General features: G+C 69.5%; 52 protein-coding genes (2 of these 52 running past the window's edge). 36 read left to right on the plus strand and 16 right to left on the minus strand.

Going from position 1 to position 56,363, the window contains the following annotated elements; all coding sequences use genetic code 11:
- From smc to UYS_RS0200515, 4 genes are all read left to right on the plus strand, one after another.
- Positions 1–1,069: the 3' portion of a chromosome segregation protein SMC gene (gene smc / locus UYS_RS0200500; protein ID WP_016853528.1), read on the plus strand. Its footprint begins 2,426 nt before the window's first position; only the last 1,069 of its 3,495 coding nucleotides appear in the window; the start codon falls outside the window, past its left edge; it ends in the stop codon at positions 1,067–1,069.
- A gap of 226 nt (positions 1,070–1,295) precedes the next feature.
- Positions 1,296–2,705 (plus strand): cell division protein ZipA, encoded by a 1,410-nt coding sequence (zipA, locus tag UYS_RS0200505; protein WP_016853529.1) that lies wholly within the window; start codon positions 1,296–1,298, stop codon positions 2,703–2,705.
- 130 nt (positions 2,706–2,835) lie between these two features.
- A complete protein-coding gene (gene ligA / locus UYS_RS16655; RefSeq protein WP_016853530.1) occupies positions 2,836–4,902 on the plus strand; it encodes an NAD-dependent DNA ligase LigA in 2,067 nt (688 codons plus the stop codon).
- Complete coding sequence (locus tag UYS_RS0200515; RefSeq protein ID WP_016853531.1) at positions 4,899–5,171, plus strand: YheU family protein; 273 nt, start codon at positions 4,899–4,901, stop codon at positions 5,169–5,171. Before ligA ends, UYS_RS0200515 begins: the two co-directional genes overlap by 4 nt.
- 71 nt (positions 5,172–5,242) lie before the next feature.
- Here the strand turns inward: UYS_RS0200515 and UYS_RS0200520 are convergent, their stop codons facing one another.
- A complete protein-coding gene (locus tag UYS_RS0200520; RefSeq protein WP_016853532.1) occupies positions 5,243–6,556 on the minus strand; it encodes a 2-hydroxycarboxylate transporter family protein in 1,314 nt (437 codons plus the stop codon).
- 272 nt (positions 6,557–6,828) lie between these two features.
- On the opposite strand from UYS_RS0200520, the gene UYS_RS0200525 reads away from it, so the two are divergent.
- Positions 6,829–8,469 (plus strand): ATP-binding protein, encoded by a 1,641-nt coding sequence (locus UYS_RS0200525; RefSeq protein ID WP_016853533.1) that lies wholly within the window; start codon positions 6,829–6,831, stop codon positions 8,467–8,469.
- 25 nt (positions 8,470–8,494) lie between these two features.
- Positions 8,495–9,214, plus strand: coding sequence for a response regulator (locus tag UYS_RS0200530; protein ID WP_016853534.1), 720 nt, complete (start codon positions 8,495–8,497; stop codon positions 9,212–9,214).
- Between the two features lie 4 nt (positions 9,215–9,218).
- Here UYS_RS0200530 and UYS_RS0200535 read toward each other — a convergent pair whose 3' ends face one another.
- Entirely contained in the window at positions 9,219–9,857 is a 639-nt protein-coding gene (locus UYS_RS0200535) for a TetR/AcrR family transcriptional regulator (protein ID WP_016853535.1), read from the minus strand.
- A gap of 124 nt (positions 9,858–9,981) precedes the next feature.
- Here UYS_RS0200535 and UYS_RS0200540 point away from each other — a divergent pair, with 124 nt between their 5' ends.
- Together UYS_RS0200540 and UYS_RS0200545 are read left to right on the plus strand one after the other, a co-directional pair.
- The gene (locus UYS_RS0200540; protein ID WP_016853536.1) at positions 9,982–11,160 is read left to right on the plus strand and encodes an HlyD family secretion protein; all 1,179 of its coding nucleotides are present in this window, start codon (positions 9,982–9,984) and stop codon (positions 11,158–11,160) included.
- The gene (locus UYS_RS0200545) at positions 11,157–12,707 is read left to right on the plus strand and encodes a DHA2 family efflux MFS transporter permease subunit (RefSeq protein ID WP_016853537.1); all 1,551 of its coding nucleotides are present in this window, start codon (positions 11,157–11,159) and stop codon (positions 12,705–12,707) included. The genes UYS_RS0200540 and UYS_RS0200545 overlap by 4 nt, the downstream gene beginning before the upstream one ends.
- Before the next feature lie 30 nt (positions 12,708–12,737).
- Here the strand turns inward: UYS_RS0200545 and UYS_RS0200550 are convergent, their stop codons facing one another.
- The gene (locus tag UYS_RS0200550) at positions 12,738–13,328 is read right to left on the minus strand and encodes an HD domain-containing protein (RefSeq protein ID WP_016853538.1); all 591 of its coding nucleotides are present in this window, start codon (positions 13,326–13,328) and stop codon (positions 12,738–12,740) included.
- Entirely contained in the window at positions 13,325–14,467 is a 1,143-nt protein-coding gene (locus UYS_RS0200555) for a TauD/TfdA family dioxygenase (protein ID WP_016853539.1), read from the minus strand. The genes UYS_RS0200550 and UYS_RS0200555 overlap by 4 nt, the downstream gene beginning before the upstream one ends.
- Before the next feature lie 108 nt (positions 14,468–14,575).
- Between UYS_RS0200555 and UYS_RS0200560 the strand changes: the two genes are divergently transcribed.
- Positions 14,576–15,484, plus strand: coding sequence for a LysR substrate-binding domain-containing protein (locus UYS_RS0200560; RefSeq protein ID WP_016853540.1), 909 nt, complete (start codon positions 14,576–14,578; stop codon positions 15,482–15,484).
- A gap of 57 nt (positions 15,485–15,541) precedes the next feature.
- Here UYS_RS0200560 and mnmC read toward each other — a convergent pair whose 3' ends face one another.
- Positions 15,542–17,602, minus strand: a complete 2,061-nt coding sequence (mnmC, locus tag UYS_RS0200565; RefSeq protein ID WP_016853541.1) for a bifunctional tRNA (5-methylaminomethyl-2-thiouridine)(34)-methyltransferase MnmC2/FAD-dependent 5-carboxymethylaminomethyl-2-thiouridine(34) oxidoreductase MnmC1 — start codon at positions 17,600–17,602, stop codon at positions 15,542–15,544.
- A 226-nt stretch (positions 17,603–17,828) separates the two neighbouring features.
- Positions 17,829–18,128 (minus strand): YciI family protein, encoded by a 300-nt coding sequence (locus tag UYS_RS0200570; RefSeq protein ID WP_016853542.1) that lies wholly within the window; start codon positions 18,126–18,128, stop codon positions 17,829–17,831.
- Positions 18,129–18,243: 115 nt separating this feature from the next.
- On the opposite strand from UYS_RS0200570, the gene UYS_RS0200575 reads away from it, so the two are divergent.
- The 3 genes from UYS_RS0200575 to UYS_RS0200585 all read left to right on the plus strand — a co-directional run bounded on the left by UYS_RS0200575 (position 18,244) and on the right by UYS_RS0200585 (position 20,880).
- Complete coding sequence (locus UYS_RS0200575) at positions 18,244–19,155, plus strand: PHP domain-containing protein (protein ID WP_016853543.1); 912 nt, start codon at positions 18,244–18,246, stop codon at positions 19,153–19,155.
- A 44-nt stretch (positions 19,156–19,199) separates the two neighbouring features.
- Positions 19,200–19,823 carry an L-threonylcarbamoyladenylate synthase gene (locus UYS_RS0200580; RefSeq protein WP_016853544.1) on the plus strand — a complete coding sequence of 208 codons (624 nt, stop codon included), beginning with the start codon at positions 19,200–19,202 and terminating at the stop codon, positions 19,821–19,823.
- A gap of 280 nt (positions 19,824–20,103) precedes the next feature.
- On the plus strand, positions 20,104–20,880 hold the full coding sequence (locus UYS_RS0200585; RefSeq protein WP_016853545.1) for a 5'-nucleotidase, lipoprotein e(P4) family: 777 nt from the start codon (positions 20,104–20,106) through the stop codon (positions 20,878–20,880).
- A 40-nt stretch (positions 20,881–20,920) separates the two neighbouring features.
- Here UYS_RS0200585 and UYS_RS0200590 read toward each other — a convergent pair whose 3' ends face one another.
- Positions 20,921–21,820 (minus strand): ion transporter, encoded by a 900-nt coding sequence (locus UYS_RS0200590; RefSeq protein WP_016853546.1) that lies wholly within the window; start codon positions 21,818–21,820, stop codon positions 20,921–20,923.
- Positions 21,821–21,872: 52 nt separating this feature from the next.
- Positions 21,873–22,748 (minus strand): CYTH domain-containing protein, encoded by an 876-nt coding sequence (locus UYS_RS0200595; RefSeq protein ID WP_016853547.1) that lies wholly within the window; start codon positions 22,746–22,748, stop codon positions 21,873–21,875.
- A gap of 109 nt (positions 22,749–22,857) precedes the next feature.
- Here UYS_RS0200595 and UYS_RS0200600 point away from each other — a divergent pair, with 109 nt between their 5' ends.
- The 6 genes from UYS_RS0200600 to glrR all read left to right on the plus strand — a co-directional run bounded on the left by UYS_RS0200600 (position 22,858) and on the right by glrR (position 30,672).
- Complete coding sequence (locus UYS_RS0200600; protein ID WP_016853548.1) at positions 22,858–23,538, plus strand: TIGR00153 family protein; 681 nt, start codon at positions 22,858–22,860, stop codon at positions 23,536–23,538.
- A 59-nt stretch (positions 23,539–23,597) separates the two neighbouring features.
- Positions 23,598–24,863: an inorganic phosphate transporter gene (locus tag UYS_RS0200605; protein ID WP_016853549.1), complete on the plus strand. Its 1,266-nt coding sequence runs from the start codon at positions 23,598–23,600 to the stop codon at positions 24,861–24,863.
- 265 nt (positions 24,864–25,128) lie between these two features.
- Positions 25,129–26,442, plus strand: coding sequence for an amino-acid N-acetyltransferase (argA, locus tag UYS_RS0200610; protein WP_016853550.1), 1,314 nt, complete (start codon positions 25,129–25,131; stop codon positions 26,440–26,442).
- A 787-nt stretch (positions 26,443–27,229) separates the two neighbouring features.
- Positions 27,230–28,699: a sensor histidine kinase gene (locus UYS_RS0200615; protein WP_016853551.1), complete on the plus strand. Its 1,470-nt coding sequence runs from the start codon at positions 27,230–27,232 to the stop codon at positions 28,697–28,699.
- Positions 28,700–28,719: 20 nt separating this feature from the next.
- A complete protein-coding gene (locus UYS_RS0200620) occupies positions 28,720–29,262 on the plus strand; it encodes a hypothetical protein (protein ID WP_016853552.1) in 543 nt (180 codons plus the stop codon).
- Positions 29,263–29,277: 15 nt separating this feature from the next.
- Positions 29,278–30,672, plus strand: a complete 1,395-nt coding sequence (glrR, locus tag UYS_RS0200625) for a two-component system response regulator GlrR (RefSeq protein WP_026068254.1) — start codon at positions 29,278–29,280, stop codon at positions 30,670–30,672.
- 10 nt (positions 30,673–30,682) lie between these two features.
- On the opposite strand, the gene xseA is transcribed toward glrR, so the two are convergent.
- A complete protein-coding gene (xseA, locus tag UYS_RS0200630; RefSeq protein ID WP_016853554.1) occupies positions 30,683–32,029 on the minus strand; it encodes an exodeoxyribonuclease VII large subunit in 1,347 nt (448 codons plus the stop codon).
- Between the two features lie 75 nt (positions 32,030–32,104).
- Positions 32,105–33,160, minus strand: a complete 1,056-nt coding sequence (locus UYS_RS0200635; RefSeq protein ID WP_016853555.1) for an AbrB family transcriptional regulator — start codon at positions 33,158–33,160, stop codon at positions 32,105–32,107.
- Between the two features lie 270 nt (positions 33,161–33,430).
- On the opposite strand from UYS_RS0200635, the gene guaB reads away from it, so the two are divergent.
- The 11 genes from guaB to UYS_RS0200690 all read left to right on the plus strand — a co-directional run bounded on the left by guaB (position 33,431) and on the right by UYS_RS0200690 (position 44,922).
- Positions 33,431–34,900, plus strand: coding sequence for an IMP dehydrogenase (gene guaB, locus UYS_RS0200640; RefSeq protein WP_026068255.1), 1,470 nt, complete (start codon positions 33,431–33,433; stop codon positions 34,898–34,900).
- A 120-nt stretch (positions 34,901–35,020) separates the two neighbouring features.
- On the plus strand, positions 35,021–36,598 hold the full coding sequence (gene guaA, locus UYS_RS0200645; protein ID WP_016853557.1) for a glutamine-hydrolyzing GMP synthase: 1,578 nt from the start codon (positions 35,021–35,023) through the stop codon (positions 36,596–36,598).
- 104 nt (positions 36,599–36,702) lie between these two features.
- Entirely contained in the window at positions 36,703–37,440 is a 738-nt protein-coding gene (locus tag UYS_RS0200650; protein WP_016853558.1) for a zeta toxin family protein, read from the plus strand.
- 2 nt (positions 37,441–37,442) lie between these two features.
- A complete protein-coding gene (locus tag UYS_RS18620) occupies positions 37,443–37,592 on the plus strand; it encodes a hypothetical protein (RefSeq protein ID WP_016853559.1) in 150 nt (49 codons plus the stop codon).
- A 135-nt stretch (positions 37,593–37,727) separates the two neighbouring features.
- A complete protein-coding gene (gene bla, locus UYS_RS0200660) occupies positions 37,728–38,627 on the plus strand; it encodes a class A beta-lactamase (protein WP_026068256.1) in 900 nt (299 codons plus the stop codon).
- 520 nt (positions 38,628–39,147) lie between these two features.
- Entirely contained in the window at positions 39,148–40,038 is an 891-nt protein-coding gene (locus tag UYS_RS17790) for an HTH domain-containing protein (RefSeq protein ID WP_016853561.1), read from the plus strand.
- Between the two features lie 204 nt (positions 40,039–40,242).
- Positions 40,243–40,368 (plus strand): hypothetical protein, encoded by a 126-nt coding sequence (locus tag UYS_RS18950; protein WP_272943079.1) that lies wholly within the window; start codon positions 40,243–40,245, stop codon positions 40,366–40,368.
- Between the two features lie 115 nt (positions 40,369–40,483).
- A complete protein-coding gene (locus UYS_RS0200675; protein ID WP_016853563.1) occupies positions 40,484–41,356 on the plus strand; it encodes a putative RNA methyltransferase in 873 nt (290 codons plus the stop codon).
- Positions 41,357–41,522: 166 nt separating this feature from the next.
- Complete coding sequence (gene hemB / locus UYS_RS0200680) at positions 41,523–42,509, plus strand: porphobilinogen synthase (protein ID WP_016853564.1); 987 nt, start codon at positions 41,523–41,525, stop codon at positions 42,507–42,509.
- A gap of 187 nt (positions 42,510–42,696) precedes the next feature.
- Complete coding sequence (yghU, locus tag UYS_RS0200685; protein WP_016853565.1) at positions 42,697–43,566, plus strand: glutathione-dependent disulfide-bond oxidoreductase; 870 nt, start codon at positions 42,697–42,699, stop codon at positions 43,564–43,566.
- A 72-nt stretch (positions 43,567–43,638) separates the two neighbouring features.
- Positions 43,639–44,922 carry a dicarboxylate/amino acid:cation symporter gene (locus UYS_RS0200690; RefSeq protein ID WP_016853566.1) on the plus strand — a complete coding sequence of 428 codons (1,284 nt, stop codon included), beginning with the start codon at positions 43,639–43,641 and terminating at the stop codon, positions 44,920–44,922.
- 219 nt (positions 44,923–45,141) lie between these two features.
- Here the strand turns inward: UYS_RS0200690 and UYS_RS0200695 are convergent, their stop codons facing one another.
- The 5 genes from UYS_RS0200695 to UYS_RS0200715 form a co-directional block, all read right to left on the minus strand.
- Positions 45,142–45,348: a cold-shock protein gene (locus tag UYS_RS0200695; protein WP_016853567.1), complete on the minus strand. Its 207-nt coding sequence runs from the start codon at positions 45,346–45,348 to the stop codon at positions 45,142–45,144.
- 227 nt (positions 45,349–45,575) lie between these two features.
- Positions 45,576–46,475, minus strand: a complete 900-nt coding sequence (locus UYS_RS16660; protein ID WP_016853568.1) for a S66 peptidase family protein — start codon at positions 46,473–46,475, stop codon at positions 45,576–45,578.
- A gap of 118 nt (positions 46,476–46,593) precedes the next feature.
- Positions 46,594–46,821, minus strand: a complete 228-nt coding sequence (locus UYS_RS18305; protein ID WP_156821514.1) for a hypothetical protein — start codon at positions 46,819–46,821, stop codon at positions 46,594–46,596.
- Between the two features lie 52 nt (positions 46,822–46,873).
- Positions 46,874–47,194: a hypothetical protein gene (locus UYS_RS0200710; protein ID WP_016853570.1), complete on the minus strand. Its 321-nt coding sequence runs from the start codon at positions 47,192–47,194 to the stop codon at positions 46,874–46,876.
- Between the two features lie 104 nt (positions 47,195–47,298).
- Positions 47,299–48,168 (minus strand): LysR family transcriptional regulator ArgP, encoded by an 870-nt coding sequence (locus UYS_RS0200715; protein ID WP_016853571.1) that lies wholly within the window; start codon positions 48,166–48,168, stop codon positions 47,299–47,301.
- 126 nt (positions 48,169–48,294) lie between these two features.
- On the opposite strand from UYS_RS0200715, the gene UYS_RS0200720 reads away from it, so the two are divergent.
- The 5 genes from UYS_RS0200720 to UYS_RS0200740 all read left to right on the plus strand — a co-directional run bounded on the left by UYS_RS0200720 (position 48,295) and on the right by UYS_RS0200740 (position 53,226).
- Entirely contained in the window at positions 48,295–48,912 is a 618-nt protein-coding gene (locus UYS_RS0200720) for a LysE/ArgO family amino acid transporter (protein ID WP_016853572.1), read from the plus strand.
- 189 nt (positions 48,913–49,101) lie between these two features.
- Entirely contained in the window at positions 49,102–50,232 is a 1,131-nt protein-coding gene (locus UYS_RS0200725) for a substrate-binding domain-containing protein (protein ID WP_016853573.1), read from the plus strand.
- Positions 50,233–50,375: 143 nt separating this feature from the next.
- Positions 50,376–50,810, plus strand: coding sequence for a DUF4399 domain-containing protein (locus UYS_RS0200730; RefSeq protein ID WP_016853574.1), 435 nt, complete (start codon positions 50,376–50,378; stop codon positions 50,808–50,810).
- 157 nt (positions 50,811–50,967) lie between these two features.
- Positions 50,968–52,377, plus strand: coding sequence for an ATP-dependent RNA helicase DbpA (dbpA, locus tag UYS_RS0200735; protein WP_016853575.1), 1,410 nt, complete (start codon positions 50,968–50,970; stop codon positions 52,375–52,377).
- 75 nt (positions 52,378–52,452) lie between these two features.
- Positions 52,453–53,226, plus strand: coding sequence for an META domain-containing protein (locus UYS_RS0200740; RefSeq protein WP_016853576.1), 774 nt, complete (start codon positions 52,453–52,455; stop codon positions 53,224–53,226).
- A 92-nt stretch (positions 53,227–53,318) separates the two neighbouring features.
- Here the strand turns inward: UYS_RS0200740 and UYS_RS0200745 are convergent, their stop codons facing one another.
- A complete protein-coding gene (locus UYS_RS0200745; protein ID WP_016853577.1) occupies positions 53,319–54,038 on the minus strand; it encodes a YebC/PmpR family DNA-binding transcriptional regulator in 720 nt (239 codons plus the stop codon).
- 137 nt (positions 54,039–54,175) lie between these two features.
- Here UYS_RS0200745 and UYS_RS0200750 point away from each other — a divergent pair, with 137 nt between their 5' ends.
- Both UYS_RS0200750 and UYS_RS0200755 read left to right on the plus strand, forming a co-directional pair.
- On the plus strand, positions 54,176–55,375 hold the full coding sequence (locus UYS_RS0200750; RefSeq protein WP_016853578.1) for a M24 family metallopeptidase: 1,200 nt from the start codon (positions 54,176–54,178) through the stop codon (positions 55,373–55,375).
- A 64-nt stretch (positions 55,376–55,439) separates the two neighbouring features.
- Positions 55,440–56,363: the 5' portion of a zinc-dependent alcohol dehydrogenase family protein gene (locus tag UYS_RS0200755; protein WP_016853579.1), read on the plus strand. 84 nt of this gene lie beyond the right edge of the window; 924 of the gene's 1,008 nt are visible here — the first part of the coding sequence; its start codon is at positions 55,440–55,442; its stop codon lies off the right edge, out of view.

Below are 56,363 nucleotides of genomic sequence, written 5' to 3' on the forward strand. Positions count from 1 at the left end.
CACCGAGCGCGCCGGCCTGGCCGAGCAGCAGGGCCGCGCCGGCGAGGCCCGGGAGCGGCTCGAGCTGCGCTGCGCCGAGCTCGAGGAGGCCCGCGAGGGGCTGCACGAGCCCGACGAGGAGCGCCGCGAGCGCCTCGAGGAGCTGCTGCACCGCCGCGAGCGCGAGGAGCGCGAGCTCAACGCGGCGCGCTCACGGGCCGCCGAGCTGGTGGAGCGGCTGCGCGAGGACGAGCAGGCGCGCCAGGGCCACGAGCGCCAGCTCGAGGGCATCCGCGAGCGGCTGCAGGAGGCGCGGATGCAGGTCCAGGCGCTGGCGCTCAAGGCCGAGACCCAGGACGAGCAGCTCAAGGAACTGGGGCACGACGCCGAGGCGCTCACCGAGGGGCTCGATCCCAACGCCACCGAATCGGCCTGGCAGACCCGCCTCGAGGAGGTCGGCGAGCGTATCCGCCGGCTGGGCGCCATCAACCTGGCGGCCATCGAGGAGTACGACCAGCAGGCCGAGCGGCGCGACTATCTTGAGGCCCAGCACCGCGAGCTCAGCGAGGCGCTGGAGACCCTCGACCGGGCGATCCGGCGCATCGATCAGGAAACGCGGACCCGCTTCCGCGACACCTTCGAGCGGGTCAACACCGGTCTGCAGACGCTTTTCCCCAAGGTCTTCGGTGGCGGAACCGCATGGTTGACCCTGACCGGCGACGATTTGCTGGAGACCGGGGTGGCCATCATGGCGCGCCCCCCCGGCAAGAAGAACAGCACCATTCATCTGCTCTCCGGGGGAGAAAAGGCGCTGACCGCGTTGTCCATGGTATTCGCGATCTTCCAGCTCAATCCGGCCCCCTTTTGCATGCTCGACGAGGTCGATGCACCACTCGATGATGCGAATGTCGGGCGATATGCCAAGCTGGTGAAGGAGATGTCGGAGTCGGTGCAGTTCATCTACATCACCCACAACAAGATCGCCATGGAAGCCTCCGAACGTCTCATGGGGGTGACCATGCAGGAACCCGGAGTGTCACGCCTGGTGGCGGTCGGGGTCGATGAGGCAGCGGCCCTGGCCGAGGCATGACGGACTTGAACGCCATGGGCAAACGGGTTAACAAGGAACAAAAGCGAGATAGCACCGCATGGTGACGAAGGGATTCTTGAAGGGCGATTGCACAGGACCGATGCAAGTCCGGCCACAAAAAATCCGGCTTGACAATCAAAATTGTTGGTCCTTTTTTGGGCAATCGCGCTATGCTGTTCACGGAAACCATCAGGCATGGCGCCTTAGCAAAAAGGCATGACGACCCATGGAACTTAGAGAGTGGCTGATCATACTGGGACTGGCACTGGTGACGCTCATCGTCATCGACGGCGTACGTCGCCTGCAGCGCCAGCGCAGCGTGCCGCGCCTTGACCAGGCCGGACAGGATGCCCCGACGGCGGAGAACGTCGAAGACGATCCCGAGGCGGCGGCACGGGAGGCGGAACTCAACTGGGAACTGCCTAATGGAGGGGCGCGCGTCGTCAGGCCTGCCGAAGAGCAGGGCGTGAAGGCCAAGCCCAAGCTCGAACGCCAGGACCATCCCGGTCCGTCCCGCGTGCTGTCGGAATTCCGCCGCCAGCAGGGCGAGGCGTCGTCGCCCGAGCCGACGGCGGCGGTGTCCGCTTCCTCGCGCCGGCCCGAGCCGGCGGCGAGCGCCGAGCCCGAGCGCCGCGAGCCCTCCCTCGGTGACGCCGACCGGCAGGAAGCGGCCGCCGAGCCGCTGGTCGCCGATCCGGCCGACCACGACGGCTACGACGAGGAGCACTATCGCCTGGTCGACCTCGAGGGCATGGGCGATTCGCTGAAGAGCGGCTCCAAGCGGGTCGGCTCCTCGGTGCAGCGCTTCGGCGCCTCGCTGCAGAAGGGCATCTCCGAGCGGCGCGACCAGAAGAAGGCGCGCCGCGAGCAGGAGAAGGCGCGCCGTGAGCAGGAGGAGGCCGAGAAAGCCGAGAAGGCCGAGCAGGCACGCCGCGAGCAGGCCGCCCGCCAGCAGCAGGAAGCCGACGAGGCGGCCCGCCGTCAGCGCGAGGCGGAGGCCCTGGAGGCCGAGCGTCGCCAGGCGGCCGCGGCCGACGACAACGACCCGCTGTTCGCGCCCCGTCACGAGGCGGAGTGGTCCGAGGACGCCGCCGAACAGCCGCCCCGGGACGACGTGGTGCGCACGCACCCGGTGCTCGAGAAGGCGCTGCGTCACGACGTTCAGGACGCCCACGCCCGCGACGCCCTCGGCGACGCCGAGCAGCTGATCGTGATCAGCGTGATGGCCCGCGACGAGGGCGGCTTCGCCGGCAGCACCCTGCTCGAGCTGATGATGGCCTGCGGCCTGCGCTACGGCCGTGACATGAACATCTTCCATCGCTTCGAGACCGAGGAGCCGGGCAGCGCGCTGCAGTTCTCGATGGTCAACGTGGTCAAGCCGGGCACCTTCCCCCTCGAGGCCATGGACGAGTTCTCCACGCCGGGCGTCACCCTGCTGATGCCGCTGCCGAGCGCCACCGACACCTCGGCGGCCTTCGAGGCCATGGTCGAGACCGCCATGGTCATCGTCCGCCACCTCGGCGGCGAGCTGAAGGACGAGAACATGAGCGTGATGACTGCTCAGACCGTCGAGTTCGCCCGCCAGCGGGTGCAGGAGTTCGAGCGGCGCCATCGCCTGCATCGCCAGGTCAACTGACCCTCGCCTGCCACGCGGCCCCCAGACGCCCCCCGACGGTATCCCGTCGGGGGGCGTTGCTTTGGTAAGCTAGCGCCACCCGGCCTCGTGCGACGAGGCCCTCGCTATCGATCGAGAACCAGACATTCCCATGACCCAGCCCGACCCCGCGATTCAGGACGAGGCGGCGCGTCTGCGCGCCGAGCTCGAGGACGCCAACTATCGCTACTACGTGCTCGACGAGCCGCGCATGACCGACGCCGACTACGATCGTCGGCTGCGCCGCCTGCAGGAGATCGAGGCCGAGCATCCCGCCCTGGTGACGCCGGACTCGCCGACCCAGCGGGTCGGTGCCGCGCCCGCGGAGGGCTTTCCCGAGATCCCGCACGCGGTGCCGATGCTGTCGCTGGACAACGCCTTCGACGAGGACGAGCTGTCGGCCTTCGCCAGGCGGGTCGCCGATCGCCTGGAGACCGACCCCGACGGCCTGGCCTTCTGCTGCGAGCCCAAGCTCGACGGCGCCGCCGTGTCGCTGGTCTACGAGAACGGCGAGCTTGCCGCCGGCGTGACCCGGGGCGACGGCCGCACCGGCGAGGGCATCACCTCCAACCTGCGGACCCTGAGGTCGATTCCGCTGAAGCTGCGCGGCGAGGCCGGGCCCGAGCTGCTCGAGGTGCGCGGCGAGGTCACCATGCGCCACGACGCCTTCGAGGCCATGAACGAGCGGGCCCGCGCCGAGGACACCAAGGTGTTCGCCAACCCGCGCAACGCCGCCGCCGGCAGCCTGCGCCAGCTCGATCCGCGCGTCACCGCGACCCGCCCGCTGGAGTTCAGCGCCTACCAGGTGGCGCGCATCGAACCCGATGCCGGCGATGCCAGCCACAGCCAGCTGATGGCACGCCTCGCCGGGCTCGGTTTCCGCACCAGCGCCGAGCTCGAGGTGGTGCAGGGCGCGGCGGGCATCATCGACTACTGCCGCCGCCTCGGCGAGAAGCGCGATGGCCTCGGTTACGACATCGACGGCGCGGTGATCAAGGTCGACGACCTGCGCCTGCAGCGGGAGCTGGGCTTCGTGGCCCGGGCGCCGCGCTGGGCGATCGCCTTCAAGTTCCCCGCCCAGGAGCAGATCACGCGGCTCAACGACGTCGAGTTCCAGGTCGGCCGCACCGGCGCCATCACCCCGGTGGCGCGCCTGGAGCCGGTCTCGGTGGCCGGCGTCACGGTCTCCAACGCCACCCTGCACAACGCCGACGAGATCGCGCGCCTCGGGGTGATGATCGGCGACACCGTGGCCGTGCGCCGGGCCGGCGACGTCATTCCCCAGGTGGTGCGCGTCCAGCTCGACGAGCGCCCCGAGGACGCCCGCGAGATCGTCTTCCCCGAGCGCTGCCCGGTGTGCGACTCCCAGATCGAGCGCCTTGAGGACGAGGCCGTGGCGCGCTGCTCGGGCGGGCTCTACTGCGCCGCCCAGCGCAAGGAGGCGCTCAAGCACTTCGCCAGCCGCCGGGCGCTGGACATCGAGGGCCTCGGCGAGAAGCTGATCGACGGGCTGGTGGAGCGCGATTGGGTGAAGACGCCGGCGGACCTGTTCGGCCTCGAGGCCGAGCGCCTGGCCACGCTGCCGCGCATGGGAGAGAAGTCCTCCGAGAACCTGGTGGCGGCGCTGGAGAAGGCCAAGGCGACCACGCTTGCGCGCTTCATCTACGCGCTCGGTATCCGCGAGGTGGGCGAGGCCACCGCCGCCAACCTGGCGCGCCACTTCGGCACCCTCGAGGCGCTGATGGCCGCCGGGCGCGAGGCGCTGGAGGCGGTGGACGACGTCGGCCCCATCGTCGCCGCCCACGTGCACACCTTCTTCCAGCAGCCGCACAATCGCGAGACGCTCCAGGCGCTGCTGGACGCCGGGCTTTACTGGGAGGAGGCCGAGGTCGAGGCCGGCCCCACGCCGCTGGAGGGCCAGACCTGGGTGCTCACCGGCACCATGGAGGCCATGACCCGCGACCAGGGCAAGGCGCGCCTGCAGGCGCTGGGGGCCAAGGTATCGGGCAGCGTGTCGAAGAAGACCGCCTGCCTGGTGGCCGGCGAGGCCGCCGGCAGCAAGCTGACCAAGGCCGAGCAGCTCGGCGTCGAGGTGATCGACGAGGCGACCTTCATCGAGCGCCTCGCGAGCTGGGAAAGCGGCCAGACGCCACAGGACACGCAGGAGAACGACGCATGAGCGGAGACCGTTTCGTCGAAGTGCCCTATCGCATGCTGCCGGGGGAGACCCTGGACGGCCTGCTGGAGGCCTTCGTCACGCGCCAGGGCTACGACACCACCGACACCGGCGAGGGCATGAGCGGCTGGGTCGGCGAGCTGCGCCGCCAGCTGGAGCGCGGCGAGCTGATCATCGCCCATGACCTGCGCACCGAGACCACCGAGGTGATGACCCTGGCCCAGTGGCGGGCCTTCGGGCGGGATCTGGCGGACGACGAAGAGGAGGGTTGATCCCGCGAGTCGAGTGCTCGAACGCAAACGGCGCCCCGAGGGGCGCCGTTTGCGTCGGTGGCGGGCTCGCCTCAGGCGAACAGCAGCGGCACGACCACGCTCGAGATCAGCAGGATCAGGGCGCCGCCCAGCCTTGAAGAGATCTGCGCGAACGGCATCAGCGACATGCGGCGCGCCGCGGACAGCACCGCCACGTCACCGGTGCCGCCCATGTTGGCCATGCACAGGCCGGCGGTGATCGCCGACTCGATGGGGTAGAAGCCCACCAGCTTGCCGACCAGGCCGGCGCCGAAGGCCGCTCCGGCGACCACGGCGAGCACGATCAGCACGTAGGTCACGGAGATGGCGTCGATCACCTGGCCGAGGTCGGTGTAGGCGATGCCGATGCCGAACAGCAGGGCGAAGGTCCAGTTGCGGGCGACGAACTGGAACCACTGGGCGGCCGATTCGTTGACCGATTCCGGCAGCATGTCGAGCACCTTGAGGGTCGCGACCAGCACGATCATCAGCGCGTAGGGGTGCAGCGGGATGACGGTGCCGAGGATCTGGCCGGCGGTGAACAGCATCAGGGCGGCGACGATGCCCACGCCCAGCTTGCCGAGGTCCAGAGTGTGCTCGGGCTCCTCGACGTCGACGCCGGGCATCATCTGGCCGTTGCCGGTCAGCCCCGGGAAGCGCTTGCCCAGGCCGTTGAGCAGGCCGGCGATGATGATCGCGAAGACGTTGCCCAGCGCCAGGGCCGGCACCAGGATCGAGATATAGTAGCTGGCCGGCTGGCCCAGCAGCTGCTCGTAGATCTGGCTCATCGGCACCGCGCCGGCGCCCATGCCGCCGCCGAGGATCGGCATGGCGATGACGACCACCGCGTCCTGGGCGGAGAAGCCGAGCAGCGCGCCCATGGCCACGGCGAACAGCGAGGCGCCGAGCACCGCGCAGCACAGCGGCAGCGCATAGCGCGAGCCGACCTTGATCAGCACCCGGGAGTCCATGCCGAGGATGCTGCCGGTGATCAGCGCGGCGATGTAGAAGTTGAGGAAGCCGCCGCTCTTCATGAAGGCGGTGACGTTGTCGACCACCGGGGCGGGCAGCCACTCCAGGTAGACCATCGCGGCCGCGCCGAAGATCGCCAGGATGGCGCCGCCGCCGAGGTAGGTCTTGACGATCGGCAGGCGGTCGCCGATGAAGCCCATCAGCTCGCCGAGCAGCATCATCACCAGCAGGGCGCCGATCATGCCGGTGGGCAGGCTGTCGGTGGCGATCGCCGCCGCCATCACCGCCAGGGCGAGGGCGAAGAACGGCAGCGGCATGCCGAAGATGCGCTGGGCGAGCCAGGCGCTGGGCGACGCGGACGGTGTCGCGACGGTGTCCGTCAGAGATTGACTCATGGGAGCTCTCCTTGGGGAACGGCCTCGCGCGAGCCGCGCGGGACAGCGTTGTTCGAATCTCGCCCGGGCGGCTCGGCCGCCAGGACGCAGGGCTGGCGACGAGCATAGGCGCGCCATCTCTGGCGCCAAGCTTGCGCAAGTTGTTAAAGCGTTCTGAAACTATTGAAAACGACGGCCTTCTTGACGGCACACCGGCGCCGTGTAGGGAATGCCACCAAGGTCGAATCCCGGCCAACCATTCCCTTCGCCCGATGTCTCTGGAGCCCCCCGCCATGCCTCGTCTTCGTCTGCGCCTGAATACCTGGATCTCGCTGCTGGTCGCGGTGATGGTGGTGCTCTCGCTGGGGCTCGCCTTGTGGCTGTTCACCGTCCAGCTGCGCGATACCCTGGAGGAGGCCCAGGCCACTCGGGTCACCGATCTGGCGCGGACGCTCGCCGCCGATCCGGAGGTGCAGACGGCACTCCACGAACGCCTCGGGGCGCCCGTCGACGATGGCGCCCTGCAGGCGCGCATCGACGGCCTGAGGCGCGAGCTCGGGGTCGATTTCATCGTGGTGATGGATGCCGGCGCGATCCGCCTGACCCATCCGGACCCCGCGCGCATCGGCCGGCACTTCCAGGGCGGCGACGAGGGGCGGGCGCTGGCCGGCGAGGCCTATCACTCCCGGGCCGTGGGCACCCTGGGCACCAGCATCCGCGGCTTCGCCCCGGTGACGGCCGGCGACGGCGAGGTGGTCGGTGCGGTCTCTGTGGGCGTGACCCTGACCTCGCTGGCGCCGCTGCTGGCCGACAACCGACGCGGCGTGATCCTCGGCGTGCTGGCGCTGATGATCATCGGCGGACTGGCGGCGCGCTGGCTGTCACGCACCATCAAGCGCGTGCTGCTGGGCCTCGAACCGCACCAGATCGCGCGGCTGGTCGAGGAGCGTCAGGCGATGCTGGCGTCGGTGCACGAGGGCATCCTGGCGGTGGACCGCCAGGCGCGCATCACCCTGGTCAATCCGGCAGCCCGGCGGCTGCTGGCCGAGGCCGGGCTGGGCGAGCCGGCGCCGGGGGCGCCGGTGGTCGACTACCTGCCGCACAGCGGCCTGCCCGAGGTGCTGGATGGCGGCGAGCACGAGGGTCAGGCGCTCGACCGTGAGCTCGATCTCAACCTCAACGGCCAGGTGGTGCTCGCCAATCGCCTGCCGATCCGCCATCGCGGACGGACGATCGGCGCCATCGCCACCTTCCGCGACAAGAGCGAGGTCAACGCCCTGGCCGAGCAGCTCACCGGGGTTAGCCGCTACGCCGAGGCGCTGCGCGCCGCCACTCACGAGTTCAAGAACCAGCGTCACGTGATGCTGGGCTTGGCGCAGATGGGCGATCTCGATAGTCTGCGCGGCTACCTGGACGAACTGGCCGATCATCGCCTGGCGCCGGGCATGGCCGTGGTGGAAGACGTGGCCGATCCGGTGATGGCCGGTTTCCTGCTCGGCAAGCGCAGCGAGGCCCGGGAGCGGGGGGTGGTACTCGAGGTGCGTCTCGAGACGCCGATGCCCGAGCTCGGCGGGGCGCCGCTGGCCCACACCCTGGTCACGGTGCTCGGCAACCTGCTGGAGAACGCCTTCGATGCGGTCGAGGGGCGCGACGAGCGGCGAGTGACGCTGACCGTCGAGGCGGACGAGGCGCTGGTCGCCCTGCACGTCCAGGACACCGGCGGCGGCATCGACCCGGACATCCGCGAGCGGGTGTTCGAGGCCGGCGTGTCCACCAAGGGCGAGCGGCGCGGCCTGGGGCTCGCCGCGGTGCGCGAGCGGGTCGAGGCCGCCGGCGGCCGCCTGGCGGTCTACAGCGAGGCGGGGCGTGGAACCCTGTTCGAGGTCGAACTGCCCCTCGGGCAGCAACACGAGAGCGATGCGGAAAGCGAATGATGGGCAAGAGTGGCGAGGGAGAGACATGATGCGCGTGCTGATCGTCGAGGATGACCCCATGGTCATGCGCCTCAACGTCGAGTACCTCAACCGGCTGGACGACATGCGGCTGGTCGCCCAGTGCGAGAGCGTGCCGGCGGCGCTGGAGGTGCTCGAGCGCGAAGACGTGGACCTGGTGCTGCTCGACGTCTACCTGCGCAACCGTAGCGGCCTGGAGGTGGCCCGCTACCTGCAGCGCAGCGGCAGCGACGCGGGGGTGGTGCTGATCACCGCCGCCTCGGAGCTCGACACGGTGCGCGAGGCGTGGCGGCTGGGCGTCAGCGACTACCTGGTTAAGCCGTTCGCCTTCGAGCGCTTCCGCGACGCCGTGCTGGCCTGTCGCCAGGCCCGCGATGCGCTGGCCGAGCTGCCCGGCGAGATGGAACAGCGCGACATCGACAAGCTGTTCCAGCCCGGGACGCCGGCCACGCCGCGCCGCCCGGGCGACCTGCCCAAGGGCCTGACCGTGCCGACCCTGGCCCGGGTGGCCGCGGCGATCCTGGCCCTGGACGAGGAAGCCTTCAGCACCGAGGCGCTGCTGCCCGCCACCGCCATGTCGCGGGTCTCGGTGCGCAAGTACCTGAAGTACCTGGCCGAGGTCGAGCTGCTCGACGAGTCCTTCCACTACGGCCAGGTGGGTCGCCCGTCCTTCACCTACCGCTGCCTCGACCGGGACGCGCTGCAGGCGCTGGCCGCCTCGGCCTGACGGTTCAGGCCGAGGTCCCGGCCAGGAAGACTTCCACGCAGCGGCGCGCGCGGGCCTCGCGCTGCGATGCGTCGAGCGCCATCGGACGCCCGAGCAGGGCGTCGAAGTGCCACTCGCCGAGCAGCATGCCCATGAACAGGCCGGCCGCCTCGCGCGGGTCCTCGAGGGTCAGCCGGCCGCGCGCGACCTGATCGGCCAGGTAGTCGGCCAGCGCCGCGCGGGTGCGGTCGGGGCCGCGGGTCAGGAACAGCTCGCCGAGCTCGGGCACCCGCTCGGCCTCGAAGGCCAGCCCCCGCACCAGGCGGATCACGCCCGGCTGCAGCACCAGCGCCAGCATGCGCCGGCCGAGCTCGAACAGCACCTCCTCCGGGGCCTGACGGTCGCGCTGCCCGGCCTCCAGCACCTCCCAGGCGGTGGCGATGTGGCGCTCCATGGCCGCGGTGAACAGCCCCTCCTTGTTGCCGAACTGCTTGTACAGCGTGGCCAGCGAGCCGCCGGCCCGCGACACCACCTCGTTGACGCTGGCCGCGGCATAGCCCTGCTCGAGGAAGACGTCGCGGGCGGCGTCGAGCAGCCGTTCGCGACGGGCCACGCCGCGTGGCGTGAGGGAGGTATCGGCGTTGTCGGGTGCGTGGCGAGACATCGTGACTCCGGAACGAGTGGCGGGGAGACGGGCGCATGGTATCGCAGCCGTGATGCACGGCGCTGGTGGTCATGTAGTGTAGCATTCATTACACTTGTGATTTACCCACCCATCAGGAGGCGTCATGGCAGCCGAGGACAAGCAGGTCGCGAACGCCGGCGAGGCCGGCAGCGAGGGTGGGGGCGCGCGCCGCTCGCGGGGGCGGGTCGTGGCCGGGCTGGTGGCGCTCGTCGCGCTGGCGGCGCTGATCTGGTGGGCGATCGGCTGGTGGCAGGTCGGGCGCTTCGTCGAGGAGACCGACAACGCCTACGTGCGCACCGACAGCGTGGCGGTGCGCGCCGAGCTCTCGGCGCGGGTCGCCGAGGTGCTGGTGGACGACAACCAGCACGTCGAGCGGGGCGAGCTGCTGGTGCGCCTGGACGACGAGAGCCATCGGGATCGGGTGCACCAGGCCGAGGCCCAGCAGGCCGTGGCGGCGGCCTCGCTGACCCAGGCGCAACGTAAGGTAGAGCTGCAGCAGGCCGCCATCGACCAGGCCCGGGCGCAGCGCGACGCGGCCGAGGCCGACGTCGACCAGGCCCGCCAGCACCTCGAGCGCTCCTCGTCGCTGGCGGCCAGCCAGTACGGCTCCCGCCAGCAGCGCGAGGATGACCAGGCCGCGCTGCGCGTCGCCCGGGCCAATCTCGCCGAGAGCGAGGCGGCGCTGGTGTCGGCGCGTCGCCAGCTGGCGGTGGCGGAATCCGAGGTGGGCCAGGCCGAGGCCAACCGCGACGCCGCGGCCGCGGATCTTGCCTATGCCCGCCATCAGCTCGACAAGACCCGCCTGCGCGCGCCCCGCGCCGGCGTGGTCGGCAACCTCACCGTGGAGGCCGGCACCCTGGCGCAGCCGTCGCTGACGCTGCTGCAGCTGGTGCCGATCGAGTCGGCCTACGTGATCGCCAACTTCAAGGAGACCCAGCTTGCGCGGATGCGCGTCGGCCAGCCGGTCGAGGTGAGCCTCGACGCCTATCCGGACGTGACCTATGAGGGCGTGGTCGACAGCCTGGCGCCGGCCACCGGCACCGAGTTCAGCCTGCTGCCCCAGGACAACGCCACCGGCAACTTCAACAAGATCGTCCAGCGGGTGCCGGTGAAGATTCGCGTCGTCGGTCCCGAGGACGCGCTGCCGCGGCTGCGCGCCGGGCTCTCGGCGGTGCCCGGCGTCGATACCCGCGAGCTCGATCCCGAGCCTGCCCAGCGGGCTGAACGCGAGCCGCGAGTCGCCGATGCCAGTGAGGTGGCCGAGGCCGGGAGCGGCTCGTGAGCGAGGTGGCGGCCGGCGCCTGCGCGCGCCCCGATGACCTGCCGCCCTGGCCGCAGCGGATCGGCTTCATCGCCGCGGTGTTCGGCATGTTCATGGCTATCCTCGACATCCAGATCGTCGCCAGCTCGCTCAACGAGATCCAGTCGGGGCTCTCGGCCAGCGAGGACCAGATCTCCTGGGTGCAGACCTCCTACCTGATCGCCGAGATCGTGATGATCCCGCTGTCGGGCCTGCTGATGCGCATCCTCTCGACCCGGGTCGCCTTCACGCTCTCCTGCGCCGGCTTCACCCTGGCGAGCCTCGGCTGCGCGCTGGCGAGCTCCATCGAGCAGCTGATCGTGCTGCGCGCCATCCAGGGCTTCGCCGGCGGGGCGATGATCCCGATCACCCAGGCGGTGAGCTTCTCGATCTTCCCGCGCCGGGTGATGGGCAGCGTGCAGGCGGTGATCGGTATGGTGGTGACCATGGCGCCCTCGATCGGGCCCACGGTGGGCGGCTTCGTCACCGAGTCGCTGAGCTGGCACTGGCTGTTCCTGGCCAACGTGGTGCCCGGCGTGCTGGTGTGCTGGGCGGCCTGGAACTTCCTCGACATCGACCGCGCCAACTACGCGCTGGCCAGGCGCCTGGACCTGATCGGCCTGGTGCTGATCGCGGTGTTTCTGGGCTCGCTGGAGTTCGTGCTCGAGGAAGGGCCGGGCGACGACTGGTGGGCCAGCGACCTGATCCTGGCCATGTCGCTGATCTGCGCCGCGGCCGGGGTGTGGTTCTTCGCCCGCACGCTGCGCCACGACCATCCGATCGTCGACCTGCGGGCCTTCGCCAACCGCAACTTCGCCGTCGGCGCCGGCATGGGCTTCATCCTCGGCATCGCGCTCTATGGGCTGGTCTACCTGATGCCGCTGTTCTTCGGCTACGTGCGCCAGTTCTCGAGCCTGCAGATCGGCCAGGTGATGTTCGTCACCGGGCTGACGATGTTCCTGTGCGCGCCGGTGGCCGGCCAGCTCTCCAACCACCTCGACCTGCGCGGGCTCTTGTTCCTCGGCCTGCTGCTGGTCGGCATCGGCACCATGATGAACGCCAACCTGACCGTGGAGTCGGGCTTCTGGCAGTTCTTCCTGCCCCAGGTGGTGCGCGGCATGGGGCTGATCCTGTGCATCATCCCGGCCTCGCGCATCGCGCTCGGCACCCTGCCGCCCGCCGAGGTGGGCAACGCCAGCGGGCTGTTCAACGTGATGCGCAACCTCGGCGGTGCCATCGGGCTGGCGCTGATCGACACCGTGCGCGACGTGCGCGAGGACTTCCACTGGAACCAGCTGATCCCGGCCATCGACACCGGTCGCGAGGTGGTGGTCGCCGAGATCGCCCGCTACGAGGCGATGCTCGCCGGCTCGGTGCCCGACGCCCATCAGGCCGCGATCGGCATGCTATCGCGGCGGGTGATGGAGCAGGCCCAGGTGCTGGCCTTCAACGACATCTTCCTGTGGATGGGCGCGATCTACCTGCTCAGCGTGCCGCTGGTGTTCCTGCTGCGGCGGATCGAGGCCTGAGGGGCGAATGACGGCGACGAGCGTCTCGCCTCACAGGTGGTGGCGGGCGCTCTCGTCGCCGACGACCGACGGGTCGAAGGCCGGGCGGCTGAAGATGCGTCGCACCATGGGCGCGAAGTGCTCGAGCGACCGGGTCGGGTAGTCCGGATCGAAGGAGGCCTGATCCCAGCGCTCGCAGAAGTCGACGCAGCGCTGGTACCAGGGATGGCCCTTGTAGCGGTCCCGCTCCAGCGGGTCGCCGCCGAAGTGGTGGATGTAGTAGTAGTTCTGGAACAGCCCGTGGTGCTCGATGATCCAGGTCACCTCGGCCCGCACATAGGGGCGGATGATCGAGGCGGCGTACTGGGAGTGGTTGTGGGGCGCCAGGTCGTCGCCGAGGTCGTGGATCAGCGCCGCCACGATCATCTCCTCGTCCTCGCCGTCGTCCTCGGCGCGGGTGGCGGACTGCAGCACGTGCTCGAGCCGCGAGACCCGGTAGCCGGAGAGGGTGTTCTCCAGCGCCTTGAGGGCCTCGAGGATGCGTTCGGGCAGCGCCTCGACGAAGCGTTCCTCGAGCTCGCCGAGCAGCTCGTAGTCGGCCTTGGTGCCGTCCTTCATCTGGGTGAACGATACGGTAGTCATGCGGCGGTCACGCTCTCGTTGGTCGCGGTGGCTTGTTGGGCGCGCTCCTGCTTGACGATCGCCCGGTAGTGGCCGGTGGGGCCGTCACGGTCGATGTAGCAGCCCTGCAGGTGGCGGAAGCCCTCGTTCTGGTCGTAGGAGGTGCGGCCGTGCAGCACCCGGTTGTTGTCGAACATCATCAGCTCGCCGTCGCCCAGCGGGAACTGGATCTCGTAGTCCGGGTGGGAGAACAGCTCGCCGAGGCGGCGGCGGGCGCGGTGAAAGGCCTTGGTGCTGTGCTCGTCCATCAGCGGCAGGTAGTCCAGGCGCGGACTGTAGTGCACGCCGTCCATCTTGCCCATGGCATCGAGGTGGATCATCGGCCGGCGCTCGATCAGCTCGACCCCGTCGTCGATGAAGCGGAAGCGCACCGGCACGGTGGCCAGCAGGTGATAGCCCTCCGGGTCCTCGGCGCGCAGCCGCTCGGCGACGGCCAGGCTGTCGACCAGCGTCGACAGGCCACCGGTGGTCTCGTTGGTCAGGCAGTGCAGCAGCTGGATGCCGGGGACCGGGTCGCGATAGGGATTGTCGGTGTGCGGCGCCAGCGGCACGCTGCGATAGGCCAGGTCGTTGGACTCGGGGCGCGAGCAGACCTCGAAGTACTTGCCGAAGTTGGTCGAGCGCACGTGGCCGAAGGTCTCGCCGACCTCGACCAGGCGCGCGCCGTCGGTGGGCACGTTCCTGAGGATGATCACCCCGTGGCGCAGGTAGGTCTCGAGAGCCTCGCGGAAGGCGTCGTGATCCGAGAGCGCCTGCCAGTCGCGGGTGATGGAGGCGAAGTCGATGTCGCTGGTCCAGGGCCGCGGGGTGGGCAGGCCGTCCTCGTGATCGAAGTCGTCGGCGAAGTGGCGCAGGTCATAGCGCCCGCTGTGGCCGTCGCTGAAGGTCAGCCGCGCCCAGTGGCCGCCGAGAGGCTCGGCCGCCACCAGGGTCAGCTCCGGGTCGAGCCGGTGCGGGTTGAACAGCCGCTGCTGGGTGGGGCCGTCGAGGCTCTCCGGTTCCTGGCAGCGCTCGCGAAGCCACAGGGCCGGCAGCTCGGTGCGGGTGCCGGAGGCATCGGTGGCGAAGACCTTGGCGGGGGATTCTTGGACGTGAAACATGGGGTCTGACATCATCTTGGCCCTGACGAAACGTGTGGGCCGGCATTCTACGCATCGGCCAGGCGCCAGGTAGGCGCGCCCATCTTATGCCTCCCATAGAGTTGCCTTATGGCCGACACCGACGACGCACTGCCCAGCCTCAAGGCGTTGATCGCCTTCGAAACCACCCTGCGCCTCGGCTCGCTGACCGCGGCGGCCAGGGCGCTGGGCGCCACCCAGCCGGCGATCTCCCAGCGCATCCGCGGCCTCGAGGGCCAGGTGGGGCTGGTGCTCTTCGAACGCAGCGGCGCCGGCCTGGCGCCGACCCGGGAGGCGCTGCGCTACTACGACGAGATCGCGCCGGCGCTCAAGCGCCTCACCGGCGCCACCCGCGAGCTGCGGGCGCGGGCGCGCTCGACCCGGCCCCGGGTGCTGATCGCCGCCAACTTCGGCTTCGCCCACCTGTGGCTGCTGCCCAGGCTCGCCCGGCTCGAGGCGGCCTTCCCCCGGGTGGACATCGAGGTGCTGGCGGTCGACCGGGACGATCAGGATCACCTGGCCGATATCGCCATCCACTGCGATCGCGAGAGCGAGCCGGGCGATCTCTTCACCCCCGAGGAGGTGTTTCCGGTCTGCAGCCCCGCCTTCGCCGCCGCGCACGGGATCGAGGCGGGGGATGGCCCGGAACGCTGGATGGCGCTGCCGCTGCTGCACATGGACGAGCGCAATTCGCGCTGGATCGACTGGCGCGAGTGGTGTGCGCTGGCGGGGGTGCCGTTCGAGGAAGAGGGGGCGGTGTTCCGCTACAACAACTATCCGCTGCTGATCAATGCGGCCCAGGCCGGCAAGGGCATCGCGCTTGGCTGGGATCTGCTGGTCGAGGAGGCGCTCGGAGACGGTAGCCTGATCCCGCTGGCGCCGCCGATCCGCCGCGAGAGCCACGGCTATATCCTGCGCACCCGCTATGCCCACAGCGCCCTGATCGGCGAGATCATTCGCTGGGTGACCGCGGAGATCGAGCGCCGCGAGCCGGCCTAGGCCGCGCGCCTTGCCCTGGCGTGACCGCGGCACCAGGCCGCGGCGGGCGCCACCGTGTCAGCGCCCCTGGCCCCTGATCAGGTCGCGGATCACGCGTCGCCCGGGATGCAGATGGTCGGCCAGCGGTGTCTCCAGCGGCAGCGGTTCGTCGCAGAGGCGCGAGGCGATCAGCTCGGCGGTGAGCGGCGCGCTGGAAAGGCCGCGGGAGCCATGGGCGGCGCTGATCCACAGCCCCGGGTGATGGCGGCCCGGCGTCGCCGGGATCCGGGTGGCGTCCTTGGCCATGGCGGCATAGTCGTGGCGCCAGGCCTCGGCGTCGGGCACCGGGCCGGCGTAGGGCGACTTGTCGGGGCTCGCCGCGCGCACCGCGGCGCGCCCGCCCAGCGCCGCCGGCGAGAGATCGGCGCCGGCCTCGGCCAGCGCGGCGGGATAGCCGGGCAGGGTGCGCTCGAGCTCCTCGAGGTTGAAGGCGTGATCGGCCTCGCGGGCGGTGGCGTCGGCGTCGTTGGGCGCGAAGCTGGCGCCGAAGGTCAGTTGGCCGTTCAGCGGCGGCATGGCGTAGCCGCCGGCGCAAACCACCCGCGCCGGCGCGGGGGCGCCTGGCGGCAGCGTCAGCCGCGAGATCTGCCCGCGCACCGGCTGCAGGGGCAGGGCGGCGGTCTGATCGAAGCCGTTGGAGGCGGTGGCCGCGGCGATCACCACCTGATCGACCTCGAGCGTGTGCTCTTCGTTTTTATCCCCGCCATCGTCGCCTGACAGCGTCAGCCGCCAGCCGCCGTTCTCGTCGTCTTCCGCGATGGGCGAGAGCCCGCGCACCTCGCCCCGGACGGCGCTCACGCCGTCGCTCGCCGCCAGCCGGCGGCACAGCGCATCCGAACGCACCCAGCCGGCCAGGGGATAGTCGAGCCCGCCGTGGGGCAGGTCGAGCCCGGCGAGCCGGCCGGCTTCCCCGGCGTCGACGCCGCGCACCACGCTCGCCGGCAGCGGATGGTTGGCCAGGAAGCGGGCCTGGCGGCGCGCCTCGCGCTCGCCGGTGGCCAGCTGCAGCACGCCGCCGGGCGACCACAGCGCCTGGTCGGGGTCCAGCGCCTCGAGCCAGCGTCGGGCATGCAGCAGCCCGGCCAGGTAGGCGCGGCTCTGCAGGTTGGTGTCGGCGGCGAGCTTCACGTAGAGCGCGCCCTGGGCGTTGCCCGAGGCGCCGGCGCCGGGGCCCTCGCGGTCGATCAGCGTCACCGCCACGCCGCGACGGGCCAGGGCGGCGGCCACGGTGGTGCCGGCGAGCCCGGCGCCGATCACCGCCACGCGGCGGGCCGGTCGCGCCGCGGGCGGCGTGAACCAGGGCGTGGCGCGGCGGCGTTCGTCCGCCGGGGGCGTCTCGATCTCGCCGGCCAGCATCTCGCGCTTGCGGCCGAAGCCCGGCACCTTGCGCCAGGCGAAGCCGGCGGCCCTGAGGCCGCGCTTGACCACCCCGGCGCAGGTGAAGGTGGCGAAGGTGGCGCCCGGGCGCGAGCGCGCGGCCATGGCGGCGAACAGCGCGTCGTGCCACATCTCGGGATTCTTCGACGGCGCGAAGCCGTCCAGGAACCAGGCGTCCACGGCGCCGTCGAGCAGCGCCAGGCGCTCGGTGGTGTCGCCGAAGTGCAGGTCCAGGGTCACGCGGCGGTCGAGCCACAGGCGATGCACGCCGGCCACCGGCTCCGGCCACTGGGCCACCAGCGCGGCGGCGCGCTCGGCCAGGTCCGGCCAGGCGGCGAGCGCCCGGGCCAGGTCATCGCGGGCGAGCGGAAACTTCTCGGTGGAGACCAGGTGCAGCCGGGCGTCGGCCGGGGCGTGGGCGTCGAAGCAGGCCCAGGCGCAGAGCATGTTGAGCCCGGTGCCGAAGCCGGTCTCGCCGATGACGAAGGGGCGCGTCGCCTGCCACTCCCGGAAGCGCTCGGGCAGGCGATTGGCGGCCAGGAAGACGTGCTCGGTCTCGGCGCGGCCGTCATGGCGCGAGAAATAGACGTCGTCGAAGGCGCTGGAGTGAGGGGCGCTCTCGCCGCTGTCGTCCTGGCGCCAGTCGAGGCGGGCGCTCTCCAGGCCGGCCAGCGGCGGCAGATGATCGGGGGCGGCGGTCAAGATCGGCTCCGGACGTGAATCGGCTGGTCAAAAAATGATCGATTTCGCCGCGGCGCCTTTACGACCGGGCTGGCGCCAGGACTCCGCGGCGTTTCAACAATGTTATCCACAGAAGCTGTGGGGAAAGCCCCTGTTGACAAGTGGCTTCGCGGCCGTTTCCCGGGGACACAAAAAGCGAGCCGGCGACAGCTGCCGCCGGCTCGCTTCGTGGTCAATGCGGTTCGGCCTAGGGCAGGGCCTTCTTGAAGGGCTTCACCGTCACCTGGGCGTAGACGCCGGCGATGATGTAGGGATCGGCGTCGGCCCAGGCCTGAGCGCTGTCCAGGTCGTCGAACTCGGCGACCACCAGGCTGCCGCTGAAGCCGGCCTCGCCCGGGTCTTCGCTGTCCACGGCGGGATGGGGGCCGGCCAGCACCAGGCGGCCCTCGTCGCGCAGCTGCTCGAGGCGAGCCAGATGATCGGGGCGGGCGGCCAGGCGCCGTTCCAGGCTGTCGTTCACATCTTCACTGATGATGGCGTAGAGCATCTCGGAATATCCTCGGCTGAGCGGCTCGCGCCGCGGGAGCGAGTGGCTCGGTTGACCGGGGTGGGTCGGGCGAGCACCATGGGTGTCTATTCTGTCAAAGACACCTGCCCGCGTCATGCCGAACCCCGCACTTCCCGCGCGCTTCGAGGGAAGCGATGCCCTCACCATCGACCTGCACATGCATTCCACCGCCTCGGACGGCGCCCTGTCGCCCACCGATCTGGTGGCGCTGTGCGTCGAGCGCGGCCTCACCCATATCGCCCTGAGCGACCACGATACCGTGGCCGGGGTGGACGAGGCGGTGAGCGCCGGCGCGGACGCGGGCCTGGCCGTGCTGCCGGCCACCGAGCTCTCGACCCAGTGGCGCGGCATCAACCTGCACGTGGTGGGGCTGCTGCCCGAGGGCGCCAGCGGCGCGCTGGCCGACGGGCTCGTCGCCCAGGCCGAGGCCCGGGAGCGGCGCGCGGTGACCATCGCCGAGCGCATGGAGAAGATCGGCCTCGACGACGCCCTGACCCGGGCCCGCGAGCAGGCCGGCTCCGACCGCCCGCTGGGGCGCCCGGACTTCGCCAAAGCCCTGGTCGCCGCGGGCCTGGTGCCGGACATGTCCACCGCGTTTTCCAGGCATCTGGGCAACGGCAAGGCCGGCGACATCAAGGCGCTGTGGCCGCATCTCGCCGAGGGCGTGCGCTGGATCCTCGAGTCCGGCGGGGTGGCGGTGCTGGCGCATCCGCTGCGCCACAAGCTGACGCGGCGCAAGCGCGGCCTGCTGCTGGACGATTTCCGCGAGGCCGGCGGCCGCGCCGCCGAGCTGATCAGCGGCTTCCAGAACGCCGACGTCACCCGCGACCTGGCGCGCCAGCTGCACGAGCGCGACCTGATGGCCTCGCTGGGCAGCGACTTCCACTTCCCCGGCGGCCACCTGGCCCCGGGCAGCATGAGCCCGACGCCGCGCACCTCGGTGGCGCCGGTCTGGACCCATCCGCGGCTGGCGGCCTGGATCGAGCGAGCGGCGGCCGCCGCCTGATCCGCCGTTTCGCCGTCCGATTTCCACGAGAACAGGGAGTGCCCATGAGCCAGTTCTTCCAGGTCCACCCGGACAATCCGCAGAAGCGCCTCATCGACCAGGCGGTCGAGATCATCCGCAAGGGCGGCGTGATCGCTTATCCCACCGATTCCGGCTATGCCCTGGGCTGTCACCTGGGCGACAAGAAGGCCATCGAACGCATCAAGTGGCTGCGCTCGCTGGACGACAAGCACAACTTCACCCTGGTGTGCTCCGATCTCTCCGAGATCGGCACCTACGCCAAGGTCGACAACGCCGTCTTCCGGCTGCTCAAGGCCCATACCCCCGGGGCCTACACCTTCATCCTCAACGCCACCACCGAGGTGCCGCGCCTGCTGCTCCACCCCAAGCGGCGCTCGATCGGCGTGCGGGTGCCCGATCACCACATCACCCGGGCGCTGCTCGATGCCCTCGGCGAGCCGCTGATGAGCGTGACGCTGATTCCCGAGGGCGAGGAGCTGCCGATGACCGACGCCGAGGAGATCCGCGACCGCTTCGGGGCGCATCTGTCGCTGGTGATCGACGGCGGCGCCTGCCACCTGGAGCCGACCAGCGTGATCGACCTGCGCGAGCTGCCGCCCACCGTGGTGCGCGAGGGGCGTGGCGACGTCGCCCCCTTCCAGGACTGACCTTCCAGGACTGACCTTCCAGGACTGACCTTCCAGGACCGACCTTCCAGGACCGACCTTCCAGGACCGACCTTCCAGGACAGGGCAAGCCTCGCTGCCGCATTCGTACCGGCTCGGCCTTCTGGCCGAGCCGGTTTTTTCATGGCCGCCGGCGCCTCCGGTGATTGTTTGAACAGTTGATTAAAATAAAATATGATCGAATCGCTTTTCTTCGATAACAAGGCGTAATCGGGTGCGGGTCGATGTCGTGTCCGAGCGCGCCGACGACAAGGAGAACTCTATGCCGATGTCCGCTTACCGTCGTGCCGGCGGTGCCGCCGCCCTGGCCGGCCTGATGGCCCTTCCGCTGGCCGCACCGGTGGCCGCCGATGATTCCATGGTCTGCGCCCAGGCGGCCTATGCGATGGGCCTGCGCTACCAGCAGCAGTCCGCCGAGGTGGCGGCGCTGCAGCGCCAGGGCTTCGCGCTCGCCCGCTATCGCCTCGAGGACCGCCTCGAGGCGCTGGGCGAGGATGCCGCCCCGGCGATCATCACCGACCTCGACGAGACGGTGCTGGACAACAGCGCGCTGCTGGCCCGTGACATGGGCGAGTGCCACGACTTCACCACCTGGGACACCTGGAAGCACTGGGAGCGTGAGGGCGAGCCGCGCCTGATCCCCGGCGCCGAGGCCTTCCTGGACTATGCCGACGAGCACGGCGTGGCCATCTACTACGTCTCCGATCGCTACCAGGAGAACGAGGCCGACACCATCGCGACCCTGGAGGCCCTGGGCCTGCCCCAGGTGTCCGAGGACAGCGTCATGCTGCTGGGGCCGCCCAAGGCCGAGCGTCGCGCCCAGGTGGAAGAGGGGCATACCCTGGTGATGCAGCTCGGCGACTCCCTGCACGACTTTTCCGGCGAGTTCGCCGATGCCGATCTCGCCGCTCAGCGGGCCCTCGTCGAGCAGAACGCCGAGCGTTTCGGCCAGGACTGGATCGTGTTCCCCAACGCCGGTTACGGCGACTGGAGCGAGGCCGAGCTGGACGCCTGGGAGGCGCCGCTGGAGACCGAGTGAGTCGGCCGCCTCGAGAACGCGCCCGCGAGACGCCCCGGGATCACTCCCGGGGCGTCTTCGTGTCCGGGGGCTCGTCGTGGGTCTCCTCGCGTGGGTCGGGGGTGTTCTCGTCGAGCCAGGTGCCGCACTTGAGGCAGTAGCGGGCCTTCTTCTCGTGGCGGTCGTAGCCGCAGCCGGGGCAGGCCTCGTCGGAGTAGCGATCGGCGCGGATCGAGCGGATCACCTCGGCGGAGAAGACCCCGGTGGGCACGGCGATGATCGCGTAGCCGATCAGCATCACCATCACCGAGATGGCCTGGCCCAGCGGGGTGACCGGGGTGATGTCGCCGTAGCCCACCGTGGTCAGGGTGACCACGGCCCAGTAGATGGCGGTGGGAATGCTGGTGAAGCCGGCCTCGGGCGGCTCGATCAGGTAGATCAGCGAGGCGAAGATGGTCACCAGCATCAGCACGGTGAACAGGAACAGGAAGATCTGATGGCTGCTGCGCACCAGCGCGCCGATCAGCAGCCGCCCCTCGCCGACGAACTCCATCAGCCGCAGGACCCGGAAGATGCGCAGGGTGCGCAGCAGGCGCACCACCACCAGCGACTGGGCGCCGGGCACCACCAGCGCCAGCCAGGTGGGCAGGATGGCGACGAGGTCGATGACGCCGTAGAAGCTCTTGAGATACTGCCAGGGCCGCTCGAGGCAATAGAGGCGGATGATCAGCTCGGCGGTGAACAGCAGCGTGAAGCCCCACTCGAAGCGCCGGAACCACACGCCGTGGTCGGCATCCAGCTGCGCCACGCTCTCCAGCATCACCACCAGTACGCTGGCCAGGATGACGCCGATCAGGGCGATGTCGAAGCCCTTGGCCTGCGGCGTGTCGGACTCGAAGATGATCTGGAAGACCCGGGTGCGCAGGGCGCCCGCGGCGGGCTTGAAGCGATCGTGATTCACGGCGTTCCCTCGTGCTGTTCGCCCGCGACGGGCGGCGTCCCTGGCGCCGGGGTCAGCCCAGCGCGACCGCCTCGGGCAGGCGTCGCGACAGGGCAAGCAGCTGCCCGCCGGTGTCGGCGGTCAGCCAGTCATCGTGGGCCAGCGCCGCGGCCAGCCGGCCGGCGAGCCGGCCCTCCTCGCGGCCGTCGCCTAGCGCGTCGGCCAGCCGCCGGAGTGCCTCGCGGGCGGCCTCGCGGAAGGCCTGGTCGCCGGTATCGGCGTGGGCGTCCAGCGCCACCACGGCGCGGTGCAGCCAGGCGGGCGCCGAGCCGCCCTCGGGCAGCGTCCAGCCGCCGGCGAGCAGGGCGCCGCCGCGGGCGGCCTTGCTGGTGTCCGAGGGGCGCAGCGGCACGTCCTCGGCCAGGGCCTCGGCGAGCTCGAGCAGTGCCGCGGGCTCGCCGGCCTTGAGCTCGAGCTCCAGTTCGCGGATCGGGGCGGTGCGGTCGTCGCTCTTGATCTCGCCGAGGTCGAGGGCGATCTCGACGCTGGTGCCGTCGCGCTCCCACCACCAGGTCTCGCGTGCGAAATCGGTGGCGAAGCGCGGCACGAGCTCGCCCAGCACGCCTTCACCGAGGGCCTCGATCGGCGGCAGGTCGGCCAGCCGGGCCAGGTCGAGCCCCGGGCCCATCACTTCCCACTCCCATTCGCCTCGGGTCGAGAGGCCGCCGCTGCCCTGGCCGCTGGTCTTCAGCGTCTGCAGGATGCGGCTGTCGGCGTGACGCAGCCGCAGCGCCATGCGCTCGGCTTCCAGGCGCCCGTCGGGGGTGTCGAAGTAGGTGTTGCCGAGGCGCGTGGTGCGGGGTTCGAGGCCGGCCAGTCGCGGATGCCGGCGCAGCGCTTCCGGGCCCGCCGGGGCCAGGGCGAGTTTCAGTTCGATCTCTTTTGCCATCGAAGGACTGCCTTGTTTGCATGTTCGTGAAGATTAGATGATTTTCTCATGACGCCGGCTTAGGCAGTCACTATACTGACGCCGCCATTTCCAAGTGCCTAGATGCCCCATGGTGACATCCAATCCCTTCTCCGCGATGTTCGGTCGCTCGCCATTCCAGCCGCTGCTGGCTCATATCGTCAAGGTCAGCGACTGTTCGGAAGCCCTGCTGCCGTTCTTCGAGGCTACGCTCACGGGAGACTGGCAGGAAGCCGCCCGACAGCGCGAGTCGATCACTCGGCTCGAGCATGAGGCCGACGAGCTCAAGACCGAGCTGCGCCTCAATCTGCCCAATACCATGTTCCTGCCGGTGTCGCGCTCCGACCTGCTGGACCTGATCAGCGTCCAGGATCAGATCGCCAACAAGGCGCGCGACATCACCGGCATCATGCTGGGTCGCAGCATGCAGGTGCCCGAGGTGCTCGCGCAGCCGATGCGCGACTACATCCGCACCTCGGTGGCCTGCGTGGCCCAGGCCCGCGAAGCCCTGGAAGAGCTCAAGGACCTGCTCGAATCCGGCTTCGGTCGCAATGCCTCCGACGTGATGCAGACGCTGATCCGCGAGCTGCACACCCTGGAGCAGCAGACCGACGAGCAGCAGGTCGCCATCCGCCGCCAGCTCTTCACGCTCGAGAGCGAGCTGCCGCCGGTGGACGTGATGTTCCTCTACAAGATCATCGACTGGGTCGGTGAACTGTCCGATCGCGCCGAGCGCGTCGGCAGTCGCCTTCAGATCATGACGGCCAACTGAGCGGGATCCTCCCGCAGCGACAACCGCCACCTTCTGACCCGATACAAGGTTTCCGTCCTATGTCGATCATCGCGCAATACGGCGACATCTTCATCATTCTCGCCTGTGCCTTCGGTTTCTTCATGGCCTGGGGCGTCGGTGCCAACGACGTGGCCAACGCCATGGGCACCTCCGTCGGCTCCAAGGCCATCACCATCAAGCAGGCGATCATCATCGCCGTCATCTTCGAGTTCCTCGGCGCCTGGCTGGCCGGCGGCGAGGTCACCAACACCATCCGCAAGGGCATCATCGATCCGACCCTGCTCGCAGACGATCCGCAGCTGCTGGTCTACGGCATGCTGGCCTCGCTGCTGGCGGCCGCGACCTGGCTGCTGATTGCCTCCATGCGCGGCTGGCCGGTGTCCACCACCCACTCCATCGTCGGCGCCATCGTCGGCTTCGCCATGGCCGGTCTCGGCATGCAGGCCGTGGGCTGGGGCAAGGTCGGCCAGATCGCCGCCAGCTGGGTGGTGTCGCCGCTGATGTCGGGCTCGATCGCCTTCATGCTGTTCAAGTCCGTGCAGCACCTGATCTTCGAGAACCGTGATCCCTTCGCCGCGGCCAAGCGCTACGTGCCGATGTACGTGTTCCTGGTCGGCTTCATCGTCGCCATGGTGACCCTGACCAAGGGCCTCAAGCACGTCGGCCTCGATCTCGGCTTCGGCGAGAGCCTGCTCTATGCGGTGCTGCTGGGCATCGCGGTGATGCTGCTCGGCGGCCTGCTCGAGCGCCGCGTGGGCGCCGAGAAGCGCAAGGGCGACGCCTTCGGCTTCGACGGCGTGGAGCGCGTGTTCGGCGTGCTGATGCTGTTCACCGCCTGTGCCATGGCCTTCGCCCACGGCTCCAACGACGTGGCCAACGCCGTCGGCCCGCTGGCCGCGGTGATCGGTGTGATCTACAGCGACGGCGTGATCGGCGGCGATTCGCTGATCCCCTGGTGGGTGCTGGTGCTCGGCGGCGGCGGCATCGTCGTCGGCCTGGTGACCTACGGCCACAAGGTCATCGCCACCGTCGGTACCGGCATCACCGAGCTGACCCCGAGCCGCGGCTTCGCCGCCACGCTCGCGGCCGCCACCACCGTGGTGCTGGCCTCCGGCACCGGCCTGCCGATCTCCACCACCCACACCCTGGTCGGTGCGGTGCTGGGCGTGGGCCTGGCCCGCGGCATGGCGGCGCTCAACCTGCGCGTGATCGGCACCATCGTGATGTCGTGGCTGATCACCCTGCCGGCCGGCGCGATCCTGGCGATCATGTTTTTCTTCATGTTCAAGGGCATGTTCGGCTAAGCGCGGCGATTGGCTGCTGCGTTCGATATCCTGGCCGCCAGCGGTACTGGCGCGCCAGCCCGGTCGGGATCCTCATTTACGATCAAGTAAACTGCGGTTCCTGCGTTCCGGTGGCGGCCAGCCTATCTTCGCTCGCGACGCCAATCCTTCGCGCTTAGCGTGTCTGATTGGCGATGGACGGCGGCACCGCAAGGTGCCGCCGTTTTTTTGCGTCTGGTATAGTCAAGGCTCTCATTTCCCCTCATCTGCTGCCGGAGCGCGGCCCTTGGACACTCGTTTTCCCTTCGTCGACTGGTTCCGCAATTCCTCGCCGTATATCAACGCGCACCGAGGATGTACCTTCGTCATCCTGATCGAGGGCGAGGCCGTGGCGCAGGGCCGAGGCGAGCAGCTGATCCAGGACCTGGCGCTGCTGCATACCCTGGGCGTGCGCCTGGTGGTGGTGCTGGGCATCCGCCCCCAGGTGGAACGGGCCCTGACCGAGGGCGGCATCACGCCGCGGCGTCATGACGGGCGCTGGGTGGCCGACGAGGCGATCATGGCCCGGGTCGAGCGGGTGGCCGCCGAGCAGCGTCTGTGGCTGGAGTCACGGCTGTCGCTGGGGCTGCCCAATACCCCGCTGCACGGCGTGGAGATGACGGTGGTCTCGGGCAACCTGGTGATGGCCAAGCCGCTGGGCGTGCGCGACGGCATCGACTTCGATCGCAGCGGCGAGGTGCGTGGCGTTCGCCACGAGGCGATCCGCGGCCTGCTGGACCAGCGTTCGCTGGTGCTGCTGCCGCCGCTGGGGTATTCCAGCACCGGCGAGGTCTTCGACCTGGATGCCGCCGAGGTCGCGCGCCATACCGCCACTGCGCTGTCCGCCGACAAGCTGATCCTGCTCGGTGAGGCCAGCGGCCTGTGCGACGAGGGCGGCCAGCTGCGCCGCCAGCTGGCGCCGGTCGAGGCCGAGCCGCAGCTGGCGGCCGCCGAGACCGGCAGCGAGCTGGCCCGCCATCTGGGCGCGGCCATCGGCGCCGCCCGCCACGGCGTGGCGCGCACGCATCTGCTGTCGTGGCAGGATCACGACGCCCTGCTCGGCGAGCTGTTCACCCGCGATGGCGTGGGCACCATGATCACCCAGCATCGCTACGAACAGCTGCGTCGCGCCGGGATCGACGACATCGGTGGCCTGCTGGAGCTGCTCGAGCCGCTGGAGCGACGCGGCATGCTGGTGCCGCGCTCGCGGGAGCGCCTGGAGTATGAAATCGACGACTACGTGGTCATCGAGCGCGACGGCATGGTGATCGGCTGTGCCGCGCTGCACGCCTTTGCCGAGGCGCGCATGGGCGAGCTGGCCTGCGTCGCGGTGCACGGCGACTATCGCGGCGGCGCCCGGGGCGACCTGCTGCTCGGCGAGGTCGAGCGGCTGGCCCGCTCGCGCGGCATCGAGGCGCTGTTCGCGCTGACCACGCATACCGCCCACTGGTTCTTCGAGCACGGCTTCGCCCTGGCCGGCATCGACGACCTGCCGCCTCTCAAGCGCGAGGCCTATAACCAGGCCCGCCAGTCCAAGATCCTGATCAAGTCGCTCATCTGAACGCTGTTCGGCCCTTGGTGTCGCCCGATGCCATCACGCCGGAGGCCGAATGTCTCCAGATGGAGACGATATAAAGCACTGTTTCGACAGTGCTTTTTGTTTTTCACGGAAAGTGGTGTCGCCATAAGGCAACGAAAATGCCCGCCTGATGCCACCGTGGAGGAGGCGTCGTCGAGCGTGCCAGCCTTGAGATTTCTATAACTTTTTGATTTTTATGGGTTGCGAGTGTTTGTGGCATGGGTTTGGCAATACTCAGGGCGAGCAAGCGGAAGGCGGTTCAAACGGCTCGAACCGCTTTCCGGTCGCCGGGAGGCAGATGACGACACTGCCCTGTGCCCTGGCCTCACGGCGACCAACGTCTGCTCCAGCGATGTGTGACTTTAGGTTGCGATGAGACGGTACCGACGACCTCGTCATGGACGGGTACCGATAGGGCAAGGATGCCCTGGCAAGGATGCCTCTCCCCCGACAGGGGGACGAATTGCACGGCCGCGCCCCGGCGGGGCCGTCAGAGGAAGCGAGGCGGTGAGCCGCCTCAGGAATCCTCCCTGACTGAATGGGGATTCCGCCGCTTCATGGGCCTTCGGGCTCCGGGAAATGATCGAGCGACGCACCAGTCGTCGGTCGAACGGTTTCCCACCCCTTCAGTTCCCTGCGTATTGGGCCGGCTATGCCGGCCTTTTTTTTGCCTTTTCGGCCCCACTGCAGCACGGGTGACAGGCCGAACTCTGGTATTCTCGGGTAAACGATAGTGGTTGCCGACTCACTCCTTTTCCGAACGCTGGCCATGACATCTGCCGTTTCACGCCGCTGGCGGCCGCGCTCGCTGCTTCAGCTGGTGCTGCTCGCCTTCCTGATGGTGATGCTGCCGCTGGCCGTGCTGATGTTTCAGGCCGGACAGGCGCTCTCCGAACTCTCGCGCCTGGCCGACCAGAGCGCGCGACAGGCCGTGGACGAGACTCGCCGCGCCCGCACGCTGGGCGCCCTGGCGCTCGAGATGGAGCGTGGCGCCCGACAGTATGCCGTGCTCGAGCAGGAGAGCCTGCTCGAGATCTTCGACGAGCGCCTGGCGGAATATCGCCGCCTGCTGGCCAAGCAGCGAGAACTGCTGCCCGATGACCCCGACGTCGAGGCGCTGTCCGGACAGCTCGACCGTCTCGCCGAGCTGCCGGAGCTGCCGCTGGAGGAGTTCCAGCGGCGGCTGACGGACTTCCTGCCCTTCGCCGAGCATACCGAGGCGATGCGTCACGCCACCAACCGGCGCATCGACGACCGCCTGGACGTGATCCGCGAGCGCGCCGAGACCGTACAGTATCGCCTGTGGTGGCAGACCGCGGCGCTGGTCTCGGCCAGCCTGATCCTGATGCTGCTGTTCACGCGTCTGATCGTGCGGCCGGTGCGCCAGCTCGAGCGGCGCATCCTGAGCATCGGCAGCACCGGCAAGACGGCCCAGCCGACGCTCGTGCAGGGGCCCGCCGAACTGGTCAGCCTCGACGAGCGGCTCGACTGGCTGTCCTCGCGGCTCGGCGAGCTGGAGGAGCAGAAGCAGCAGTTCCTGCGCCACATGTCTCACGAGCTCAAGACGCCGCTGGCCAGCGTGCGCGAGGGCTCGGCCCTGCTGGCCGACGGCGTGGCCGGTGAGCTCACCCGCCATCAGCGCGAGATCCTCGAGCTGATCGACGCCAGCGGCAGCGAACTGCAGCAGCTGATCGAGCAGCTGCTCGACTACAACCTGCTGCAGCACAGTCAGCGTCTCGAGCTCGAGCGGCTCGACGTCGCCACCGTGGTCAAGGAGGTGCTGGCCAAGCACCATCTGGCGCTGCAGCAGAAGGGCATGGCGGTGCACTGTTTCGACGGTCCGCGGACCTGGCGGCTCGATCGCACCGCCACGGCCCGCGTCCTCGACAACCTGATCTCCAACGCCATCGCCTACGGCGAGGACGGCGGAGAGCTGGAGATTCGCGCCCGTGCCACCCAGGACTGGCTGATCGTCGAGGTGGCCAACAGCGGTGAACCGATTCCCAAAGAAGATCGGAGCCGGCTGTTCGAGGCCTTCTATCAAGGGCGCATTCGCCGCAAGGGCGCGCTCAAGGGCTCCGGTATCGGGCTGTCGGTGGCTGCCGACTGCGCACGGCTGCAGCACGGCCAGCTGACGCTGGTGGAAGACGACCGCCTGGCGGTGTGTTTCCGCCTGTCGCTGCCGCGTCCGGCCCCGGAAGCCGATCAACAGAAAACGCTAGCCGCTCCGGCGGAATAAGCCGACGCAAGGAACGATTCATGATGATCCCACGCCCCCTGCTGCTGTGCCTGCTATCGGCCGGACTGACCGGCTGTCAGTGGCTGCCTGCGCAGCTGTCGGGACAGCCCCGCGAGCCCGCGGTAGAGGAACATGCCGGCTGCTACGCCGAGATCCCCGACTTCGGCGAGCCGGCCTGCCTGCTGGAAGAGTGGGTGGCCCTGGGCCTCGCCTCCCAGCGGGGCGACCGTGAATGGCGCGATGTCACGCTCATGCGCGTCTCCGGCGACTCGCACGATCAGCGCCTGGCCCGGGCCGTGGTGATGGCCTGGGGCAACGAGCGTGAGTGGACCCAGGCCTCCGAACTGTTCAAGGCCGACCTCCACACGGCCCCCTCGCGGCTGCAGCCGCTGCTGCGCTACTGGCTCAACGAGCTGGAAGGGCGTCGCGCCCTGGGCCAGCGCCTGGAAGAGAGCCGTCAGGAACGCCTGGCGGTGGAGGAAGAAAAGGCCGCGCTGGACGAGAAGCTGGACGCTCTCACCGATATCGAGCGAAACATCAACTCGCGACAGCAGACCGAGTAAGCGGGAGACACGAACATGATGCCAAGCGGAAGCCCTCAAGCTCCGAACCAGGGAGCCAACATCCTGCTGGTGGATGACGACCCCAGCCTCCTCAAGCTGCTGGGCATGCGCCTGGAAAGCCGCGGCTATCGGGTGACCACCGCCGAGAGCGGACGCGCGGCCCTCAAGCACCTGGACGCCGGCAGCCCGGACCTGGTGCTCTCCGACATGCGCATGGACGAGATGGACGGCCTGGCGCTGTTCCAGGAGATCCAGCGCCGGCTGCCCGGCCTGCCGGTGATCATCCTCACCGCCCACGGCTCGATCCCCGACGCCGTGAGCGCGACCCGTCAGGGCGTGTTCGGCTTCCTGACCAAGCCGGTGGATCGCGAGGAGCTGTTCACCACCATCGACGAGGCGCTGAGCCAGTCCAGCGCCGCCGGCGGCAGCGACGGCGACGATCGCTGGCGCGAGGCGATCATCACCCGCAGCCCCGAGATGGAGCGGCTGCTCGAGCAGGCGCGGATGGTGGCCACCTCCGACGTCAGCGTGCTGGTCACCGGCCCCTCCGGTTCGGGCAAGGAGCTGATGGCCGAGGCGATCCACAAGGCCAGCCCCCGCGCCGACAAGCCGTTCGTCGCCATCAACTGTGGCGCGCTGCCCGAGCAGCTGCTGGAGAGCGAGCTGTTCGGCCACGCCAAGGGCGCCTTCACCGGCGCGATCAGCGAGCACAAGGGCCTGTTCCAGGCGGCCGACGGCGGCACCCTGTTCCTCGACGAGATCGGCGACATGCCGCTGCCGCTGCAGGTCAAGCTGCTGCGCGCCCTGCAGGAGCGCCAGATCCGCCCGCTGGGCTCCACCACCTCGGTGCCGATCGACGTGCGGCTGATCTCGGCCACCCATCGCGACCTGGGCCAGGCGATGCACGACGGCGAGTTCCGCGAGGACCTCTTCTACCGCCTCAACGTGGTCAACCTCAAGCTGCCGCCGCTCAAGGAGCGCGCCGAGGACGTGCCGCTGCTGGCCAAGCACCTGGTGGCCCAGGCCGCCGAGCGCCACAAGCCGTTCGTGAAGGGCTTCTCGCGCGAGGCCCTCAACCTGCTGGCGGGCTGCGCCTGGCCCGGCAACGTGCGCCAGCTGGTCAACGTGGTCGAGCAGTGCGTGGCCCTGACCAGCGCGCCGATGATCCCCGAGGCGCTGGTCGCCCAGGCGCTGGCCGCCGAGGACAATGCGCTGCCCACCTTCAGCGATGCCCGCGCCGGCTTCGAGCGCAGCTACCTGATCAAGGTGCTCAAGATCACCGAGGGCAACGTGACCCAGGCCGCACGCATCGCCGGGCGCAATCGCACCGACTTCTACAAGTTGCTGGCGCGCCACGAGCTGGAGCCCTCGACCTTCAAGCCGGGCACCGCGCAGAGCGAGGCGTCCTGACGCGAAAGCGTCAGTCGGCGTCCTCGTCGGGCAGCACCTCGAGGGCCAGTCGGCCCTCGCCGAGCCGCGCCGCCAGGCGCTCCCCGGGCCGGGTATCCGCCGCATGGCGGATCACCCGGCCTTCGTCGTTCTCGAGGATGGCATAGCCGCGGCCCAGCACCGCCAGCGGGCTGACCGCCTGCAGCTCGCGGGCGACGGCACCCAGCCGTTCGCGGTGATGGGCCAGCGCCCGGGGCATGGCCTGGTGCAGGCGCTGACGGGCCTGCGTCAGGCGCCGGGTCTCCTGCTCGAGGCGGCGCTCGGGCGAGCGCAGCGCCAGGCGCCGCCCGAGTTCCGCCTGGTGGCGGCGGGCGGCCGCCAGCCGTGCCTGCATGGCCCGCCGTAAACGCCCCTCCAGCTGCTCCAGCTGACGCCGCCGGAAGGCCAGCACCTCGCCGGGGTGGCGCAGCCGTGCGCCCAGGTGATCGAGCCGCTGGGCCTCGGTATCGAGCCGGGCGCGCTGGGCGCGGGTCAGTCGCTGCTCGAGCGCCCGCAGGCGCTGTGCGAGTTCGCGGGCATCGGGCACCAGCTGCTCCGCCGCCGCCGAGGGCGTGGGCGCGCGGCGGTCGGCGGCGAAGTCGGCCAGCGTCGTGTCGACCTCGTGGCCCACCGCCGACATCACCGGCAGCCGCGAATGGAAGATCGCCCGGGCCAGGTGCTCGTCGTTGAAGGCCCACAGGTCCTCGAGGCTGCCGCCGCCGCGGGTGATCAGGATGGCATCGCGCGCCGGGTCCAGCGCCGACTGACGGTTGAGCAGGCCCAGCGCGGCGATCATCGCCGGCGTCGCCTCGCGGCCCTGCACCGGCACCGGAATCAGCGTCACCTGGGCCAGCGGCCAGCGCGCGGCCAGCACCGCCAGCACGTCGCGGATCGCCGCCCCGGTGGGCGAGGAGAGCACCAGCAGGTGGCGTGGCGGATAGGGCAGGGCGCGGGTGTTGGCGAATACCCCCTCGGCGTCGAGCCTGGCCTTGAGGCGCTCATAGGCCGCCAGCAGTTCGCCTTCGCCCGTCGCCTGTACCGCCTCGGCGATCAGCTGGTAGTCGCCCCGCGGCTCGAACAGCGACACCCGGCCGCGCACCTTGACCCGGTCGCCGTCGCGCATCGGCGCGGCGACGAAGCGCGCGCGTGTGCGGAACAGCGCGCAGCGCAGCTGGGCCCGCTCGTCCTTGAGGGTGAAGTAGACGTGGCCCGACGAGGGCCGCGACACGCCGGACAGCTCGCCCTCGACCCAGACGTCGCCGACGTCCTGCTCCAGCGCCTGGCGGGCGCGGCGGTTGAGTTCGCTGACCGAGAGGGCGGTGTCGTCGCTGGGGGGCATGGGCATCCTGAGTGGGCAAGGGTCGGTGGCAGAGCGCCGGCGCCTCGTACTGTAGCGGATACCCGAGACTCGCCGCTAGGCGGGTGGCGGCGCCAGGCGCTTCAGCAGCGCCGGCAGGACCAGCACCAGCACGCTGATGCGCAGCAGGTGGTGGGTGGTCACGAAGGCCGGGTCGATGCCCAGCGTCAGCGCCACCAGGCTCAGCTCCGGGGCGCCGCCCGGCATGTAGGCGAGCAGTGCGGCGGCGGGAGAATAGCCGGTCAGCAGATGGCCGACCCAGGCGGCCAGCACGGCGATCGCCAGCAGCACCAGGGCCTGGCCGACGGCCATCACCAGCGTATGGCCGACCCGGGCCAGCGAGGTGCCGGCGAAGCGCACGCCCACCGAGATGCCGATCAGCACCTGGGCCAGGGCCAGCAGCGTCGGCGGCACCGCGGCGTGGGTGACGCCGGAGAGGTGCAGTGCCGCCGACACCAGCGCCGGGCCGAACAGCAGCGCGTTGGGCAGGCGCAGCAGGCGCGCCAGCCAGATGCCGCCGAGGCCGGCGGCCACGAGCCAGGCGGCATCGATGGGGGCGGGCAGCCACAGCCACTGTGCGAGGTCCGGCGTGGCGCCGGCCAGGTCGACGTGGCCGATCGCCTGCAGCACCGGCGGGATCGCCACCAGCAGCACCAGGATGCGCACCGCATGGGTCATGCCCACCACCCGCAGGTCGGCGCCGGAGGCCATGGCCATCACCGTGACCGTGGAGACCCCGCCCGGCACGCCGGCGTACAGCGATGTCTCCCGTGTGTGGCCGGCCACGCGCTGCGAGAACCACACCGAGAAGGCCATCATCACCGCCGTGGCCACCAGCATCACCGCCAGGCTCAGGCTCCACAGGCCCAGGTCGCCGGACATCTGCGGCGTGAAGGCCGAGCCCAGCATCACACCGATCACCACCAGCACGCCCTTGCGGCCGCGGCCCGGCGAGCGCAGCCGCACGCCGGCCAGGCTCGTCACGGTGGTGGCGATCATGGCGCCGAGCAGCCACGGCAGCGGCAGGTTGACGGCGAAGGCCAGCGCCCCGCCGGCGATGCCGAGCAGCAGGGTGGGCAGGAAGCGCAGCAGGGCGGCAAGGGTGGAGGGCAAGCGATATCCTTCAGGAGAGTGGTAAGTTCATGAGAAGGCTAAACAGTATACCGGCGAGCGCCGAGTCGGGCGACAGGGGCTGTGATCCGCCTCGGGCGGGCGTGAATCCCCCAGCGCCGCGACGCCTTCCTGGCCCGCTGGCGCCGAGAGTTCCGGCGCGACGACTGAGGGCGAATCGCTGCCCGGATTGCCGGAAAGCGGCCTGCGGCGTTATAATGGTTGATTAACTTCATCGCCCTCCCTCCACCAGCGCACTGGGTGTTGCCGACTATGCTACGTATGGCCCAAGAAGCTCTTACGTTCGATGACGTATTACTCGTTCCCGGCTATTCGGAGGTCCTGCCCAAGGACGTCAGCCTCCGCACACGCCTGACCCGCGACCTATACCTCAACATCCCGCTCCTCTCCGCCGCCATGGACACCGTGACCGAGGCTCGCCTGGCCATCGCGATGGCGCAGGAAGGGGGCATCGGCATCATCCACAAGAGCATGACCATCACCCAGCAGGCCGCCGAGGTGCGCAAGGTCAAGAAGCACGAGAGCGTGATCGTGAAGGATCCGGTCACCGTCGGCGCCAAGGCCAAGCTGGCCGACCTGCTGGCCATGGCCCGCGAGCACGGCTTCTCCGGCTTCCCGGTGGTGGAAGGCGAGACCCTGGTGGGCATCGTCACCGAGCGTGACATGCGCTTCCAGCCCAACCACGGCGACAGCGTGGCCGACATCATGACCCCGCGCGAGAAGCTGGTCACCGTGGCCGAGGGCACCGAACTCTCTGTGATCAAGGGCAAGATGCAGGAGCACCGCGTCGAGAAGATGCTGGTGGTGGACGACGAGTTCCGCCTGCGCGGCCTGGTCACCTTCCAGGACATCGAGAAGGCCCGCACCTTCCCCAACGCCGCCAAGGATGAGGACGGCCGCCTGCTGGTCGGCGCCGCCGTCGGCACCGGCCCCGAGACGCCGGACCGCATCGCCGCCCTGGCCGAGGCCGGCGTCGACGCCATCATCGTCGATACCGCCCACGGCCACTCCCGCGGCGTGATCGACCGCGTCGCCTGGGTCAAGGAGCACTTCCCGAAGATCCAGGTGATCGGCGGCAACATCGCCACCGCCGAGGCGGCCAAGGCGCTGGCCGAGGCCGGCGCCGACGGCGTCAAGGTCGGCATCGGCCCCGGCTCCATCTGCACCACCCGCGTCGTCGCCGGCGTCGGCGTGCCGCAGATCACCGCCGTCTCCAACGTCGCCGCGGCGCTCAAGCCCTACGACATCCCGCTGATCGCCGACGGCGGCATCCGCTTCTCCGGCGACCTGGCCAAGGCCATCGCGGCCGGCGCCAGCGCGGTGATGGTCGGCGGCCTGCTGGCCGGCACCGAGGAGGCCCCGGGCGAGGTCGAGCTCTACCAGGGCCGCACCTACAAGGCCTACCGCGGCATGGGTTCCATGGGCGCCATGTCCCAGACCCAGGGCTCCAGCGACCGCTACTTCCAGGACAAGGACGCCGGCGTCGAGAAGCTGGTGCCGGAAGGTATCGAAGGCCGCGTGCCCTACAAGGGCGTGATGGGCGCCATCGTCCACCAGATGATGGGCGGCCTGCGCGCCTCCATGGGCTACACCGGCTGCGCCAGCATCGACGAGATGCGCACCAAGCCGGAGTTCGTGAAGATCACCGGCGCCGGCTTCAACGAGTCCCACGTCCACGACGTGCAGATCACCAAGGAAGCCCCGAACTATCGTGCCGGCTGATGCCAGCCTGACGCCGTAGAACGATGAGCTGGAAGCGCGCCGCCGGGCGGCTTCCAGCTTTTCGCTTCCGGCCCGCGAAATTTGCTCCCCGTTTTGCCCGCCTCGTATAGGAATGGCCAGATGACCGACATTCACGCCCACAAGATCCTGATCCTCGACTTCGGCTCCCAGTACACCCAGCTGATCGCCCGCCGGGTCCGCGAGATCGGCGTCTACTCCGAGATCCGCGCCTTCGACATCACCGAGGAAGAGATCCGCGAGTACGCCCCCAACGGCATCATCCTCGCCGGCGGCCCGGAATCCGTCACCGAGCTGGGCTCGCCCCGCGCCCCGCAGTGCGTGTTCGAGATGGGCCTGCCGGTGCTCGGCATCTGCTACGGCATGCAGACCATGGCCGAGCAGCTCGGCGGCGCCGTGGAAGGCTCCAACAAGCGCGAGTTCGGCTACGCCCAGGTGCGCCTCGACCTCGAGACCGCGCTGTTCAAGGACATGGCCGACCACATCGACTCCGAGACCGGCAAGAGCCTGCTCGACGTGTGGATGAGCCACGGGGACAAGGTCGCCCAGGTGCCGGACGCGTTCAGCGTGACCGCTTCCACCCCGAGCTGCCCGATCGCCGCCATGGCCTGGGAAGAGAAGCGCTTCTACGGCGTGCAGTTCCACCCCGAGGTGACCCACACCCTGCAGGGCCAGCGCATCCTCGAGCACTTCGTGCTGGATATCTGCCAGAGCGAGCGCAACTGGACCCCGGCCCAGATCATCGAGGACCAGATCGCCCGCGTGCGCGAGCAGGTCGGCGACCGCCACGTGCTGCTGGGCCTCTCCGGCGGCGTGGACTCCTCCGTGGTCGCCGCGCTGCTGCACAAGGCCATCGGCGACCAGCTGACCTGCGTGTTCGTCGACAACGGCCTGCTGCGCAAGGACGAAGGCAACCAGGTGATGGAGACCTTCTCCCAGCACATGGGCGTGCGCGTGATCCGCTCCGACGCCGAAGACCTGTTCCTCGGCAAGCTCGAGGGCGTGGCCGACCCGGAAGAGAAGCGCAAGATCATCGGCAACACCTTCATCGACGTGTTCGACGAGCAGGCCGCCAAGATCGAAGGCGTGGACTTCCTCGCCCAGGGCACCATCTACCCGGACGTGATCGAGTCCGCTGCCTCAAAGACCGGCAAGGCCCACGTCATCAAGTCGCACCACAACGTCGGCGGCCTGCCCGAGACCATGAAGCTCAAGCTGGTCGAGCCGCTGCGCGAGCTGTTCAAGGACGAGGTGCGCAAGCTCGGCGTCGAGCTCGGCCTGCCCTACGACATGGTCTACCGCCACCCCTTCCCGGGGCCGGGCCTGGGCGTGCGCATCCTCGGCGAGGTGAAGAAGGAATACGCCGACATCCTGCGCGAGGCCGACGCCATCTTCATCGAGGAGCTGCACAACGCCGGCTGGTACCACAAGACCAGCCAGGCCTTCGCCGTCTTCCTGCCGGTGAAGTCGGTGGGCGTGGTCGGCGACGGCCGCCGCTACGAGTGGGTCATCGCCCTGCGCGCCGTGGAGACCATCGACTTCATGACCGCCCGCTGGGCGCACCTGCCCTACGAGCTGCTGGAGAAGGTCTCCAACCGCATCATCAACGAGCTCTCCGGCGTCTCCCGCGTCACCTACGACGTCAGCAGCAAGCCGCCCGCCACCATCGAGTGGGAGTGATCGAAGCGCTGCCGGGCATTAGCTGGTAGCCTTCGGGAGGCCACTCGAGACATCGGGTGGCCTTTTCATTGGCTCCTCCTGAGCCGCTCGATGCGGAGTAAGCGATGGACAGCGACGAAGAGATCTCGGCCGAGGCGCTGGCGTTTGCCCGGCAGAACAGGCAGCGCATCGCCCGAGAGCGGACGGATCGGGAGCGTTTTGCCCCTGAAGAACATCCTGTCTCCATCTTCATGGCGGGATCACCCGGCGCGGGCAAGACCGAGATATCCAAGGAGTATGTAACCGCCCTCGATGAGCTTCGTGAAGAAGGCATGGACGGCTTGGGCCGGATACTGCGCATCGATCCGGACGACCTTAGGACTGATCTGCCCGGCTACACCGGCAGCAATTCCTGGCTGTTCCAGCGGGCCGTATCGATCTTAGTGGAGAGAATACATGACCTGATGCTGAAACAGCGTCAGTCGTTCATCCTCGATGGGACGCTTGCCAGTCTCGACGTGGCTCGAAAGAACATCGAGCGCTCGCTGAACAAAGACAGAGATGTGCAGATTTTCTTTGTCTATCAGCATCCTAAACTCGCTTGGCAGTTCGTGTGCAGCCGTGAAGAGGTCGAGGGCCGAAATATCCCGCTCGATAGCTTCATCCGCCAGTTTCTGGGCGTTCAGGACGTCGTGCGGCAGATCAAGCAAGACTTCGGCGATCGGGTGACACTGGACATGATCGTCAAGAACAACGATGGTGCGAATCAGCTCTGGGAGGCGGACATCGATTCGATTGATGCCTACCTGCCCGAGCGCTACACTCGTGAGCAGCTAGAGAGTCTGCTCGTAGGTGAGGATTGAGCATGAAAGAACACGTCGCCAAGTCGACCCCCTTGACCCATTTTGCTCGCCACGCGACTGCTGAGCAGAAACAGGCGGTGCGTAACAAGGTGATCAGCAACGCCATTGCCCGCCAGAAGCGCGTCCTCGAGCAGGCCAAGGAACAGCGCTGACGGCAATCATTGCTGCGTGTCCTGAGATGAACACCAATGGAACCCGCCACAAGGCGGGTTCTTTTTTGCCTCGGGCCTGTGCCCCGGCTACTCTGCTCGCTCCCTTTCCGCCGAACCCCACCCAGGAGCCCCACCATGCCGACCCTCTCACGCCGCCAGGTCCTCGGGACGATAAGCGCCGCCGGCGCCATGCTGGCCGTTGGCCAGCCGGCATTTGCTAGTGCGTCCACCTCGTCCTCCGGTGCGGCTGATCTTGAGCGGCAGTTGGGTGAGCTGGAGCGGTCGGCCGACGATCGCGTGGGCGTGGCGCTGATGAACGTGGCTACCGGCGCGGTGGCGAGCCATCGCGGCCACGAGCGGTTCCTGTTCAACAGCACCGGCAAGTGCTTCATCGCCGCGGCGGTGCTGGCCCGGGTGGACGAGGGCCGCGAGACGCTGGATCGCCGCATCGTGATCGAGGAGGGCGATCTCGTCGGCTGGACGCCGGTCACCGAGAAGCGGCTGGGCGAGCCCGGCCTCACGGTCGCGGAGCTGTGCCAGGCGGCGGTGGCCTGGAGCGACAACGCGGCGGCCAACGCGCTGATCGAGAGCGTCGGCGGGCCGGAGGCGGTCACCGCCTTCCTGCGCGCCATCGGCGACGATACCACCCGACTGGATCGCGTCGAGCCCGCGCTGAACACCCACGACCACCCGGGCGACGAGCGCGACACCACCACGCCGCTGGCGATGATGGCGACGCTGCGCACCCTGCTGCTGGGCGATGCCCTGTCGCCCTCGTCGCGGCACCAGCTCGCGTCCTGGATGATCGAGGGCAAGGTCGGTGACGCCCGGCTGCGCGCCGGCATGCCGTCGTCGTGGCTGGTGGGCGAGAAGACCGGCACCAACGGCGTGGGCAACGCCAGCGATATCGGCATCGCCTGGCCGGGCGATCGCGGCGCGGTGATCGCCGTCGCCTATACCTTCATGCCCAACGCGACCGGCGCCGAGCGCGACGAGACCATCGCCGCCGTCGGACGGCTGGCCGCCCGGGTATAATGTCGCCCGGCGCGCCATCGGGCAGGGGGCGAGGGCGCGACCGTGAACACCGCCGGGGCATGAGCGCGTCATGCCGCGCGCCATGAACGCAGCAACAAAAGGGGATGGGCGACCCATGAGCATCACATCGTTCGAGGCGTTGGCCTGCCCGCTGGACGGCGCTTCCTCGAGGCCGTCCACTATCGGCCATCGCCGAGGCGGTCGGCCGCCCCGTGCTGGCGGAAGCGCCGACCGGCGCCACGCTGAGCTGCCTGAACCAATCGGATACGGACCCTAATTTATCTTCGCATCCGCGCCCATAAGGCCCCCATCGAGGCTGGCACCGAGCCGCTGATGGGAGCCGTTCGGACTCGGCTTCGAGATCTGATGGTACTCTCTTGAACGAGAGTAATCGTTGGGTGGCAGGACAATCTTGCCGCCTTGCTCATTCGTGAGCCTGCTGGTGCCGGTGGGGAAGGGCAGGCACCATGCGTGGCATACACGGTGTATCGACGTGCGCCCACGGCGCCGGGAGGCCAGTATGACTCGTACCACTCGCCTGCAGGAGCTCATCCGTCTCCTGCGCCATCGCCAGGAGCCCATGCCCGGCCCCGCACTTGCCGAGGCGCTGGGCTGCTCGCTGCGCACCCTCTACCAAGAGATCGCCGTGCTGCGCGCGGTGGGGATCGAGGTAGTCAACGAGCCCGGCCAGGGTTATGTGCTGCCGCCCGAGGTCACGCTGCCGCCGCCGGCCCTGGCGGAGCCCGAGGCGGCTGGGCAGGGCGATGGTGCCTTGCCCGAGCCAGCGCCCGCACCCGCCGAGCTGGTCTTCTATACCAATCCTCTCTCCCGTGGCGGCATCGTGCATTGGATGCTGGAGGAGCTCGGCGTCAATTATCGCACGGTGACGCTGGAGTACGGCGCCGCCATGAAGTCGTCGGAGTACATCGCCATCAACCCGTTGGGCAAGGTACCCGCCATCCGCCACGGCGACACCGTGGTGACCGAGGCCGCGGCCATCTGCGCCTACCTGGCCGATGCCTTCCCAGAGGCGGGGCTGGCTCCGTCGCCGGCCGCGAGGGGTGACTACTACCGCTGGCTGTTCCTCGCCGCCGGTCCACTGGAGAGCGCCATCGCCCTCAACACTCTGGGCGTTACGCCCACCCCGGAGCAGGCAATGCGCTTGGGCTGCGGCGACTACTGGTCCCTCATGGAGACCCTGGCCGGCGCCGTGGCGAACAGGCCCTTCATCGCCGGTGACGCCTTCAGCGCGGCGGATGTCTACGTGGGCTCGCACATCGGCTGGGGCATGCAGTTCGGCACCCTGCCGCGCCGGCCCGAGTTTGAGGCCTACTGGGCCGGCCTGCGCGAGCGCCCGGCCCTTCGGCGCTGCGAGGCCTCGGTTGACCTGGCGTTGGCCGGCGGCGCCTGATTCTCCCTCAGGAACGGTGCAGCTCTGTAGGGGCACGTCACTCAACGGCGGGATCAGTTTTTTTGCCTCGCGCCAGACCGCCCGGCGACTCTGCTCGCCGCGGGTCAGCCGGCATTTGCTAGCGTGTTCACCACATCCGCCGGTGCGGCTGATCTCGAGCGACAGTTGGGTGAGCTGGAGCGTTAGGCCGACGACCGCGTTGGCGTGGCGCTGATGAATGTGGCCACCGGCGCGGTGATCGCCGTCGCCTATACCTTCATGCCCGATGCGATCGGCGCCGAGCGCGACGAGACCATCGCCGCCGTCGGAAGGCTGGCCGCCCGCGTATAATGTCGCCCAGCGCGCCATCGGGCGGGGCCCGATGGCGCGACCGTGAACACCGCCGCGGCATGAGCGCGTCATGCCGCGCGGAAGGAACCCAGCAAAGGAAGGGGATCGGCGACCCATGAGCACCACATCGTTCGAGGCGCTGGCCTGCCCGCTGGACGGCGACCCGCTGGAGCGTCGCGACGGCGCCTGGCGCTGCCCGGCCGGGCACAGCTTCGATATCGCCCGCCAGGGCTACGTGCACCTGCTGCCGGTGCAGAACAAGCGCTCCCGCGATCCCGGCGACAGCAAGGCGATGGTGGCGGCGCGGCGGCGCTTCCTCGAGGCCGGCCACTATCGACCCATCGCCGAGGCCGTCGGCCGGGCCGTGCTGGCCGAAGCGCCCGCCGGCGGCACGCTGAGCTGCCTGGATGCCGGCTGCGGCGAGGGCTTTTATCTACGAGCGCTGCGCGAGCTTGCCGGTGTGGCGGCCGAGAGCGAGACCGCGCAGGGCGGGGCGGCCACGCTGTCGCTGCTGGGCGTGGACATCTCAAAGTGGGCGGTGCTGGCCGCCGCCAAGCGCGAGAAGGCCGCCACCTGGGTGGTGGGCACCAACGCCCAGCTGCCGGTGCAGGCAGAGAGCCTGGACCGCGTGCTGTGCCTGTTCGGCTTCCCCGTCTACCCGGAGTTCGCCCGGGTGCTGAAGCCGGGCGGCGAGCTGCTGCTGGTCGAGGCCGGGCCGGATCACCTGCGCGAGCTGCGCGAGATCATCTACCCCAGCCTGAAGCCGCCCCGCGAGGACGACGAGGTCGCGCCCGAGGGCTTCACGCGGAAGCCCGCCGAGGCGCTGCGCTATCCCATCGCGCTCGAGGGCGCCGAGCCCATCGCCGACCTGCTGGCGATGACGCCTCACCTGCACCGCGCCAGCGCCGAGGGGCGCGAGAGGGCCGCGGCGTTGACCTCGCTCGGCCTCACCGTGGACGTGCGGCTGACGCGGCTGGTGCGAACCTAGGGCGATCCGGCCCACCGCTGGCGCACACCCCCGGGTGGGGCGAAGGGTCGCAGTGGATAGGGCGCTAACCGGGCGCCATGTTAGCGTAGGCGCCTGACCCCACATTCCCAGGCCCTGGCGCGGCGCCCAAGCGCGCCGCGAGGGGCCGACAAGCGGAACCATGAACATGAGCCAACTCGAAGTCTCTCCCCTGCGTCGTCCCCGCCGGCTGCGTCAGTCGCCGGCCATGCGTGATCTGGTCCGGGAGCACGATTTCTCCCTCAACGACCTGGTGCATCCGATCTTCATCGAGGAAGGCATCGACGAACCCAAGGAGGTGTCCGCCATGCCGGGCATCGTCCGCTACCCGGAGGCCATGGTCGAGGCCGAGATCAAGGAACTGGCCGCGCTGGGCGTGCGCTACGTGATGCCGTTCGGCATCTCCCGGCACAAGGACGAGCTGGGCAGCGACACCTGGAACGACGAGGGCCTGCTGGCCCGCATGATCCGCACCATCAAGCAGGCCTGCCCGGAGATGGTGGTCATCCCGGACATCTGCTTCTGCGAATACACCAGCCACGGCCACTGCGGCGTGGTCGAGGACGGCCACGTCTGCAACGACGCCACGGTGGAGAACCTGGTCAAGCAGAGCGTCGCCGCGGCCCGCGCCGGCGCCGACATGCTCGCGCCTTCGGCGATGATGGACGGCCAGGTGCGCGCCATGCGCGAGGGCCTGGACGCCGCCGGCTTCGAGCAGGTGGCGATCCTCGCCCACTCGGCGAAGTTCGCCTCGGCGTTCTACGGCCCCTTCCGCACCGCGGTGGACAGCGAGCTCCAGGGCGACCGCAAGGGCTACCAGCTCGACATCGCCAACGGCCGCCAGGCGCTGGTCGAGGCGCTGCTGGACGAGGACGAGGGCGCCGACATCCTGATGGTCAAGCCGGGCACGCCCTACCTCGACGTGCTGGCCAACCTGCGTCAGCGCACCGACCTGCCGCTGGCCTCCTACCAGGTCGGCGGCGAATACGCCGGCATCAAGTACGCCGCCATGGGCGGCGCGCTGGACGAGCAGCAGGTGGTGTTCGAGACCCTGGTCGGCTTCAAGCGCGCCGGCGCCGACCTGATCGTCAGCTACTACACCAAGCAGGTGGCGGAGTGGCTGGCGGGGAAATAAGGCCCGACCCGCGCCGCGCCCTGCCGTGAGACGAGAACCACCGCCCGAGAGGGCGGTGGTTTTTTTGTGCGCGCGGGGAGGCCATCAGCCTCGCGGTGGGCGATAAGTGTGCCCTAAGGGGTTGATAGGATGCTAACGTGATCCCACGTGTTAGTCTGTTGCCAACATCCGATAGCCAGGAGGTCCCATGAGCCAAGGTAACGCGTACGTTCCGCCGAAGGTATGGAGCTGGGAGAAGGCCAGCGGCGGTACCTTCGCCAGCGTCAATCGCCCCATCGCCGGGCCGACCCACGACAAGGCGCTGCCGGTCGGGAAGCACCCGTTCCAGCTCTACTCCATGGGCACGCCCAACGGGGTGAAGGTCACGGTGCTGTTCGAGGAGCTGCTCGAGCTGGGCTATCAGGACGCCGAGTACGATGCCTGGCTGATCCGCATCGGCGACGGTGACCAGTTCGGCAGCGGCTTCGTCGATATCAACCCGAACTCGAAGATCCCGGCGCTGGTCGATCATGGCCCGGACGAGCCGATCCGGGTGTTCGAGTCCGGCTCGATCATGCTCTACCTGGCCGAGCGCTTCGGCGAGTTCCTGCCGGGCGACCTCGAGGGGCGCACCGAGACCATGAACTGGCTGTTCTGGCAGATGGGCAGCGCGCCCTTCCTCGGCGGCGGGTTCGGCCACTTCTACGCCTACGCGCCGGAGAAGCTGGAGTACCCGATCGACCGCTATGCCATGGAGACCAAGCGTCAGCTCGACGTGTTGAATCGCCGCCTGGCCGAGTCGCCCTATCTGGCCGGCGACGCGTACACCATCGCCGACATGGCCGTGTGGTCGTGGTACGGCCAGCTGGTGCTGGGCCGCCTGTACGACGCCGCCGAGTTCCTGAGCGTGCACGAGTACGAGCACGTGGTGCGCTGGGCCAAGGAGATCGATGCCCGTCCGGCGGTGCAGCGCGGCCGCATGGTCAACCGCACCTTCGGCGAGCCGGAGACGCAGCTGCACGAGCGTCACGACGCCAGCGACTTCCAGTACAAGACGCAGGACGTTATAAGCTCCTAACCATCTGGTCTTTGCACACAAGGCGCCGCGGGCCTAAGGTCCGCGGCGCTTATCGTTTCCGAAGAGGTCAAGATGTCCACTCTCCTGTTTCCCCTGTGGCGCGGCTATCGCGACAGCTCGCTGATCCTGCGCGTCACCATCGCCCTGGTGCTGGGCGCCGTGGTCGGCCTGATCGGCGGCCCGGCCGTCGGCCAGGCGCTGGCCCCGCTGGGCGAGCTGCTGATGCGGCTGTTGAAGTTCATCATCCTGCCCATCGTGCTGTTCACCCTGATGTCCGGCGTCAACCAGGGCCGCGACGGCAGCCTGGGGCGCATCGGGCGCAAGGTGTTCCTCTACTACCTGGTGACCTCGGCGCTGGCGATCGTCGTCGGCCTGACGGTGGCGAGCCTGCTGTCGCCGGGGGAGGGCATGACGCTCGAGGGCGCCGGCTCGGTGTCGGTACCGGAGAATCCCGGCATCCTCTCGGTGCTGCTCGGCATCGTGCCGACCAACATCGTCGGGGCCTTCGCCGAGCAGAACCTGCTCGGCATCATCTTCACCGCCCTGGTGTTCGGCCTGGCCGTGGCCCGGCTGCGCCAGTCCGAGACCCACGCCGAGCTGGGCGAGCGCCTGCATGGCCTGATCGAGGCGCTCAACGCCGCGACCCTCAAGGTGATGAGCGGCATCCTGCACGTGGTGCCGGTGGGCGTGTTCGCCATCGTCGCCGGCACCGTGGCGAAGCAGGGCGTCGGCACGCTGCTGTCGCTGGGCGACATGGTGGTGGTGCTCTACGTGGCGCTGGGCGTGCAGCTGCTGGTCTATCTCGGCCTGCTCAAGGGCTTCGGGGTGAGGGCACGCCACTTCTTCCGCGAGGCGCGCACGCCCATGGCCACCGCCTTCGCCACCCAGAGCAGCTCCGGCACCCTGCCGCTGACCCTGGACGCCGCGCGCCGGCTGGGGCTGTCCCGCGGGCTCTACGGCTTCAGCCTGCCGCTGGGCGCGACCCTGAACATGGACGGCGCGGCGATTCGTATCGCCATCTCGGCGGTGTTCGCCGCCAACGTGGCGGGCGCGCCGCTGGATCTGGCCAGCATGGCGCAGGTCGTGGTGGTCGGCACGCTGATCTCGGTGGGTACCGCCGGGGTGCCCGGTGCGGGCATCGTGATGATCGCCACGGTGTTCTCCCAGGTCGGCCTGCCGATCGAGGCCGTGGCGCTGTTGACCGCCATCGATGCCCTGGTCGGCATGGGTTGCACGGCGCTGAACGTCACCGGCGACCTGGTCGGCACCGCCGTGATCGGCCGCAGCGAGGGCGAACGCCTGAGCGAGCGGCCCGTCGAGGACGACGAGGCGGCCACGGAAGGCGCCCGCGCGTGAGCGGGGTGGCACGGCACGCTGCCGAGCCGAGTCGCTGAGACGAGAAAACCCGCCATTCGGCGGGTTTTCTCATGCGGCGTCACTCGTCGTCCGGGGCCCGCATGGCGAAAGCGAGGCGAGGGCGCTCGAACGGAACGGAAACGCCACAACGAAAAGGGCCCGCCGAAGCGGGCCCTTTTCTGGTGAACCGAGGCTCACCGGGTCATCGCGATCCGGGGATCAGTCGATGGCCTTGATGTTAGAGGCCTGGAGGCCCTTCTTGCCCTGAGTCACGTCGAAGGAGACCTGTTGGCCTTCCTGCAGGGACTTGAAGCCTTCAGCCTGAATTTCGGAGAAGTGGGCGAACACGTCATCGCTGCCGTCGGACGGAGAAATGAAGCCGAAACCCTTGGAATCGTTGAACCACTTGACGGTACCAGTAGCCATGTATAAATCCTCTCGCGCTAAGCGCCTAGTAAAGTTTCTGGTATTACCCAGGATCAGTAGCGGGTACAACAAGAAATACAATTACAGGCGGTCGAAAGAAATCGATTGCTTCTGGAACCATGCTGCTTGCTCACCAACTGGCGCCACATTGTCACGTCCGGCCGTCCAGGTCAAAGGCTTTCGACGATTATTTTCTCCGCGTGCTCGGCGCACGCCGCCGGTCGGGCTCAGGACGCGATGAGCAGCCTGCCATCGGCGACGCGGCCGGGGGCGCCGTAGCGCCAGGGGCGGTTGTGCAGGCCGTGGCCGCTGGGCAGGCCGGTGTAGAGCGGCAGGCCGAGCGGGGCCAGGGTCTCGGCGACGATGGCCTCGAGCGGCGTGTCGCCGTAGGGCCGGCAGCCCTCGAAGGTGCCCAGGCACACCGCGGCGGCGTGCTCCAGGGCGCCGCCGTGCACCAGCTGCCACAGCGCGCGCTCCAGGCGGTAGTAGGGCTCGCCCACGTCCTCGAGGATCACCAGCGAGCCGGGCGGGGCGCAAAAGCCGGCGGGCGTGCCGATCAGGCTGGCGATGGTGGCGAGGTTGCCGCCGGTGACCGGCCCTTCGAGGCGGGTCGGCGCGTTCGCCCAGGGGGTGAGGGGGTAGTCGAGGGCGGTCGGCCCGTTGATCAGCGCCAGGGTCTCCTCGAACTGGCGGCGCACGATGTCGCGCTCGTCGGCCTCGCCTGTTCCGTCACCCCCGAGCAGGTCGCCGGCGGCCTTGGCCACCGGGCCGTGGATCGCCGGCACGCCGTGGCGGTGGCAGTGGTCCAGCAGCACGGTGACGTCGGAGTAGCCGATCAGCGGCTTGTTCGCCCGGGCCAGGCGGTCCCAGTCGATGCCGTCGACCAGCTGGGCGGCGCCGTAGCCGCCGCGCACCGCCCACACCGCCCGGGTCTCGGGGTCATCGAAGGCGGCATGCAGCCGGGCCAGGCGATGCTCGCGGCTGCCGGCCAGGTAGCGTTCGGGGGCCTGCAGCGGTGCCTCGACGTGAACCTCCACGCCCAATGCCTCCAGGCCGCGAATGCCGGCATCGATGGCGTCGGGGGCGGTGAAGGACGATGGGGCGATGAGGCTGACGGCGAGCGGCATGGAAGACTCCACGTGGACGATGGGCGCAGCCCGGCATTGTCGGCGGGATGCGGGCGGCTGTCACGGGGCGGCGGCCGTCATGATCGTGGCGTGTGTCGGGGATGAACGCCTCGGAGCCTCAGTCGAGGCGCCTGTCGGGAGGCGTCTCGAGCCGGTCTTCGTGTCGATCTTCGAGCCGATCTTCGAAAAAGTCGGCCAGGGCCGTCAGGGCGAGGGTCTGGAGCCGGGCGGTGTCGGCCCAGCATTTCAGGACATAGCTGTCGAAGATCGCGGTGGTGGACGGCATGGTGGCGGTCCTCTCGGGGGAGATACCGTCAGTGTAGCTCGTTTTGTTGCAGTGCAGCATGGCGATTCGGTGACCGTTGCCGCCCCGCCCATGGCAGGGCGGCGGATCGCGGTCAGGGTTTGGGATCGGTGGCGGCCCGTTCGAAGAGCTCCGCCTTGGCATCGCGCATGATGTCCTCGCAGGCGGCCTGCTGGGTGAGCTCGGTGAGCAGCCCCTGGGCCAGGAGGAAGCCCTTGCCGAGGCAGTCGTCGATGTCTTCCCGGGCCACGGTCGGCTCGGTATGACAGTGGAGCCTGATCGTCCTTCCACCGCCGTCCAGGCGGTCGGCGAGCCGTCTCAGCCGCCAGGCGAGGCGGGTCTTCCAGCTGGCCGATGCTTCCGCGCCTTCGGTCACGCTCAGGGTGCAGCGCCATTCGGGCTTGTAGACCTTCATGCGAACCTCCTTATCGGCTTTGGCTTGGAATGAATGATCGATCGTGGGGCAGGCTCCGTCGGAAGAAGAACACAGCGGCCGGCTCGGGGCCTGGCACCGTCTGCTCAGGTTAGTTGCACCTCGCCCAGCGCGCTCGTCAGTCGTTCCAGCAGCGCGCCGCTGTGGCGCCAGAAATGCCAGTAGAGCGGCACCTCGAGGCAGTGCGACGGGGCCAGGCTGGCGAGCCGGCCGGCGTCTTCCAGATCGGCCACCTGGCGCCGCGGCATCATGCCGTAGCCGATGCCGGCGGTGGCCAGGCGCACGAAGCCCTCCGACGAGGGGCAGAGGTGATAGGGAAAGGCGCCGTGATAGCCGCACTGGGCGAGGAAACGGTGCTGCAGCTGGTCGTGGGGGCCGTAGACGATCGCCGGCGCGTGGCGGAAGGCCGCCTCGGTGGGGCCGTCGGGGAAATGGTGGGCGATGTAGGCCGGCGTGGCGAAGGGATGATAGACCATGGTGCCCAGCGGCACGCAGCGGGCCCCGGCGATGGGCTGGTCGCTGGCGCACAGGCAGGCCGCCACCTCGCCGTCGCGCAGCCGCTTGAGGCCCACGTCCTGGTCCTCGATGACCAGGTCGAGCAGCAGCCCTTCCTCGCGGCACAGCTCGGCGACGGTCTCGGCCCACCAGGTGGCCAGGCTGTCGGCGTTGATGGCGATGCGCAGCCGCGGCGAGGCGGCGTCCAGGGTCGGCAGGGCGGTACGCAGGTCGCGCTCCAGCAGCTGCACCTGCTGATAGTGGTTGAGCAGCCGCCGGCCCGCCGGGGTGGGGGCCAGTTGCGGATGGCGGATCAGCACCGGCTGGCCGAGGCGGATCTCCAGCGCCTTGATGCGTTGCGAGACCGCCGACTGGGACAGCCCCAGCGTCTCGCCGGCGCGCTCGAAGCCGCCGGTCTCGATCACCGTGGCCAGCGCCTCGAGCAGCTTGTAGTCGATCATAAGAAGAACTGATGCAGTATTAGGAAGATGATTTTTCAGTATAACGCCCCGCGGCTAGTCTGGCGCTCACGACGGCCCGGGAATGCCCGGCGCCGTGCCATGTTCATCGGACGATCGGGAGGATCGATGCTGGAGAGTTATCTGGCCGGGCTGGTGGTGTGCGGCGGGATCATCGTCGCCATCGGTGCACAGAACGCCTACGTGCTGGGGCTTGCCGTGCGGCGCCGCTATCACTGGTGGTCGGCGGGCCTGTGCATGAGCACCGACCTGCTGCTGCTGACTGCGGGCATGTTCGGCATGAGCGCGCTGCTGCTGGCGTTCCCCGGCACCCTGGCGGCGCTGCGCTGGCTGGGCGTGGCCTTCCTCGGCTGGCTGGCCGTCCAGGCGCTGTATCGCGCCGCCGTCGGTCGCGCCGGGCTGGCGGTGGAGCAGGCTCGCGACACCGGCATCGCCCGGGTGCTGCTGGCGACGCTGGCGGTGACGGTGCTCAATCCCCAGGTCTATCTCGATACCCTGCTGCTGATTCCCTCGATCGGCGCCCAGCAGGACAGCGCCGTGGCGTTCGTGGTCGGCGCCGGCAGCGCCTCGATCCTGTGGTTCAGCCTGCTGGCCTGGGGCGGGGCGCTGCTCTCGCCGTGGCTGTCGCGGCCGCTGGCGTGGCGCTGCATCGACGGCGCCATCGGCCTGATGATGGCCGCCATCGCCCTGCAGCTGGTCATCGCCCCGCCCGCGGCCATGGCCTGACGCCGCTGCGCTGTCCCGGCTCGTGCTGGTACACACTATATAAGCGTTAACTTATTAGATGATGGCGGCCGATTCGGCGACGTTGCGCGGGTTCCGGCGCGTCGCCACGGCCCGTGTCATGCGCTACAGTGCCCCCTGGTGCCCCGATCGGAGTCGCGGGCGGGGCGGTAACATGACAAGGGGTCGAAGATGGCCGGATGCCAATCGATCGCCCGGTTCGCCGTGCAGCTGGTCGTGCTATGGATGGTGGTGATGCCAGGGGAGTCGGCGCGAGCGGCGAACGACTTCATGCGCATCGATGACTACCTGCAGCGCCATCCCGAGCAGCCGGCGCTGATGGCGGACTTCAACGCGCGGGTCCAGGCGCCGGCCCTGCCGCTGACAGCGCCGCCCCGGCGCGAGATCCGCATCGCCGTCATCTATCCCGCCCTGCAGGCCTCGGACTACTGGCGGCGCAGCCTGGCGTCGATGGAGGCCAGGCTGCGCGCGCTGCGCCTTCCCTACCAGCTGAAGATCTACCTGTCGCGGCCGACGGTGGACGTGGACCTGCAGGCCCGGCAGCTGAACACGGCCCTGCAGTGGCGTCCGGACTACCTGATCTTCACCCTCGATACCGTGCCGCATCTGCGCATGATCGAGCGCGTGCTGGCGCTCGGCCGGCCGCGGCTGATCCTGCAGAACATCACCACGCCGCTGGCCGACTGGGAGGACGATCAGCCCTTTCTCTATGTCGGCTTCGACCACGTGCAGGGCACGCGGCTGATCGCCGACTGGATGCTCGAGCGGGCCGGCTACCGGGGCAAGTACATGACGCTGCACTTCTCGTCCGGCTACGTCAGCCGCATGCGCGACGGCACCTTCAACGCCATGGCCGCCCGCCACCCCGAACTGGAAGAGGTGGAGAGCTATGACACCGACGGCGACCCGGAGAAGGCCTATCGGGCCACCCTGCAGACCCTGCAGGAGCATCCCGACCTGAAGATGATCTTCGCCGGCTCCACCGACCTGGCGCTGGCGGCGCTGCGGGCGCTGCGCGAGACCGATCGCATGGACGTGCTGCTCAACGGCTGGGGCGGCGGCGCGGCCGAGCTGGAGGCGCTGCAGGACGGTGGCCTGGACGTCACCGCCATGCGCATCAACGACGACAACGGCGTGGCCATGGCCGAGGCGATGCGCCTGGTGATGCTCGATCAGCAGGCCCGGGTGCCGGCGATCTTCGCCGGCGATATCGCGCTGGTGACGCGCGACACGCCGCCCGAGCGCATCGACGAGCTGAAGCGGCGCGCCTTTCGTCTGAGCGAGCCGCCCGACGATGGCTAGCACCGGCCCGCGTGGGTGTCGGTGGTCGGCCCGATGCCTCATGGTTGTTACACTGGAACCGTCACGCTCGCGGATGGCCGCCCGGCAGACATCGGGCGAAGGACCGTCCTGACACTTCAGCCTTCTTCTATCGAGGTATCGCCATGCGTCATTGGTTTGCAGGATGCATCGTCTCGCTGGCCGCCGCGCTGCCGGCCGCCGCCCTGGCCCAGATGGAGCCCATCGCGGCGCCGTCCGACGCCGAGGTCTACTTCATCACGCCCGAGGACGGCGCCACCGTCGAGGGCCCCGTCACCGTGCGCATGGGGCTCGAGGGCATGGGCGTCGCCCCGGCCGGCAACGAGGTGGAGAACACCGGCCACCACCACCTGCTGATCGACACGCCCCTCGACGAGGTGGATCTCACCGCGCCGATGCCTGCCACCGAGCAGACCCGCCACTTCGGCGGCGGCCAGACCCAGACCACGCTGGAGCTGTCGCCCGGCGAGCACACCCTGCAGCTGCTGTTTCTCGACTATCGCCACCTGAGCTTCGAGCCGGTCGTGGCCTCCGAGCCCATCACCATTCACGTGGAGTAGGCGGCGGCGAGGGCGCGCGCGACCCTTCTTCACTGGCCTCGGGGCCGGCGGCTCTTCCGCTTGCCCCGGGGCCGGCAACTTTTTCCCTTGCCCCGAAGCCGGCAACTGGGTAGCGTCGCCCTCCCGCTTTCATGCCGTTCCAGACAGGTCTCCCTCCGTGACTGATGCCCCTTCCCAGGACGCCGCCCTCGGCGCCTTCTCTCGCCTGCCGCTTTCCGCCGAGCTGCTCGCCAACCTCGATTCGCTGGGCTACCGGCAGATGACCCCGGTCCAGGCCGAGAGCCTGCCGGCGATGCTCGACGGACGCGACGTGATCGCCCAGGCCCGGACCGGCTCGGGCAAGACCGCGGCCTTCGGGCTGGGCCTGCTGTCGCGGCTCGTGCCGGCCAGCTTCCGGGTGCAGGGGCTGGTGCTGTGCCCGACTCGAGAACTCGCCGATCAGGTCGCCGAGGAGCTGCGCCGGCTGGCGCGGGGCCTGCCCAACATCAAGGTGCTGACGCTGTGCGGCGGCGCGCCCCTGGGGCCGCAGCTGGCCTCGCTGGCCCATGGCGCCCATCTCGTCGTCGGTACCCCGGGGCGGGTGGAGGAGCACCTGCGCCGTGGCAGCCTGGCGCTGTCGGACCTCGACACCCTGGTGCTGGACGAGGCCGACCGCATGCTCGACATGGGCTTCCAGGCGACCCTGGAGGCGATCATCGCCGCGACCCCGGAGAGCCGCCGGACCTGGCTGTTCAGCGCCACCTACGGCGACGGCGTGCGCCCGCTGGCCGAGGAGCGCACCCGCGACCCGGTCGCGATCTCGATCGAGGAGCCCCACGACGAGGACACCATCCGCGAGCACTTCTACCGGGTGGCGGACGACGCGGCGCGCTTCGAGGCCCTGCGCCTGCTGCTGCTGCACCGGCGCCCGACCGTCAGCGTGGTGTTCTGCAACACCAAGCAGGAGACCCGCGAGCTGGCCGAGGCGCTGGACCGGGCGGGCATCAGTGCGCTGGCGCTCCACGGCGATCTGGAGCAGAAGGACCGCGACCGGCTGCTGGTGCTGTTCGCCAACCGCAGCGCCTCGGTGCTGGTGGCCACCGACGTGGCGGCCCGGGGGCTGGACATCGCGGCGCTCGACGCGGTGTTCAACTACCGCATCGCCCGGGAGCTCGAGGTGCACGTGCACCGGGTCGGGCGCACCGGCCGGGCCGGCCACCAGGGCGTGGCCTTCACCCTGGTCGGCGAGAACGAGACGCATCGACTGGAACGGCTCGAGGCCTTCCTCGGCCAGACCCTCGAGACCGAGGCGCTGCCGCGCCTGAAGGGCGAGCCGATGCCGCTGCGGGCGCCGATGGCGACCCTGCAGCTCGGCGCCGGCAAGCAGCAGAAGATCCGCCCCGGCGACATCCTCGGCGCCCTCACCGGCGAGGGCGGCCTCGACGGGGCGCGGATCGGCAAGATCAAGGTGCTCGCGCGCAGCACCTATGTCGCCGTCGAGCGCGAGCTGGCCGAGCCCGCCCTGGCGCAGCTGAACGGCGGCCGCCTGAAGGGACGCACCTTCCGCGCCCGCCGCATCAGCGGTTGATGGCCTGACGGCGAACCTTGGGTCATCACGCCGGTCGAAAGCACGCTTTTTGACTCATCAACAGGATGATGGCCCATGAAACGACTCTTTCACTTCTTTTATTTTCTGATTGTGGCGCTGTGGCTGGCAGGATGTGCGGCCGTCGAGCGTTCTCCCCAGGCCGAGGCGGCACTCGGCGAGCTGCCGGCCAGCTATCGCGGCGAGCTGCCCTGTGCCGACTGTGCGGGGATTCGCTACCAGATCTCGCTGTTCCCCGACGGCGTCTACACCCTCTCGTCGGTCTATCTGGGCGACGACGACGGTCGCCGCTTCCATGAGCAGGGCGAGTGGTCGCTGGATGCCAGCGGCGAGACCCTGACGCTGGCGGGCGGCGACGCGGGGCCGCGCCAGTGGCGGGTCGTCGAGGGCGCCGACAGCCTGGAGATGCTCGACCTCGAGGGCAACGCGATCGATTCCTCGCTCAACTACCGCGTGCAGCGCACCGGGCAGTTCGTCAGCGAGACCCTCGAGGACAGCTACTGGAAGCTGATCGAGCTGGGCGGCGAGCCCGTCGACGTGGCCGAGGGCGCGCGCGAACCGCATCTGGTCTTCCACGGCGAGCGGGGGCGGCTGGCCGGCTTCGGCGGCTGCAACCGGCTGACCGGGGAGTATCGTCGCGAGGGCGACGGCCTGAGCATCGGCACCGTGGCGAGCACGCGCATGGCCTGCGTGCCGGGCAACGATCTCGAGCCGCGTTTCCTCGCCATGCTCGAACACGTGGCCGGCTATCGGGTGCGGGCCGACCGGCTCGAGCTGCTCGACGCCGAGGGCGAGGTGATCGCCCGCTTCGAGGTGCGCCATCTGACCTGACGCCGACGTCATCAACGACAGCGGCCGGCTCCCGAGGGAGCCGGCCGCTGTCGTTTCTGCGCTGTCGTTGCTGGCCCTGGGGCCCGGGAGGCTCAGGGCAACTCGGCGCTGTGGTAGACGTTCTGGACGTCGTCCACGTCGTTGAGCATGTCCAGCAGCTTCTCGAACAGCGCCACGTCGTCGCCTTCCACCGGGGTGGTGACCTGGGGCAGGAACTGGATCTCGTCGGTCTCGAAGTCCAGCTCGCCGAAGGCGTCGATCAGCGCCTGCTTGGCCTTGGCGTACTCGGTGTGCAGCGCGAAGACGGTGATGTGGCCGTCCTCGTTCTCGAGGTCGGTGACGTCGACGTCGGCCTCCATCAGCGCCTCGAGCACGGCCTCCTCGTCGCTGCCCTGGAAGGCCAGGATGGCGCAGTGGTCGAACATGTGGCTGACGCTGCCCGGGGTGCCCAGCTTGCTCTTGGTCTTGGTGAAGCAGGTGCGCACGTCGCCGATGGTGCGGTTCGGGTTGTCGGTCAGGCACTCGACGATGACCATGGCGTTGCCCGGGCCGAAGCCCTCGTAGCGCGCCGGCTCGAAGTCCTCGCCGCCGGCGCCGCTGGCCTTGTCTAGGGCCTTGTCGATCACGTGGGACGGCACCTGGTCCTTCTTGGCGCGCTCGATCAGGCCGCGCAGCGCCAGGTTGCCGTGGGGGTCGACGCCGCCCTGCTTGGCGCAGACGTAGATCTCGCGGCCGTACTTGCTGTAGACCTTGGTCTTGGCGGCGGCCGTCTTGGCCATGGATTCCTTGCGGTTCTGGAAGGCCCTGCCCATTGCGTTTTCCTGTTGCGACTGTTCTCGGCACTGGATTCTACGAGACAGCGGGCGAGGGTGACAGCCCTGATTTTCCCGCCGCCGCCCTGGCGTCTGGCGTCTACACTGGCCCAAGGCCCCCCGCTGGAGTCCGCCGCATGGATCATCACGCCTATCGCCACGCCCTCGCCGAACGCCTGGCCGGCAGCGAACTGCCGGTGCCCGAAGCCGAGCTCGACGCCCGCTGCCGGCGCCTGCGCGAGGCCATGGCCGCGGCCGGCCTGGATGCGCTGCTGCTCACCGATCCCGCCGATCTCTACTATCTCACCGGCTATCACACCTTCGAGGTCTCGGTGCACGCCTGCCTGGTGGTCGATGCCGCGCGCCTGGTGCTGCAGGTGCCGTCCATCGAGACCGGTCCGGCGGTGGTCACCGCCCGGGTCGACGAGGTGCTCGGCTATCGCTGGGAGAGCCCTGAGGAGGTGGTCGCGCCGCTGGCCGAGACGCTGGCCCCCCATCGCGCCATCGGCCTCGACCCGCTGAGCGCCGGGCTGCGTCACGGCGTGCTGGTGCCGCTGCAGGAGCGGCTCGGCACCGGGCGCTTCCGCGACGACGGCGGGGCGCTGGTCGATGCGCTGCGGCTGGTCAAGAGCCCGTGGGAGCTCGATTGCCTGCGCGAGAGCGCGCGGATCACCGGGCTCGGCATCCGCGCCGCCCGCGAGGTCATCGCCCCCGGCGTCACCGACAACGCGGTGGCGGCGGAGGGCGCCCGGGCGATGCTGGCGGCGGGCAGCGAGTTCATGAGCCTGCAGCCCATCGTCACCGTCGGGCCGCGTTCCGGCACCATCCACGTCAATCACAAGCGGCGCACCATCGGCGCCGGCGAGCCGGTGTTCCTGGAGTTCGGCTCGGCCTTCGAGCGCTACACGGCGCCGATGATGAGCACCGCCGTGGCCGGCCGCGCCGACGACGAGATGCGGGCGCTGCGCGACGCCTGCCGGGCCGCCTTCGAGGCGCTGTGCGCGGCGATGCGGCCGGGCAACACCTTCGACGACGCGGCCCGGGCCGGCGAGGCGGCCATCGCCGGCTTGAACGCCGGGATCGCCGAGCGGGCCTTCTTCTCCGGCGTCTTCGGCTACTCGGTGGGCGCCCAGTTTCCGCCCAGCTGGGTCGAGGGCACCGGCTATCTCGCCCGCGGCCAGGAACGCGAGCTCGAGGCGGACATGGTCTTTCACCTGCCGCTGTGTCTGCGCCTGCCGGGGCGCTTCGGCATCGGCGTGAGCGATACCGTGCGCGTCACCCCGAGCGGGGGCGAGCCGCTCACCGACAATGACTGGCAGTTGCACGAGCGGCCTTGAAGGTCGCGCGGATGCCCCCATTGTGTTTTACGTTAGCAAGCTATTAAACGAATCAGGAGGCAGCATGCAGGTCGTCAATCTCAAGGCCCCGGGCGGGCTCGATCGGCTCGAACTCGGCGAGCAGCCGGCCCCCGGCGAGCCCGGCCCCGGCGAGATCCGCGTGCGCCTGCACGCCAGCTCGCTCAACTTCCACGACTACCTGGTGGTGACCGGCGCGTCGCCCGCCGAGGACGGCCGCATCCCGATGTCGGACGGCGCCGGCGTGGTCGAGGCGGTCGGCGAGGGCGTGAGCGAGTTCGCCGTCGGTGACGCGGTGGTGTCCACCTTCTTCCCCGAGTGGCTGGACGGTCCGGCGCGCCACGGCGACTTCGCCACCGTGCCGGGGGACGGCATCGACGGCTACGCCCGCGAATCGGTGGTGCGTCCGGCGACCGGCTTCACCCGTCAGCCGGAGGGCTGGTCCCACGCCCAGTCGGCGACCCTGACCACCGCCGGCCTGACCGCCTGGCGTGCGCTGGTGGGCGATGGCGGCCTCAAGGCCGGCGATATCGTGCTGGTGCTGGGCACCGGCGGCGTGTCGATCTTCGCCCTGCAGTTCGCCCGCATGATGGGCGCCCGGGTGATCGCCACCTCGTCGTCCGAGGCCAAGATGCAGCGGCTGCGCGAGCTGGGCGCCGAGCATGTGGTCAACTACCGCGAGGACCCCGAGTGGGGCCGCAAGGTGAAGGAGCTGACCGGCGGCAAGGGCGTCGACCACGTGATCGAGGTGGGCGGCCCGGGCACCCTGGCGCAGTCCATCGAGGCGGTGCGCATCGGCGGCCACATCTCGCTGATCGGCGTGCTGACCGGCGTCGGCGGTGAGGTGCCCACGGCCAAGCTGATGGCCAAGCAGGCCCGCCTGCAGGGGTTGATCGTCGGCAGCCGCACCCAGCAGCAGGAGATGGTCCGCGCCATCGAGGCCAACGGCATGATGCCGGTGATCGATCGC

Origin of the sequence: Halomonas smyrnensis AAD6, assembly GCF_000265245.1 — a bacterium.
Taxonomy (GTDB): Bacteria; Pseudomonadota; Gammaproteobacteria; order Pseudomonadales; family Halomonadaceae; genus Halomonas; species Halomonas smyrnensis.

What these genes read in the sequence shown, in the direction of transcription:
- zipA (WP_016853529.1), top strand. Translation starts at nt 1,296, where the DNA reads ATGGAACTTAGAGAGTGGCTGATCATACTGGGACTGGCACTGGTGACG.
- ligA (WP_016853530.1), top strand. Translation starts at nt 2,836, where the DNA reads ATGACCCAGCCCGACCCCGCGATTCAGGACGAGGCGGCGCGTCTGCGC.
- UYS_RS0200515 (WP_016853531.1), top strand. Translation starts at nt 4,899, where the DNA reads ATGAGCGGAGACCGTTTCGTCGAAGTGCCCTATCGCATGCTGCCGGGG.
- UYS_RS0200520 (WP_016853532.1), bottom strand. Translation starts at nt 6,556, where the DNA reads ATGAGTCAATCTCTGACGGACACCGTCGCGACACCGTCCGCGTCGCCC.
- UYS_RS0200525 (WP_016853533.1), top strand. Translation starts at nt 6,829, where the DNA reads ATGCCTCGTCTTCGTCTGCGCCTGAATACCTGGATCTCGCTGCTGGTC.
- UYS_RS0200530 (WP_016853534.1), top strand. Translation starts at nt 8,495, where the DNA reads ATGATGCGCGTGCTGATCGTCGAGGATGACCCCATGGTCATGCGCCTC.
- UYS_RS0200535 (WP_016853535.1), bottom strand. Translation starts at nt 9,857, where the DNA reads ATGTCTCGCCACGCACCCGACAACGCCGATACCTCCCTCACGCCACGC.
- UYS_RS0200540 (WP_016853536.1), top strand. Translation starts at nt 9,982, where the DNA reads ATGGCAGCCGAGGACAAGCAGGTCGCGAACGCCGGCGAGGCCGGCAGC.
- UYS_RS0200550 (WP_016853538.1), bottom strand. Translation starts at nt 13,328, where the DNA reads ATGACTACCGTATCGTTCACCCAGATGAAGGACGGCACCAAGGCCGAC.
- UYS_RS0200555 (WP_016853539.1), bottom strand. Translation starts at nt 14,467, where the DNA reads ATGTTTCACGTCCAAGAATCCCCCGCCAAGGTCTTCGCCACCGATGCC.
- UYS_RS0200560 (WP_016853540.1), top strand. Translation starts at nt 14,576, where the DNA reads ATGGCCGACACCGACGACGCACTGCCCAGCCTCAAGGCGTTGATCGCC.
- UYS_RS0200570 (WP_016853542.1), bottom strand. Translation starts at nt 18,128, where the DNA reads ATGCTCTACGCCATCATCAGTGAAGATGTGAACGACAGCCTGGAACGG.
- UYS_RS0200575 (WP_016853543.1), top strand. Translation starts at nt 18,244, where the DNA reads ATGCCGAACCCCGCACTTCCCGCGCGCTTCGAGGGAAGCGATGCCCTC.
- UYS_RS0200580 (WP_016853544.1), top strand. Translation starts at nt 19,200, where the DNA reads ATGAGCCAGTTCTTCCAGGTCCACCCGGACAATCCGCAGAAGCGCCTC.
- UYS_RS0200585 (WP_016853545.1), top strand. Translation starts at nt 20,104, where the DNA reads ATGCCGATGTCCGCTTACCGTCGTGCCGGCGGTGCCGCCGCCCTGGCC.
- UYS_RS0200595 (WP_016853547.1), bottom strand. Translation starts at nt 22,748, where the DNA reads ATGGCAAAAGAGATCGAACTGAAACTCGCCCTGGCCCCGGCGGGCCCG.
- UYS_RS0200600 (WP_016853548.1), top strand. Translation starts at nt 22,858, where the DNA reads ATGGTGACATCCAATCCCTTCTCCGCGATGTTCGGTCGCTCGCCATTC.
- UYS_RS0200605 (WP_016853549.1), top strand. Translation starts at nt 23,598, where the DNA reads ATGTCGATCATCGCGCAATACGGCGACATCTTCATCATTCTCGCCTGT.
- UYS_RS0200615 (WP_016853551.1), top strand. Translation starts at nt 27,230, where the DNA reads ATGACATCTGCCGTTTCACGCCGCTGGCGGCCGCGCTCGCTGCTTCAG.
- UYS_RS0200620 (WP_016853552.1), top strand. Translation starts at nt 28,720, where the DNA reads ATGATGATCCCACGCCCCCTGCTGCTGTGCCTGCTATCGGCCGGACTG.
- glrR (WP_026068254.1), top strand. Translation starts at nt 29,278, where the DNA reads ATGATGCCAAGCGGAAGCCCTCAAGCTCCGAACCAGGGAGCCAACATC.
- xseA (WP_016853554.1), bottom strand. Translation starts at nt 32,029, where the DNA reads ATGCCCCCCAGCGACGACACCGCCCTCTCGGTCAGCGAACTCAACCGC.
- guaB (WP_026068255.1), top strand. Translation starts at nt 33,431, where the DNA reads ATGCTACGTATGGCCCAAGAAGCTCTTACGTTCGATGACGTATTACTC.
- guaA (WP_016853557.1), top strand. Translation starts at nt 35,021, where the DNA reads ATGACCGACATTCACGCCCACAAGATCCTGATCCTCGACTTCGGCTCC.
- UYS_RS0200650 (WP_016853558.1), top strand. Translation starts at nt 36,703, where the DNA reads ATGGACAGCGACGAAGAGATCTCGGCCGAGGCGCTGGCGTTTGCCCGG.
- UYS_RS18620 (WP_016853559.1), top strand. Translation starts at nt 37,443, where the DNA reads ATGAAAGAACACGTCGCCAAGTCGACCCCCTTGACCCATTTTGCTCGC.
- bla (WP_026068256.1), top strand. Translation starts at nt 37,728, where the DNA reads ATGCCGACCCTCTCACGCCGCCAGGTCCTCGGGACGATAAGCGCCGCC.
- UYS_RS17790 (WP_016853561.1), top strand. Translation starts at nt 39,148, where the DNA reads ATGACTCGTACCACTCGCCTGCAGGAGCTCATCCGTCTCCTGCGCCAT.
- UYS_RS0200675 (WP_016853563.1), top strand. Translation starts at nt 40,484, where the DNA reads ATGAGCACCACATCGTTCGAGGCGCTGGCCTGCCCGCTGGACGGCGAC.
- hemB (WP_016853564.1), top strand. Translation starts at nt 41,523, where the DNA reads ATGAGCCAACTCGAAGTCTCTCCCCTGCGTCGTCCCCGCCGGCTGCGT.
- yghU (WP_016853565.1), top strand. Translation starts at nt 42,697, where the DNA reads ATGAGCCAAGGTAACGCGTACGTTCCGCCGAAGGTATGGAGCTGGGAG.
- UYS_RS0200690 (WP_016853566.1), top strand. Translation starts at nt 43,639, where the DNA reads ATGTCCACTCTCCTGTTTCCCCTGTGGCGCGGCTATCGCGACAGCTCG.
- UYS_RS0200695 (WP_016853567.1), bottom strand. Translation starts at nt 45,348, where the DNA reads ATGGCTACTGGTACCGTCAAGTGGTTCAACGATTCCAAGGGTTTCGGC.
- UYS_RS16660 (WP_016853568.1), bottom strand. Translation starts at nt 46,475, where the DNA reads ATGCCGCTCGCCGTCAGCCTCATCGCCCCATCGTCCTTCACCGCCCCC.
- UYS_RS18305 (WP_156821514.1), bottom strand. Translation starts at nt 46,821, where the DNA reads ATGCTGCACTGCAACAAAACGAGCTACACTGACGGTATCTCCCCCGAG.
- UYS_RS0200710 (WP_016853570.1), bottom strand. Translation starts at nt 47,194, where the DNA reads ATGAAGGTCTACAAGCCCGAATGGCGCTGCACCCTGAGCGTGACCGAA.
- UYS_RS0200715 (WP_016853571.1), bottom strand. Translation starts at nt 48,168, where the DNA reads ATGATCGACTACAAGCTGCTCGAGGCGCTGGCCACGGTGATCGAGACC.
- UYS_RS0200720 (WP_016853572.1), top strand. Translation starts at nt 48,295, where the DNA reads ATGCTGGAGAGTTATCTGGCCGGGCTGGTGGTGTGCGGCGGGATCATC.
- UYS_RS0200725 (WP_016853573.1), top strand. Translation starts at nt 49,102, where the DNA reads ATGGCCGGATGCCAATCGATCGCCCGGTTCGCCGTGCAGCTGGTCGTG.
- UYS_RS0200730 (WP_016853574.1), top strand. Translation starts at nt 50,376, where the DNA reads ATGCGTCATTGGTTTGCAGGATGCATCGTCTCGCTGGCCGCCGCGCTG.
- UYS_RS0200740 (WP_016853576.1), top strand. Translation starts at nt 52,453, where the DNA reads ATGAAACGACTCTTTCACTTCTTTTATTTTCTGATTGTGGCGCTGTGG.
- UYS_RS0200745 (WP_016853577.1), bottom strand. Translation starts at nt 54,038, where the DNA reads ATGGGCAGGGCCTTCCAGAACCGCAAGGAATCCATGGCCAAGACGGCC.
- UYS_RS0200750 (WP_016853578.1), top strand. Translation starts at nt 54,176, where the DNA reads ATGGATCATCACGCCTATCGCCACGCCCTCGCCGAACGCCTGGCCGGC.